59 protein-coding genes are annotated in these 54,136 nt (G+C 71.9%); 23 read left to right on the top strand and 36 right to left on the bottom strand.

The window, feature by feature from the left end; translation table 11 throughout:
* Positions 1-278: 278 nt before the first annotated feature.
* The 3 genes from ABD944_RS33530 to ABD944_RS33520 form a co-directional block, all read right to left on the bottom strand.
* Positions 279-647 (bottom strand): hypothetical protein, encoded by a 369-nt coding sequence (locus tag ABD944_RS33530; RefSeq protein ID WP_345183636.1) that lies wholly within the window; start codon positions 645-647, stop codon positions 279-281.
* 260 nt (positions 648-907) lie between these two features.
* Positions 908-1,417: a hypothetical protein gene (locus ABD944_RS33525; RefSeq protein WP_345183634.1), complete on the bottom strand. Its 510-nt coding sequence runs from the start codon at positions 1,415-1,417 to the stop codon at positions 908-910.
* Positions 1,418-1,677: 260 nt separating this feature from the next.
* The gene (locus ABD944_RS33520) at positions 1,678-2,235 is read right to left on the bottom strand and encodes a hypothetical protein (protein WP_345183633.1); all 558 of its coding nucleotides are present in this window, start codon (positions 2,233-2,235) and stop codon (positions 1,678-1,680) included.
* A gap of 300 nt (positions 2,236-2,535) precedes the next feature.
* On the opposite strand from ABD944_RS33520, the gene ABD944_RS33515 reads away from it, so the two are divergent.
* Both ABD944_RS33515 and ABD944_RS33510 read left to right on the top strand, forming a co-directional pair.
* Positions 2,536-2,988: a hypothetical protein gene (locus tag ABD944_RS33515; protein ID WP_345183631.1), complete on the top strand. Its 453-nt coding sequence runs from the start codon at positions 2,536-2,538 to the stop codon at positions 2,986-2,988.
* A 106-nt stretch (positions 2,989-3,094) separates the two neighbouring features.
* Entirely contained in the window at positions 3,095-4,540 is a 1,446-nt protein-coding gene (locus tag ABD944_RS33510; protein WP_345183629.1) for a serine/threonine-protein kinase, read from the top strand.
* Between the two features lie 30 nt (positions 4,541-4,570).
* Here the strand turns inward: ABD944_RS33510 and ABD944_RS33505 are convergent, their stop codons facing one another.
* The 3 genes from ABD944_RS33505 to ABD944_RS33495 form a co-directional block, all read right to left on the bottom strand.
* On the bottom strand, positions 4,571-4,936 hold the full coding sequence (locus tag ABD944_RS33505) for an Mth938-like domain-containing protein (protein ID WP_345183627.1): 366 nt from the start codon (positions 4,934-4,936) through the stop codon (positions 4,571-4,573).
* A gap of 154 nt (positions 4,937-5,090) precedes the next feature.
* On the bottom strand, positions 5,091-5,999 hold the full coding sequence (locus ABD944_RS33500; protein ID WP_345183625.1) for a hypothetical protein: 909 nt from the start codon (positions 5,997-5,999) through the stop codon (positions 5,091-5,093).
* Positions 5,996-6,634: a TetR/AcrR family transcriptional regulator gene (locus ABD944_RS33495; protein WP_345183623.1), complete on the bottom strand. Its 639-nt coding sequence runs from the start codon at positions 6,632-6,634 to the stop codon at positions 5,996-5,998. The genes ABD944_RS33500 and ABD944_RS33495 overlap by 4 nt, the downstream gene beginning before the upstream one ends.
* A gap of 153 nt (positions 6,635-6,787) precedes the next feature.
* Here ABD944_RS33495 and ABD944_RS33490 point away from each other — a divergent pair, with 153 nt between their 5' ends.
* A complete protein-coding gene (locus tag ABD944_RS33490) occupies positions 6,788-7,750 on the top strand; it encodes a zinc-dependent alcohol dehydrogenase family protein (RefSeq protein ID WP_345183621.1) in 963 nt (320 codons plus the stop codon).
* Between the two features lie 140 nt (positions 7,751-7,890).
* Here the strand turns inward: ABD944_RS33490 and ABD944_RS33485 are convergent, their stop codons facing one another.
* The 3 genes from ABD944_RS33485 to ABD944_RS33475 all read right to left on the bottom strand — a co-directional run bounded on the left by ABD944_RS33485 (position 7,891) and on the right by ABD944_RS33475 (position 10,317).
* Positions 7,891-9,015, bottom strand: a complete 1,125-nt coding sequence (locus ABD944_RS33485; RefSeq protein WP_345183619.1) for a TRM11 family SAM-dependent methyltransferase — start codon at positions 9,013-9,015, stop codon at positions 7,891-7,893.
* A 199-nt stretch (positions 9,016-9,214) separates the two neighbouring features.
* Entirely contained in the window at positions 9,215-9,742 is a 528-nt protein-coding gene (locus tag ABD944_RS33480) for a hypothetical protein (RefSeq protein ID WP_345183617.1), read from the bottom strand.
* Positions 9,743-9,756: 14 nt separating this feature from the next.
* Entirely contained in the window at positions 9,757-10,317 is a 561-nt protein-coding gene (locus ABD944_RS33475; protein ID WP_345183615.1) for a hypothetical protein, read from the bottom strand.
* Positions 10,318-10,705: 388 nt separating this feature from the next.
* On the opposite strand from ABD944_RS33475, the gene ABD944_RS33470 reads away from it, so the two are divergent.
* Complete coding sequence (locus ABD944_RS33470) at positions 10,706-11,368, top strand: NUDIX domain-containing protein (RefSeq protein ID WP_345183613.1); 663 nt, start codon at positions 10,706-10,708, stop codon at positions 11,366-11,368.
* Positions 11,369-11,789: 421 nt separating this feature from the next.
* On the opposite strand, the gene ABD944_RS33465 is transcribed toward ABD944_RS33470, so the two are convergent.
* From ABD944_RS33465 to ABD944_RS33440, 6 genes are all read right to left on the bottom strand, one after another.
* Positions 11,790-12,272 carry a GtrA family protein gene (locus ABD944_RS33465; protein WP_345183611.1) on the bottom strand — a complete coding sequence of 161 codons (483 nt, stop codon included), beginning with the start codon at positions 12,270-12,272 and terminating at the stop codon, positions 11,790-11,792.
* 927 nt (positions 12,273-13,199) lie between these two features.
* Positions 13,200-13,394: a DUF397 domain-containing protein gene (locus ABD944_RS33460; protein WP_345183609.1), complete on the bottom strand. Its 195-nt coding sequence runs from the start codon at positions 13,392-13,394 to the stop codon at positions 13,200-13,202.
* Entirely contained in the window at positions 13,391-14,272 is an 882-nt protein-coding gene (locus ABD944_RS33455; RefSeq protein WP_345183607.1) for a helix-turn-helix domain-containing protein, read from the bottom strand. The genes ABD944_RS33460 and ABD944_RS33455 overlap by 4 nt, the downstream gene beginning before the upstream one ends.
* 406 nt (positions 14,273-14,678) lie before the next feature.
* Positions 14,679-15,179 (bottom strand): hypothetical protein, encoded by a 501-nt coding sequence (locus ABD944_RS33450; RefSeq protein ID WP_345183605.1) that lies wholly within the window; start codon positions 15,177-15,179, stop codon positions 14,679-14,681.
* A complete protein-coding gene (locus ABD944_RS33445; protein ID WP_345183603.1) occupies positions 15,179-15,625 on the bottom strand; it encodes a hypothetical protein in 447 nt (148 codons plus the stop codon). The genes ABD944_RS33450 and ABD944_RS33445 overlap by 1 nt, the downstream gene beginning before the upstream one ends.
* A complete protein-coding gene (locus ABD944_RS33440) occupies positions 15,609-17,564 on the bottom strand; it encodes a hypothetical protein (RefSeq protein ID WP_345183602.1) in 1,956 nt (651 codons plus the stop codon). The genes ABD944_RS33445 and ABD944_RS33440 overlap by 17 nt, the downstream gene beginning before the upstream one ends.
* Before the next feature lie 691 nt (positions 17,565-18,255).
* Here ABD944_RS33440 and ABD944_RS33435 point away from each other — a divergent pair.
* Positions 18,256-18,681 carry an ATP-binding protein gene (locus ABD944_RS33435; RefSeq protein WP_345183600.1) on the top strand — a complete coding sequence of 142 codons (426 nt, stop codon included), beginning with the start codon at positions 18,256-18,258 and terminating at the stop codon, positions 18,679-18,681.
* Positions 18,678-19,244: a hypothetical protein gene (locus ABD944_RS33430; RefSeq protein WP_345183598.1), complete on the top strand. Its 567-nt coding sequence runs from the start codon at positions 18,678-18,680 to the stop codon at positions 19,242-19,244. Before ABD944_RS33435 ends, ABD944_RS33430 begins: the two co-directional genes overlap by 4 nt.
* Before the next feature lie 84 nt (positions 19,245-19,328).
* Here ABD944_RS33430 and ABD944_RS33425 read toward each other — a convergent pair whose 3' ends face one another.
* Entirely contained in the window at positions 19,329-20,753 is a 1,425-nt protein-coding gene (locus ABD944_RS33425) for an alpha/beta hydrolase (RefSeq protein ID WP_345183596.1), read from the bottom strand.
* Between the two features lie 143 nt (positions 20,754-20,896).
* Between ABD944_RS33425 and ABD944_RS33420 the strand changes: the two genes are divergently transcribed.
* Positions 20,897-21,157: a hypothetical protein gene (locus tag ABD944_RS33420; RefSeq protein ID WP_345183594.1), complete on the top strand. Its 261-nt coding sequence runs from the start codon at positions 20,897-20,899 to the stop codon at positions 21,155-21,157.
* Between the two features lie 26 nt (positions 21,158-21,183).
* On the opposite strand, the gene ABD944_RS33415 is transcribed toward ABD944_RS33420, so the two are convergent.
* The gene (locus ABD944_RS33415) at positions 21,184-22,122 is read right to left on the bottom strand and encodes a M48 family metalloprotease (protein ID WP_345183592.1); all 939 of its coding nucleotides are present in this window, start codon (positions 22,120-22,122) and stop codon (positions 21,184-21,186) included.
* Positions 22,123-22,360: 238 nt separating this feature from the next.
* On the opposite strand from ABD944_RS33415, the gene ABD944_RS33410 reads away from it, so the two are divergent.
* Positions 22,361-22,924 (top strand): hypothetical protein, encoded by a 564-nt coding sequence (locus tag ABD944_RS33410; protein WP_345183590.1) that lies wholly within the window; start codon positions 22,361-22,363, stop codon positions 22,922-22,924.
* 17 nt (positions 22,925-22,941) lie between these two features.
* Here ABD944_RS33410 and ABD944_RS33405 read toward each other — a convergent pair whose 3' ends face one another.
* The gene (locus ABD944_RS33405) at positions 22,942-23,334 is read right to left on the bottom strand and encodes a PPOX class F420-dependent oxidoreductase (RefSeq protein ID WP_345183588.1); all 393 of its coding nucleotides are present in this window, start codon (positions 23,332-23,334) and stop codon (positions 22,942-22,944) included.
* Between the two features lie 17 nt (positions 23,335-23,351).
* Positions 23,352-23,846 (bottom strand): NUDIX domain-containing protein, encoded by a 495-nt coding sequence (locus ABD944_RS33400; protein ID WP_345183586.1) that lies wholly within the window; start codon positions 23,844-23,846, stop codon positions 23,352-23,354.
* 146 nt (positions 23,847-23,992) lie between these two features.
* Between ABD944_RS33400 and ABD944_RS33395 the strand changes: the two genes are divergently transcribed.
* Together ABD944_RS33395 and ABD944_RS33390 are read left to right on the top strand one after the other, a co-directional pair.
* Positions 23,993-24,298, top strand: a complete 306-nt coding sequence (locus ABD944_RS33395) for a PGPGW domain-containing protein (protein ID WP_345183584.1) — start codon at positions 23,993-23,995, stop codon at positions 24,296-24,298.
* 374 nt (positions 24,299-24,672) lie between these two features.
* Complete coding sequence (locus ABD944_RS33390; RefSeq protein WP_345183582.1) at positions 24,673-25,488, top strand: SGNH/GDSL hydrolase family protein; 816 nt, start codon at positions 24,673-24,675, stop codon at positions 25,486-25,488.
* On the opposite strand, the gene ABD944_RS33385 is transcribed toward ABD944_RS33390, so the two are convergent.
* Positions 25,434-26,603 carry a Cmx/CmrA family chloramphenicol efflux MFS transporter gene (locus ABD944_RS33385; RefSeq protein ID WP_345183580.1) on the bottom strand — a complete coding sequence of 390 codons (1,170 nt, stop codon included), beginning with the start codon at positions 26,601-26,603 and terminating at the stop codon, positions 25,434-25,436. The two genes, ABD944_RS33390 and ABD944_RS33385, sit on opposite strands and share 55 nt — an antisense overlap.
* Positions 26,604-26,873: 270 nt before the next feature.
* On the opposite strand from ABD944_RS33385, the gene ABD944_RS33380 reads away from it, so the two are divergent.
* From ABD944_RS33380 to ABD944_RS33370, 3 genes are all read left to right on the top strand, one after another.
* Complete coding sequence (locus tag ABD944_RS33380; protein ID WP_345183578.1) at positions 26,874-27,446, top strand: TetR/AcrR family transcriptional regulator; 573 nt, start codon at positions 26,874-26,876, stop codon at positions 27,444-27,446.
* A complete protein-coding gene (locus ABD944_RS33375; RefSeq protein ID WP_345183576.1) occupies positions 27,436-28,245 on the top strand; it encodes an amidohydrolase family protein in 810 nt (269 codons plus the stop codon). The genes ABD944_RS33380 and ABD944_RS33375 overlap by 11 nt, the downstream gene beginning before the upstream one ends.
* A 137-nt stretch (positions 28,246-28,382) precedes the next feature.
* Positions 28,383-29,156 (top strand): hypothetical protein, encoded by a 774-nt coding sequence (locus ABD944_RS33370; protein ID WP_345183574.1) that lies wholly within the window; start codon positions 28,383-28,385, stop codon positions 29,154-29,156.
* A 108-nt stretch (positions 29,157-29,264) separates the two neighbouring features.
* Here ABD944_RS33370 and ABD944_RS33365 read toward each other — a convergent pair whose 3' ends face one another.
* From ABD944_RS33365 to ABD944_RS33340, 6 genes are all read right to left on the bottom strand, one after another.
* Positions 29,265-30,311: a lysylphosphatidylglycerol synthase transmembrane domain-containing protein gene (locus tag ABD944_RS33365; protein WP_345183572.1), complete on the bottom strand. Its 1,047-nt coding sequence runs from the start codon at positions 30,309-30,311 to the stop codon at positions 29,265-29,267.
* Positions 30,312-30,402: 91 nt separating this feature from the next.
* Positions 30,403-31,323 (bottom strand): oxygenase MpaB family protein, encoded by a 921-nt coding sequence (locus ABD944_RS33360; RefSeq protein ID WP_345183570.1) that lies wholly within the window; start codon positions 31,321-31,323, stop codon positions 30,403-30,405.
* A 199-nt stretch (positions 31,324-31,522) separates the two neighbouring features.
* Positions 31,523-32,716, bottom strand: a complete 1,194-nt coding sequence (locus ABD944_RS33355; protein ID WP_345183568.1) for a thiolase C-terminal domain-containing protein — start codon at positions 32,714-32,716, stop codon at positions 31,523-31,525.
* A gap of 100 nt (positions 32,717-32,816) precedes the next feature.
* On the bottom strand, positions 32,817-33,875 hold the full coding sequence (locus ABD944_RS33350) for a threonine aldolase family protein (protein ID WP_345183566.1): 1,059 nt from the start codon (positions 33,873-33,875) through the stop codon (positions 32,817-32,819).
* Positions 33,876-33,909: 34 nt separating this feature from the next.
* Entirely contained in the window at positions 33,910-34,473 is a 564-nt protein-coding gene (locus tag ABD944_RS33345; protein ID WP_345183564.1) for a hypothetical protein, read from the bottom strand.
* Positions 34,474-34,547: 74 nt separating this feature from the next.
* Positions 34,548-34,733 (bottom strand): hypothetical protein, encoded by a 186-nt coding sequence (locus ABD944_RS33340; RefSeq protein WP_345183562.1) that lies wholly within the window; start codon positions 34,731-34,733, stop codon positions 34,548-34,550.
* A 228-nt stretch (positions 34,734-34,961) separates the two neighbouring features.
* Between ABD944_RS33340 and ABD944_RS33335 the strand changes: the two genes are divergently transcribed.
* Positions 34,962-36,452, top strand: a complete 1,491-nt coding sequence (locus ABD944_RS33335; protein WP_345183560.1) for a GAF domain-containing protein — start codon at positions 34,962-34,964, stop codon at positions 36,450-36,452.
* On the opposite strand, the gene ABD944_RS33330 is transcribed toward ABD944_RS33335, so the two are convergent.
* Entirely contained in the window at positions 36,436-37,158 is a 723-nt protein-coding gene (locus tag ABD944_RS33330; RefSeq protein ID WP_345183558.1) for a histidine phosphatase family protein, read from the bottom strand. The genes ABD944_RS33335 and ABD944_RS33330 overlap by 17 nt on opposite strands.
* Before the next feature lie 99 nt (positions 37,159-37,257).
* Between ABD944_RS33330 and ABD944_RS33325 the strand changes: the two genes are divergently transcribed.
* Both ABD944_RS33325 and ABD944_RS33320 read left to right on the top strand, forming a co-directional pair.
* Positions 37,258-37,623 (top strand): hypothetical protein, encoded by a 366-nt coding sequence (locus ABD944_RS33325; RefSeq protein WP_345183556.1) that lies wholly within the window; start codon positions 37,258-37,260, stop codon positions 37,621-37,623.
* 172 nt (positions 37,624-37,795) lie between these two features.
* Positions 37,796-38,203, top strand: coding sequence for a hypothetical protein (locus ABD944_RS33320; protein ID WP_345183670.1), 408 nt, complete (start codon positions 37,796-37,798; stop codon positions 38,201-38,203).
* A gap of 55 nt (positions 38,204-38,258) precedes the next feature.
* Here ABD944_RS33320 and ABD944_RS33315 read toward each other — a convergent pair whose 3' ends face one another.
* The gene (locus ABD944_RS33315; protein ID WP_345183554.1) at positions 38,259-39,026 is read right to left on the bottom strand and encodes an NERD domain-containing protein; all 768 of its coding nucleotides are present in this window, start codon (positions 39,024-39,026) and stop codon (positions 38,259-38,261) included.
* 287 nt (positions 39,027-39,313) lie between these two features.
* Here ABD944_RS33315 and hrpB point away from each other — a divergent pair, with 287 nt between their 5' ends.
* Positions 39,314-41,821: an ATP-dependent helicase HrpB gene (gene hrpB, locus ABD944_RS33310; protein ID WP_345183552.1), complete on the top strand. Its 2,508-nt coding sequence runs from the start codon at positions 39,314-39,316 to the stop codon at positions 41,819-41,821.
* Here the strand turns inward: hrpB and ABD944_RS33305 are convergent.
* Positions 41,808-42,557, bottom strand: a complete 750-nt coding sequence (locus ABD944_RS33305; RefSeq protein WP_345183550.1) for a TetR/AcrR family transcriptional regulator — start codon at positions 42,555-42,557, stop codon at positions 41,808-41,810. The genes hrpB and ABD944_RS33305 overlap by 14 nt on opposite strands.
* Positions 42,558-42,650: 93 nt before the next feature.
* On the opposite strand from ABD944_RS33305, the gene ABD944_RS33300 reads away from it, so the two are divergent.
* A complete protein-coding gene (locus ABD944_RS33300; RefSeq protein ID WP_345183548.1) occupies positions 42,651-43,607 on the top strand; it encodes an ATP-binding cassette domain-containing protein in 957 nt (318 codons plus the stop codon).
* An 11-nt stretch (positions 43,608-43,618) separates the two neighbouring features.
* Positions 43,619-44,398, top strand: coding sequence for an ABC transporter permease (locus ABD944_RS33295; protein WP_345183668.1), 780 nt, complete (start codon positions 43,619-43,621; stop codon positions 44,396-44,398).
* Here ABD944_RS33295 and ABD944_RS33290 read toward each other — a convergent pair.
* From ABD944_RS33290 to ABD944_RS33280, 3 genes are read right to left on the bottom strand one after another with little or no spacing between them, the layout of a single operon-like run.
* Complete coding sequence (locus ABD944_RS33290) at positions 44,395-45,120, bottom strand: hypothetical protein (RefSeq protein WP_345183546.1); 726 nt, start codon at positions 45,118-45,120, stop codon at positions 44,395-44,397. The genes ABD944_RS33295 and ABD944_RS33290 overlap by 4 nt on opposite strands.
* A 58-nt stretch (positions 45,121-45,178) precedes the next feature.
* Positions 45,179-45,904 carry a zf-HC2 domain-containing protein gene (locus tag ABD944_RS33285; RefSeq protein ID WP_345183544.1) on the bottom strand — a complete coding sequence of 242 codons (726 nt, stop codon included), beginning with the start codon at positions 45,902-45,904 and terminating at the stop codon, positions 45,179-45,181.
* Complete coding sequence (locus ABD944_RS33280; RefSeq protein WP_425550323.1) at positions 45,901-46,497, bottom strand: sigma-70 family RNA polymerase sigma factor; 597 nt, start codon at positions 46,495-46,497, stop codon at positions 45,901-45,903. Before ABD944_RS33280 ends, ABD944_RS33285 begins: the two co-directional genes overlap by 4 nt.
* Positions 46,498-46,827: 330 nt before the next feature.
* On the opposite strand from ABD944_RS33280, the gene ABD944_RS33275 reads away from it, so the two are divergent.
* Together ABD944_RS33275 and ABD944_RS33270 are read left to right on the top strand one after the other, a co-directional pair.
* Positions 46,828-47,493: a hypothetical protein gene (locus tag ABD944_RS33275; RefSeq protein ID WP_345183542.1), complete on the top strand. Its 666-nt coding sequence runs from the start codon at positions 46,828-46,830 to the stop codon at positions 47,491-47,493.
* Positions 47,494-47,557: 64 nt separating this feature from the next.
* A complete protein-coding gene (locus ABD944_RS33270) occupies positions 47,558-47,983 on the top strand; it encodes a PPOX class F420-dependent oxidoreductase (protein WP_345183540.1) in 426 nt (141 codons plus the stop codon).
* A gap of 16 nt (positions 47,984-47,999) precedes the next feature.
* Here the strand turns inward: ABD944_RS33270 and ABD944_RS33265 are convergent, their stop codons facing one another.
* Positions 48,000-48,776 carry a class I SAM-dependent methyltransferase gene (locus ABD944_RS33265; protein ID WP_345183538.1) on the bottom strand — a complete coding sequence of 259 codons (777 nt, stop codon included), beginning with the start codon at positions 48,774-48,776 and terminating at the stop codon, positions 48,000-48,002.
* A 70-nt stretch (positions 48,777-48,846) separates the two neighbouring features.
* Here ABD944_RS33265 and ABD944_RS33260 point away from each other — a divergent pair, with 70 nt between their 5' ends.
* Both ABD944_RS33260 and ABD944_RS33255 read left to right on the top strand, forming a co-directional pair.
* The gene (locus ABD944_RS33260; RefSeq protein WP_345183536.1) at positions 48,847-49,410 is read left to right on the top strand and encodes a CGNR zinc finger domain-containing protein; all 564 of its coding nucleotides are present in this window, start codon (positions 48,847-48,849) and stop codon (positions 49,408-49,410) included.
* 52 nt (positions 49,411-49,462) lie between these two features.
* The gene (locus ABD944_RS33255) at positions 49,463-49,912 is read left to right on the top strand and encodes an SRPBCC family protein (RefSeq protein ID WP_345183534.1); all 450 of its coding nucleotides are present in this window, start codon (positions 49,463-49,465) and stop codon (positions 49,910-49,912) included.
* A gap of 126 nt (positions 49,913-50,038) precedes the next feature.
* On the opposite strand, the gene ABD944_RS33250 is transcribed toward ABD944_RS33255, so the two are convergent.
* The 3 genes from ABD944_RS33250 to ABD944_RS33240 all read right to left on the bottom strand — a co-directional run.
* Positions 50,039-52,456 (bottom strand): GMC oxidoreductase, encoded by a 2,418-nt coding sequence (locus ABD944_RS33250; protein ID WP_345183532.1) that lies wholly within the window; start codon positions 52,454-52,456, stop codon positions 50,039-50,041.
* 3 nt (positions 52,457-52,459) lie between these two features.
* Entirely contained in the window at positions 52,460-53,554 is a 1,095-nt protein-coding gene (locus ABD944_RS33245) for an alpha/beta hydrolase (protein WP_345183529.1), read from the bottom strand.
* A 134-nt stretch (positions 53,555-53,688) separates the two neighbouring features.
* A partial coding sequence (locus tag ABD944_RS33240; RefSeq protein WP_345183527.1) for a helix-turn-helix transcriptional regulator occupies positions 53,689-54,136 on the bottom strand: 448 nt, incomplete at its 5' end.

The following is a 54,136-nucleotide window of genomic DNA, read 5'->3' as shown; positions in this document are numbered from 1 at the left end:
GGCTTCCGTGGGTGCGGTTCACGGCCGGATGCACAGTCGGATGCACAGTGTGATCGGACGATTTCGAAAGAGACCATCCTGAGGTGACTCGATCTTCGTCAACCGGGGATCGCGACGTTCCCGCGTCCGTTGGTCTGTCGCGGTTCCGGGCTTTTGGGGGGTGAACGCGGTTCTTGTGGTGTTCGGCGGGGGTTCCTCCGGTCCGGTGGCCGTGGGGGCCGCCGGACCGGAGGTCGTTCACTCCTGGTCACGGCCCGTCTCGGGCGGTGACGCATCCATCAGATTCTGGGGTGATCCCGCTTCTGCTGTTGCTCCAGCAAGGCGGTGAAGACCTGTTCCAAGGTCTGGCCCGGCTCGACGGTGATCCCGTGCACGGGCACCGGGGCGTCCCGAAGCAGAGCCAGCCGGTGGGCGAGCTCCACGAGCTCCTCTGGCGTCCGCTCGCGCGGCCACAGCCATTCGAGCTCCGCGGTCACCAGCTCCAAGCTCATGCCCGGACGAACGAGGAAAGTCACTCCTCGATCGAGTTCGAGCAGCACGGGGCGGTTCTGGTTCTCCACCGCGTTGAAGCCGATTTCCGCCAGTTCGCGGGGACCTGTCATGGCCGGGAGGGGGATGATCTCCACCCTTTCGGTTTCCTGGTCCACTTCTGCTCCCTTCCTCTGCGTTGTCACGTGGCGCGCCAAGCGGCGTGCCACGGGGCGGCGGCTCCGACAGCCGTCGCGCTGTTGACCGTCCGGCCCCGCACTTCGACGTCAATTCCGGAAGGCGTTTCGGAGGGGCCGGTGGAGCGCGCAGAGCGCGGAAGTATGGGTGCGCGGGCCGGTTCGGGTGCGCGGAGAAGGCCGGAAAACAGTGATCCCCGGGGCGGCGTGCCCCGGGGATCGACCTCAGACCGGCCGGCTCGTCACCGGTTGGTCGTGCTGGGCGTGGCGTCCGCGGAACCCGTGCAGGACGGGTACTCCTTGAACACCATGCGCGTCAGGTTGGGCCGGCACGCCGGGAGCACGTCGGCCGGGACGTTCACCTTCCAGAGCATCGAGATCGACTGCCCCGTGACGTCGAGCTTCCGGAGGGCGTCGCTGTCCTTCGACGCGATCTCCAGGTCGCCCTGGTCCTCGTCCGGCAACGCGAGGACGAGGAACGGGCCCTGGGGCCCGTCCGCGAACGCGCCGACGACCTTGCCGGGGCGGAGCGAGACGTCGGAGGTGGTGGCCTCCGGCTGGCTGGTGGACGGCTCCGCGGTCGCGGTCGTGCTCGCGACGGGGGTCGTGGGCTCGATGGGAGCGGTCGCCGACGGCGGCCACTCGTTGTTCGGGGTCTCCGAGGAGGACTGGGAGGAGCACCTGGCGGCCACGAGGACCGCGAGGAACGCCGCCGCTACTCCGGCGCCCCTGAGGAGCTTGCGTACCTTCATAGTTTGTTTGTCAGTTGACAGGTCCGACGCGACGCCGGACACGCGTATGCCACTGACCCTTTCGCGAAGGACCGTCCGGCCTCCGGCCGCGTTGACCACCACTGACCGGACGCAGGGAGGAACCGCCTGGTCCGGGTTCGCCGGAGTGTGCGGCGGAGGGCTCGTCGTCCACACCATCGCCGCCGGCGCCGTCCACCGCGCGAAAGAAGTGATCCCCGGGGCGGCGTGCCCCGGGGATCGACCTCAGACCGGCCGGCTCGTCACCGGTTGGTCGTGCTGGGCGTGGCGTCCGCGGAACCCGTGCAGGACGGGTAGTCCTTGAACACCATGCGCGTCAGGTTGGGCCGGCACGCCGGGAGCACGTCGGCCGAGACGTTCACCTTCCAGGCCTCCGAGATCGGCAGCGCCGTCACGTCCAGGTTCCGGAGGGAGTCCTTGTGCGCCGACGCGTACTCCAGGTCGCCCTGGTCCTCGTCGATCGGCGCGAGGACGAGGAACGGACCCTCGGGCCCGTCCTCGAACGCGGCGACGACCTTGCCCGGGCGGACCGAGGTGTCGGAGGCCGTGGCCTCCGGCTGGCTGGTGGACGGCGACGCGGACGGCGTCGCGGTCGCGGTCGTGCTCGGGTCCGCGACGGTGGTCGCGGGCCCGGCGGGGGCGGTCGCCGAGGACGGCGGCCGCTCGTTGTCCGGAGTCCCCGAGGAGGACTGGGAGGAGCATCCGGCGGCCACTCCGGCTACGACGAGCGCCGCCGCTACAGCGGTGGCCCTGAGGACCTTGAGTGCGGAACCGAGCCGGATACCGAGAAATACGTTCATGGTTTGTGTGTCAGTTGACAGGTCCGACGCGACGCCGGACACGCGTATGCCACTGACCCTTTCGCGAAGGACCGTCCGGCCTCGGGCCGCGTTGACCACCGCTGGCCGGATCTGGGGGAGAACCGCCTGGTCAAGGCGCACGCCCTCGGCCCGATCCGGCCGGACTCCGGCCGCGGCCGCCTTGCCGAGCGGGCCGGGTCCGGCACGGTAGAGCCCAGCACCCGTGGTGAAGCACGGGGTCTCCTACAACCGACCGGCGCTCGTGAAGCACGAGCGCCCCAACGCAAACCGGGAACAACCATGAAGAGATTCGTCCTGAACGGGCTGCTCGCGATCGTGATCGGCGCCTTCGCCGGCGTGTTCGGCGGAGGGCTCGTCGAGCACCTGTTCCACACCTCCTACCTCGCCGAGATCTTTCACGGCTTCGGCGGCGCTCCGGCGGGGTCCGCCTGCTCCGGCTACATAGCCGACATGGTCGGCCCCGGCGCCTCCGACCGCTTCATCGCCGGCGCCCTCGGCGGCTTCGCCGGTTTCGTCGGCGCGATCGTCCGCGACGCCTACCGCGCCGCCTACGGCGCGGCGAGGCCCAGGGACAACTGCGGGCGCATCGTCGCAGGCGGTCTCGTCTTCGCCGTCGTCGGCGGCGTCGCGGTCCTCGTCGCGGCCGGAGGCTTCGGTCTCCTCGCCGCCTTCACCGTCATCGGCGGCTTCGCCGCCGGCATCGTCGTCGGCGAAGCGTTCGCCGACTTCTGAACGACCCGCGGGGGCCTGGCGACGCCAGGCCCCCGTTCCGTCCCGCCCGGCATGCCGGCGAGCGTTCAAACGTACGGCCGCGTCTGTACGAGATAGGGTCGGCGCTGTGGTGCGAGGGGACGTGATCAGCGGCCGGTACCGGCTCGGCGACGAGATCGGCCGGGGCGGGATGGGGATCGTCTGGAAGGCGTTCGACCAATCGCTGGAACGCCACGTGGCGATGAAGCGGCTCCAGGTCCCGGACGGCCTGGCCGAGGAGGACCGGGACGCCCTCAAGGGCCGGTTCCTGCGGGAGGCCCGCGCCGCCGCGAGGCTGGAGCACCCCGCGATCATCAATGTGTTCGACGTCGTCGACGACGCGGCGGGCCCGTGGATCGTCATGCAGTACGTCCAGGGCCGCTCCCTGGAGGAGATCGTCCGCGACGACGGTCCGGTCCCCGTCGCCAGGGCCGCCCAGATCGGGCTCGCCGTGCTGGAGGCGCTGGACCGCGCCCATGCGGCGGGCATCCTGCACCGCGACGTCAAGCCCGCCAACGTCCTGATCGCCGATGACGGCCGTGTCGTCCTCACCGACTTCGGGATCGCGGCCGTTTCCAACGCCACCGCGTACACCAGGACGGGCGGTTTCGTCGGAACGCCCGTCTTCATGGCCCCGGAACGATTCCGGACCGGCACGCCGGGCCCGGCATCGGATCTGTGGTCATTGGGGGCGACCCTCTACATGGCGGTGGAGGGCCATCCGCCGTTCCGGGCCGATGAGCTGGAGGCTCTCATCGGCCAGCTCCTCATGGGGGACGACCCCGCGTTCGTCCGGTCCGGCGCGCTGAAGCCGGTCTTGAGGGGCCTCCTGGAAAGAGACCCCGGCAAACGCTGGACCTCGGTGCAGGCCGCGCAGGGATTGAAGGCCGTCCGGGACGGGCGAACTCCGACAAGGCCGCTGGTGAGGAATGGCGGACATGGGAAACCGGGAAAGGGCGCCCTGGCCATCGCGGGCCTTCTCGTCCTTCTCATTCCCCTCGTCATCGTCACGATGGCGGGCGGGGTGAAGCTCCCCTTCCAAGGGTCGTCCGACTCGGGTTCGAAGGACGAGTTCGAGTCGATCCCGGATGCCTGTGCCATCGTCAGCGAGGGCCCGGCCCTCAGGGAGACCCTGTCCAACCCCGACGAGAGCGAGATCCTGGACTGGGGCCCTTACCAGAATCATGAAGACGCCGACGCCTGCACGTGGAGCGACGTCGTCACCGACGACGGCAGTTCCAAGACCGTCGACGGCACGCTCGCGATCCGTGCCTCGCTCCCTCGGAGAGCCACGGTGGCCGACCTGCTGACGTGGACCAAGGTTCCCGGCCTCGGAGACGAGGCGGTCCGGAAAAGTCGCCTTGGTGACGGGCAGAGCGGCTGGCACGCCGAAATGGTCATCTTCACCCTGCGGAACGCCGAGATAGGCGTCTACCTCAGCGAGGCCCCTTCGCTGCGCACGGACGAGAAACGGCGAGCCAAGGTCCTCGAGATCGCCGAAATCATCGAAAGGGCCCTCAGAGAGAAGCTCTGAACCCATCGGATCCGCGGGCATACCGCCGGATCAGCACGTCGAGTGGAACAGACCTCCGACGGCCGTGGACCGGGCTAGCTCTTTGTAGAGCCTCACGGCGGCCGTGGTCTCCTCCACGTGCACTTCGACCCCCGCTTCCTCCAGCAGCCTGAGGGTTTCCGGCATGGTCTGCAGACGTAGTTCCATGCCGCGGCTGAGCACGATGACCGTGCACCCGTGGTCAAGGAGTTCCTGGACGTCTGCGGGCTGGATCCCGGGTTGGTGACCCGTCCCGGTCTCCGACCAGTCCCAGGCGCGGCCGCCGCCGGGGTAAAGCTTGAAATCCTTGCCCGGTTCGAGGCCCTCGACTTCCATGCGGCCCCATGAGACATGTGTGATCTGAGGTGATGTCGTCATCGCGGATTCTCTCCGTCCCACGGCATGTCCGATCTTCAGAGCAGTATGGCCGGACCCGCGCTCGGGCGCCCTTCGCGCGGTCAGATCGTTGCCGTTTCGCGCGGACGTGGGTCAGGCAGCGCCGATGGCGCTCGGATTCCGCCGTGAACTGGACCTAGGGGGACAGCCCGATCCGGTAGAGCGCCAGGGCGGCGAATCCGAGAAGTGACCGATCCCAGGGAAGCGGGAACGCGGTCGCGCCGATCTCATCGGCACGATCATGCGCCTCGGCGAGCACCTGCAATCCGGCATCGGGCATCCGATCGCCGAGCCGGATCGCGAGAGCGACGGCCGCGGTGAGCCGGACGCCGAAGGTCCCGGCGGCGAGCAAGGTCGTCAAACGGTCGTCGATCGCCGGTTCGTCCGGGCCGAGATAGCCGAGGCTGAGGTTGGCGCTCGCGCGCGCCACCCGGTGCTCCTCGGTCTCGGGGATCTCCATCAGGTGCGCGACCGCGGGCCGGGTGGCGGGAAACCAGGCCAGCAGCTCAGCCGCCATCGCGGCGATCATCGGGTCGGGATCCCGGGTCCAGGCGACGAACCGGTCGCTGATCGCGGCGGCCGCGAGGTAGGCGTCGCGGTCCCAGGACACCGCGACCGCATCGCACTCGCCGGGCTCGACGTCCTCGTCATAGAGCCAGCCCACGACCGTTGCCACGTCGGTGCTGGTCACGTTGTCGGCCTGCGCGAACACACGGTCGGGCTCGAACGGGAGGCAGGTGTCGTCGCGGTCTCCGAGCGCGACGGCGCGGAGCAGATCCACCACCGCCGCCCGATCAGGCGTTGCCGGATCGTCCGCCAGCTCGGTCAGGAACGGAACGACATGGCAACTCACCTGCCAGCGGGTTCCTTGGTGATAGACGTTCCCCCTCAGCCGGGCATGAGCCTGGTGACGTTCCTCGGCGTCTGCCGACAGAAGCGCTGCGAGCTGGCCGGGGACGTCGTCAGCCGGGCCGTACGCGTGGTGGAGGCCGGCCCAGTCGACCGCCTCCAGGCCGTCCAGCGGGCTTCTTGCCGTGGTGCTCACGATGACCGCCCGGTCTGCTTCCGGTGCCGCATCTCCGGCAGGGGCGCGGGCGCCTCCGTCTCCGGGACGGCGTGGAAGGCCTCGATGACGTAGGCGGCGAAACGGCGGGACGCCTGGAGCCGGGCGTCGTGCGGTGCGTCCGGCAAGCCCCGGTGGGCCATGAGCATGAGGACCAGGTCGTCGACGACGAACCCGGGGCGCAGGCGGCCGGTCTCCTGGGCGCGGCGGGCCGACTCGGCGACCGCCCGCAGAGTCCGCTCCCGGTCGGCGGCGAAGTCCATGGCCTCGGGGAAGGCCGCCATGAAGGCGTCGGCGAACCCCCGGCTGCGGGCGTGGAGTTCGCAGATCCGCTCGACCAGGCTCCGGAACCCGTGCCACGGGTCCGGGTCCGCGAGGGCGTCGCGGACGATGGCCTGGCAGGCCCGCCGCTGCTCGTCGAAGGCCTCCACGATCAGAGCCCGCTTGGTCGGGAAGTGCCGGTACAGCGTGGCCGGGCCGACGTCCGCGTGCCGGGCGACCTCCCGCATCGGCGCACCGAGGCCCTCCTCGCCGAACACCGCGCGGGCGGCGGCCAGGATGCGGGCCCGGTTGTCGCGGGCGTCGGAACGCGCGGTGTGAGGCAAACGGCCGGTCATCGCCTCTCACTTTAACCAGTCGGACGAGTGCGCCCATTACGTTCCGAAGCCGGTGGCCCGCCCCACCCAGAGCCCGCCCGGCCTCGGGCAGATTCGCCGTCCACGGCCGCCGCGGCCGTGACCCCGTCCCATGCATCGCCCGGAGGAACCAGGATGAAAGCCATCATGATCAGGAAGTTCGGCGCCCCCGAGGGGCTGGAGGTCGTCGACCTGCCCGTGCCCGTCCCCGCCCCGGGGCAGGTGCGGATCGCCGTGGAGGCCATCGGGGTGGGCGGCGTGGACGCCGTGATCCGCCGGGGGACGCTCGCCGCCCACGGCTTCCGCGAGGGCCATCTCCTCGGCAGCGAGGTCGCGGGACGCGTGACCGCCCTCGGAGAGGGCGTGGACGCCTCGTGGACGGGGCGGCGCGTGTGGGCGTTCACCGGCCTGGCCGGCGGGTACGCCGAGCAGGCCGTCGCCGCTGTCGAGGACGTCCTGCCGCTCCCCGACGGCCTGACCGGCGCCGACGCGGTGACGCTCGGCGGCTCCGGCGTGGTCGCCCATTTCGCCCTGGACCGGGCCCGCCTCGCGCCCGGCGAGGCGGTGCTCGTGCGCGGCGCGGCGGGCAGCATCGGCATCACGGCGGTCCAGCTCGCGGCCAGGATCGGGGCCGGCGCGGTGGCGGTCACCACCTCGTCGGCCGAGCGCGGCGCCCGCCTGCGGGACCTGGGCGCGACCCACGTCCTCGACCGATCCGGAGATGGCGGCCCTGGCGGGCCGTCGGGCTTCGACGTGGTGCTCGACGTCGTGGGCGGACCCCGCCTTCCTCATTTCCTGGACATGTTGCACCCCAACGGGCGGTTCATAGCCGTCGGAGTGGTCGGCGGACACCCGCCGGCAGATTTCGGCATGCGACTGATGGACGCCTTCCGCAGGTCCCTGTCATTCGCCACCTTCAGCTCCGACACCGTCCCCGGCCCAGAGAGGCAGGCCGTGCGGACGTCCCAGTTCGCCGAGGCCGCGAACGGGGACCTGCGCACGGCCGTCCACGAGGTGCTGCCACTGGACCAGGCGGCGTCAGCCCACCGGAAGATGGACGCGGGCGAGGTGTTCGGCAGAATCGTCCTGACCCCCTGAGCCGGGCAGAACGGGAACGCGGTCCAGCCACTCCGCGCTCACCGATCACCGGATCCCCGCTTAGAGGTCATCACAAAATGTGCATGCGATGCGACACGGCGTGATGTCCGGGTTTGGTGTGGGCGGGTGCGTTCGTTGTCTCAACGAGGGTTCCGTTCCGTCCGGCTCGTTGTGCGTCTCCGGGCCTTCAAGGACGCTGCCGGGTGCAGGCCGACGATGAAGGACTGAGCGCCGGAGACACGGACGCCTTGGACGTGGACCGGGACGAGGCCGTGCCGGATGGCATCGGTCAGTGTTTCGGAGGTGGGCAGGAGGAGCACGGCCTTGCCGTCCGGAACCAGTACGCGGCGAAGCTCTGTCCACCAGCGGGACGGTGAGTCGGCGAGCAGCCCGCCGGGGTGGACTTGGGCGCCCCAGGGCGGGTTGCACAGGACGCGGTCGACGCTGGCGTCGGGGAGGGGAAGGCGGCCGGCGTCGCCGCGGTCCACGCGGACGGGCACGGCGGAGGCGTTCGCCCGCGCCGCCGCGACGGCGTCGGGAGAAAGGTCGAAGCCGTACAGGCGGGCGCCGGGCCGGGCGAGCGCGGCCTCGATCAGCAGGGTTCCCGCGCCGCAGCACGGGTCCAGGACGGTGTGGTCCGGGCGGATGCCTGCCAGCAGGGCCATGGCCGCGGCCAGCGGCGGGTGCAGGGTTCCCTTGATCATCCGCTGCTTGTAGGCGCGGCGGTGCAGCGGCCGGTCGCCGACCCGCATCATGAGCGCGGCGTGCGCGCCGTCCAGGGTCAGCCGCCACCCCCAGGACCCCGGCGGAGGCGCGGCGCCCGTTCGCCGCGAGTGGTAGGGGACGCCGAGCCGCCCGGCCAGAGCCATGCCCACGGCGTCCTCGGCGTCGTACCGGCTGAAGGTGCGCCGCCCGAGGAAGGAGGCGGAGACATCGATGCCCGGCACCTCGGCCGGCGCCCGCGTCAGCGCGCGGCGCAGGCGCACCAGTAGATCGGTGTCGGCCAGGGCGGCGAGTTCGGCGAGGGCGTGCAGGTCATGCTTGGTCGTCCCGATGTCGGGTCCGCGCGCGGCCGACAGGAACAGGTCGTCGGCCGTGCGCAGCGCCGGGATCGGCTCCGGCCTCGACGAGCGCAGACGGAAGTGGACCTCGCGATGACCGAGGCGGGTGACGGAACCTAGCCCCGACTCCAGGATCTCGGCGGCGACTTCGGGCTCCAGGCCACGCACGCAGCGGGCGACCAGGCGGGCGCGCGGAATGCGCATGATGATCGTTCTTCTCCCACGTCAGCACCCGGGGCAGCGCTCCGCCGCCCCGCCTCGCCGACGACGGGTGATCCTCGCTTCGCCGACGGCGTGCTAACGCAGGTGGAAGAAGAACGTCATGAGCGGCAGTCTAGGCCCTTCTCCACATCCGCCTCCCGACGCCTCGTCCGCTGATTCTGTTACGACCTCTCGGGGCGGATCACTTCTTGTAGGGGGCCACCTTCTCGCGCAGCTCCTGCATGGTGCCCTGGAGGAGCTGCCTGAGCCGGTCACGGTCGGTGCCGTCGGCGTCGGCGTAGTCGTCGATGTCGATGAGCTGCTTCTTGGTGGCGGTGATCGAGTTGAGCTGGTGGTCCAGCTTGACGTCGTCGAACCACGGGCTGCGCAGCATGTTCGCCATGTCGGTGCGGAACATCGCCACCAGATCGTCGGGGTCGGCGATGTGGTTCTTCACCTCGGCGACGAACGTCAGCGTCGCCTTGCTGCCCAGGACGGCCTGTTGCAGCACGCCGTCCCCGGTCTTGCGGTCCAGCACGATCGTGAAGCTGTAGAGGACCGGGTCGCCCACGGGCTTGAACCGCACGTACTGCAGGTCCCCGCCGGACTTGATCCCGATGACGGGGCATCCCAGGTGCGCCATCGTGAACACCATCTCGCCGATGAGGGCCTCGTCCTTGCTCTCCCGCTCCTCGGCGTTGTTCTTGAACTTGTTGATCATCGAGAGCATGTCGTTCCTCCGGTTCAGGCGGCGATGCGGCCGTGCAGGTACTTCGCGCAGGCCTGGGTGACGGCGGCGATGTGCTCCTGCAGGACGGGGTACTTCACCGTGTAGTGGTCGGCGAAGTACGGCTCCAGGTCCAGCAGCAGGGGCACCTGCACGTAGACGTAGCCGGTGGCGAGATCCGCGTCGACGGTGAACACGCCGGGTTCCCCGACGTCCAGGAAACCGCTCTTCACCTCGGACTTCAGCGCCTGCCACACCGTCCGCGCGTCCCGCACGTACTCGCCGTAGGCGATCGTCACGGCCGCGTGCTGGCCGAGCGTCTTGGCGGCCATGACGGTGCCGGCCCGGTGCGTGAGCTGGAACATCAGCCGGTGCTTGTGCTGCCGGTGCTGGAACCGCAGGTAGTGGTGGTTGCCGTCGGAGTTCAGATCGATGAGCGCGTTGCCCTGGGCGACCGCCGCGGTGATCACGGCGCCGACGAGCAGATCGTCGATCTCGCGGGTGTGGAGCTCTTCGGAGAAACGCTGCCAGCTGCGGTTGACCAACCGGCCGAAGACCTGGTCGAGCTGCTCGGTCACGGGCACCTTCCGTCCAGTGGGATCAAGGAATGGTGGTGAGACTCCTCGCCCACCCATCCGGTTTCACGATCTGCCGTTCGAACAGCCTGGACCTCGCTTCGAGCCCGCCGCCGCGAGTGCCGGCTGTGCCGCGCCGCTAATGCTGCACGACGAACCGTCCTGTCTGCACCTCTTCAGACCGTTCCCCATCGTCCCGCGCGTCCAGCCGGTTCTGAGAACGCCCCGGGCCGGCGGCGGCTGAGCAGCTCTCGCAGAGCGTCAGGGGCGGGAGGCCGGGTGACCCGATGTGCGCGGCTTGCGACTGATCGGATTCTCCGGACTGTACCGCTGGGGTGGCTGAGCTGCGCTCCCCACCGGAAAGAACGGGACAAACAAGGAGTGAAATCATATGCGTGAGTACACAGACGAAATAGTGCTGACCGTGGGCGTCGCGGAGGGCTGGGCGGATCGCGAAGAGGATCCGACCGAGATCAACTGGACGATCCGGCAGCGCGTGGCCGCGATCCCCTTCGAGGTGATCAACGGCCGTCCGGTCAACCCCTGCGAGAAGACGTCCATCCAGCGTGGCCGCAACAAGCTGGGCCGCTGGGGCGAGAACCTGACCGGCGATGGGCTCGCGTCGGTTCTGGACGAATTCGGCGACCGCTGGGTTCTCCTGGTCGACCGGAACCGCGGTCGCGGCTGGGGGCTGCCCGGCGGCTTCCAGAACCCGGGGGAGACCGCCGTGGACACGGCGTGCCGCGAACTGGGAGAGGAAGCAGGCGTGGACCTGCGGGGCCTGGCGTGGCGGTCGACACCGCCGCGCTACGTGCACAGCAAGCGCGCTTCCGACGAGGCGTGGAACGTCACCGTCCTGTGCACGGTGGACCTGGGGACCCTGAACCGGGCCGACTTCCCGCGGACCACTCCCCGGTCCGACGCGAAGAAGGCGGCCTGGGTACGTGCCAACACCCTCCAGGAACTGACCACCGATCTGAAGGTCGTCCATGGGGGCGAGGTGACCTCCAAGAACCACGCCGGGATGCTCACCGACTGGTTCGCGGCAGCCTGAAGACCGCGATCGAGCAGGAGGGGCGGGTGACCGACCTTCCTGGCACCACCGGGCTGGCTTCCTCATTCTTCTGAGGTCGTCGGCTGATCCATGCGCGATTCAGGGCCCGGCGTGCACCGCCGGGCCCTGACGTTCTCCTCGAAATCTCTCGCTGAAGCCGACCCGAGGCATCCCCAGTCCGTCGCCGGCCGGATGGGTGTAGAGGTCCTGGTGTCGACCGTGCGCACTGCGCAGGGCGGAGGCGCCGCACTCATCGCATCGGTCAGCAGCGCGCGCAACTCGGTTCCTTGCGGGCCGGACACCTGACGGGCTTGAGAAGGGGCGTCGCCCCGCGAACTTCAGGCCGCGGGGCCGAGCGGCCAGGGGACCGGCGTCGCCCCAGCCCGTCCCTCAGCGATCCCGCTGCGGGTGCGCGATCACATTAAGAGGACTGCGGGGCCTCCAGAGCCTCCACTGGGAGCGCGGGAGCGTCCGCCTCCGCTGTGGCATCGGCCGGAGCAGCGTGCCGACGGGGGTGGAACACCCAGCCGCTCAAAAGCACGAACCGCACCACGGTGGCTACCGCGTAGGAGACCAGCATCGCCCCGACCTCCACGGCGCGAGGGGCGGACGGCGCGAGCAGATGCACCAGGCCGAGCCCGGCGCTGCTGAGCCCAAGCCCGATCAGGAAGACGACGCCACCCTCGATCTGGTGCCGCAGCGCCCCCTCCGACCCCACGACCCCGAACGTGTAGCGGCGGTTCGCCGCCGTGTTCGCGACAGTGGTGACCACCAGCGAGAGGGCGTTGGCGGCCAGCGAAGGCATCACGGTGCGGAACACGAGATAGAGCAGAAGCCAAGCGACCGTGCACAGTGCGCCGATCACAGCGAACGCCGACAGGTGCCGCGCCAATCCCTTGAACAAGTTCCGCTCTCCGATTCTCTGATGAGGCAGGCCGCCGAAGGGGTGCGCGGCGGCTACACGCCAGTGACGACCGTCCAGGCTCGGTGAACCCGCGCAAGCCATCAGACCCAACACAATAGAGAAGCTCAGCAACAGACCATGCCAGCCGTCACTCGTGCCGGTTGCCGATCCTTGCTCACGGCCTCGTCGGTGAGGCGGCGCAGGCGGACGGGGCATCTGCCGCCGACGCCGGTCTGAGAGACAGGAGATCTCCGCCGACGGACGCGATGGCGTCGTCGAGGTCGCCCGTCGAACCGACGTTCTTCATCTCCGTCACCAGGTCCGAACGGGGGGCCCAGTGCCGGACGCTCGGCGAAGAGCGCACCGAGCACCCTTTGCTTGAGTCGGGGATAGGGCGGTCGGTCCCCCGCGCGCCTCACCTGAGGGACCGGGGCGCGGGCCATCCGACCCGCTGCGCAGTTCGAAGGCTTTGAGCACGGCCGAGATGCCGAGATCAACCACCTTGAGAAGCACTCAGAGTCCCAATCCGCCCCAGCGACGCCACGGGCTATTTTCGAACCTGCCTCCAAGCAGACAACGAACGTCCGTTATGACGGATGGACGCTTAAAGCCTGGGCATCGATAGCGCACGCTCACCCGTCACAGGCTTGGGAGGGGAGCGTCCTCAAATATTGAGTGCTTGCTGCAGAGTCATTAGGTGCAACGAATCTGAGCGAGGAGCGCAAGAACAAAGACGTAGACCATGAACGTCCATGAGCGGCCTGGACGACGCGTTTGCGAGTGAGACGGGCGATCCATGAAAGCTGACCCCTGATTCGCCTGCGGGTAAAGAGCTGCATCACGCGGAGGAAACCGGGGAGAGTGCCCTGGAGCACCTTCAAACGTGAGACGAATGGTCTTGTCCCACGATCGATGAGCATGCTGAGGTCAGCGGCAGTCCAACCGGATCTCGTCGAGGAGTTTCCGCCATGCCTCCCGGGTGAACGTCAGGATTGGGGCGCTCTCGCGAAGGATGCTGTCTCGGACGCCGATCGTGCCGTCCGGAGTGACGCCAACCTCGACGCATTCACCGTTCGGTTCGCTGTGGCTTGACTTGCGCCACCTCTGGAAGTCCTTGGTCATGTGCCCGATCCTGTCTGATCGGCGAGCCGCTTGGCTACCCGTTCGAGGAAGGCGATGCTGGCGTCCCGGGGCAGCGCGGCATCTCTGACGCGCTCGTACATCCGGGTGTATTGCGCCACTTCGTTCCGCTGGGTAACTACGAGGTCGGTGGTGACTGTATCGACTACCGCCAAGGGTGAGTCGCCTGGTTCGCTGAACGTATAGAGGTAGAACGATGACTTCGCGAGGAAGCCGCCCGGAATACGGGTGTCGTGCAGTAGCACACGGACGCTGATCCGCTCCACTGTCGTGACCACGTCGATCATGTGCCGGAGTTGGTTGATCATCGCGAGGGGCGGGACTGCCAGCCGCTGAATGACGCACTCGTCGAGGACGATCTCGTACGACGGACCGTCGGGCCGAAGAAGTTCACGTTGCCGCCGCAGGCGAGCTTCGGCCATGCGCTCCGGAACGTAGTCGAGCTTGCCTTGGCACTTGTCCAGGTCGACGAGTGCTGAGATGAAAACGGGTGCCTGCAAGACGGCAGGCATGGCAGTTTGGTTGTAGGCGCGCACGGTCGCGGCGCTGTACTCCAGGTCCGCGTAGAGCTTCTGGCGGGGTCCCATGGAAACTCCGTACCGGTCCCACCAGCCCTTCTGGCCAGCCTCTCGGGCGAGCTGGCAGATCCGGTCGTACTCGCTTCCGGTGACCTCCAGAACATCGAGAAGGTTCATGATCTCGACGAGGTCGGGGCGGATCTGGGCGTTCTCCAGACGGGTGATCTTCGTCCGGGAGTGGAAGACGAGACGGGCGAGGCCGTCGGTCGTGAGGCCGCGGCTCTCGCGAAGCCTGCGGATCTCGACCGCCAGCCGGCGGCGTCTGACGTAGGGGCTCGGCATAGCCGTCCTCCTAATATCGCATCGAACACGGTCCGTACTGATCGCTAACTCTCTGCAATCGAACGGTGCCCGGCAATACTAAAGTCACGTCCTGGCGAAATCCCGCCATGCCGTCGCGAGACTCAAAATCCGCACGTGCGCGGATTGGGCGGTGCGACCTTGACTAGTCCGCCTTGGGTCTATGTGCCTTCATTTGCGAACGCCCATACTGCTATATCAGAAATGGGTGGTTAGTCTCACGCAACGGTGCAGCCTGCTCTCCGCAATCCCTCTGTTCGTCATCACGGCTCGAAAGTATGCAGCCCAGCACGCTCTCTGCTTGTCCGCACCACAAAGATTGCCCCGACGGTGGGTGGGCGGGTCGGGGTATGCTTCGATACACGAAGCTGGCTATCCAGCTGTCCTTTTAGGAGGATGCCGAAGTGGAGGCTTCGTCCCGCCGTGCCGCGAGCCACTGCTCGGTGTAGTCGGTGACCTCGTCGATGAACTGCTCCAGGCCTGCCCGATCAAAATCCATCTCGGCGACAAGGTAGAGCAGGATGAAGACCTGGGCGTTCAGGGTGGCTGTCAGGTCGTCCGGAACAGGGGCCTTCAGGGGAGGCGCGTCGACCGCACGACGGACCATGTCTTCAGCGATGATCGGGTTGATGAGGTTCGCGTCCTCGCTGGCCGCGATCCGTAGATCGGCGACGAACCGAACGATCTGACCCACGGTGTAGGTCGGTGCGAATCTCCGACGCACCGCGACCTCGAACGCCCCGAAGAGCAGCGACATGTACCCGGCCGCCGTCTCATCGTCCACCTGCATCTGGTCATGCAGAGGCACCCACGCCACAGGTCCCTCAAGCAGGAAAGACCGCAACGCGAGGATGTTCTCCTCGCCGATTCTAATGATCGAATAGTCCATTACTGCAATATCTCATCCGCAAGTGACCGCGCCTCCGCTATGAAAGCATCGAGCTCGGCTTCGTCGAACTGCGCCTGGCCAACCAGAGCGGCGAGAAGAATGATCTGATGCTCCAATTTTGTATTCTCATCTATCTCGGCAATCGACCCTCTTCCTAGTAGAGTGAGGATCATCTTTTCTGCAATTTCCGGATTAATTATTTCGGCCGAGTCGTCGCTTCTCTCGCGGGCGCTCGCAATAAAATCGATAACCTCAGTGTCGTCTGCGGTGTTTTCTCCTCGCCTAAAGCGTCGTTCGACGGCAACGACAAAGGCGGCGGCGATTAGGGCAGCGTAGCCTTGCTTCGCTTGTTCGGGATCGAGTTGCCGTAGTAGGCGGCGATGCTCGTCGGCCTGTCCTGAGAGCTGGGCGCGCAATGTCGATACCTGGTCACTGGTTACGGGCATTTTCTCTCCTTGAAATCCTTCGTGCGACCTTCACGCTTTGGCGTCCTACTTCTATGGCCAATACTACAGTGCCGACTATTCCGATCGTAATATCCCCTCCTTGTATTTTGGCGTCGACTGACTTTATGTGATCAGGGTTAGTGCGAGCTGCGCATATCTGCCCCGTCGGCTTCACTCGTTCTAGATGCTTTTGGCCCGGTTCGACAAGTTTGTCAGCAGAATCCTTGACGTCGTCTGCTTTTGTAAACATTGTCCGAGTCAGGTCTCGCTTGCGGGACCTATTATCAGGATTTTCCTCTTGATAATCGCGAGAAGCGCGGTCGTCTTCGGGGCGGCGGAGTTCGCCGCGGCCCGGTGTCTCGGATTCGGCGTCTGGATGATCCGGTGGGACCGGTCTTCCCTCGCGGTCGAGGGTGATAGTGACACGCCCGGCGAATCGACTGGGTTCTAGGTCCGTCGATTCTTCTTCGTGAGGCGCTAGTTCTGTGCCGGATTCCTCTCTTTCGCCGGACTGTTCGGCCTCGCGATCGGGTGGGTTGATTTCGTCAGTGGCCTCGGTTGGCTCCGGGCCTTCGGCAGTTCTACCATGGCCGTCGCTCTGGTCATCGGAAGCTTCTGGGGGCGTGACGTTTTCGCCAGTTCCCTCGGGAGGGAGCGCGGTCTCGTCGGCGGGCTTCGGGTTGTCTTTCTCGTCGCCCGTAGTTCCGTCGTCAGTCTTGGGCTCGGGAGGCTCGGTGCCTTGGTCTGGTGTCTCTGGGCCGATGGGGGACGCTTCGCGGCCGGGTTCGGCCTCGGCGGCGGGTTCGATGGGTTGGCCGACCTCCGAGCCCGGCGGCGTCTCGTCGTTCCCGCCCTGGGGCTGGTCGTCGGCGGGCGACGCGCTGTCTGCTGGTGGTCCAGTCGGCGGGTCGCCACTGTCGTCGCCCGAGCCAGAGGAGTCCAGTCGCGGGATGGGCTCGGGCTCCTGATCTTGCGGGCGCGTTACCTCCTGCGTTGGAGGCTCCGCCTCTACTTCGGGGGTCCCGGACGGGGGCTGATCGCGGCCGCTGGACCCTTCACCGTCGCCGGGCGCCTCGCCGCTGGAAGTGCCACCGTCGGCGGTAGTGCCGGGCGGTGTCTCAGCGGCTGGGGGGTGTGCTTCCGGCCCGCGCCCGTCCGATCCCGCGTTCTCGTTCTGCGGCTGAGCTCCGCTGTCACCGCTTCCGCCAACGGTTCCCTCTCCGGTGCCATCGGCGGGCTGGGTGTCCTGGAATATGGCTCGCCAATGTTCCGCGGTTTCCGCTTGTTGCTCTCGGGTGGCGGCGAGGCTTGCTCGGCGGGAGCCGGGCGGGAACTGAGAAGCCTCGTCCGGGCGGGTGCTCGGCTGCTCGGAGGACGCAGGCTCGTCGGCGGTTCTGCCGTTGTCCTTGCCGCCATTCTGCTCTTTCGCCTTGCCTGGCTCGGAGTGCTCGGTCTTGGAGCCGTGGTCGCCGGTGCCCAGTGCGCCCTCGTCTTGCCGTGGGCTCTCGGGCTTGGCTTGGCCGGGCTTTTCCGCTTCCGTGCCAGCGTTGTCGGGCTGAGTTGGGTCGGCGTCGTGGTCACGCTCTTCGCCCAGTTGGGAGCCGATTTCGGTCTTGCCGGTCTCTGGTTCCTTCTCGGTCTTCGCTTCGGCTTCGGACGGCGGGTCACCGGGGGTCTGCGGCTTCTCCGCGGCCGGGCCGTTGGAGGAGGAGTCGGTTGAGGATCCGTTGGGCTGCGCCTCGCGGTCGCCTCGCCGTTCGGTGCCGGCTTCCGGCCGACCTGGAACCGGCTGGCCCGCTGCCACATAGCTGTCTATGCGAGGCGTTTGCGATCCGCCGGAAGCGTCGGCCGGAGGCTTGCTCTCGGTGCGTGGCGGGGTGGGCTTGTCGGGGGTCTCGGGGCCCTTGCCCGGCCCGCCGGAGGGATTGTCCAAGCCCACGCTCGCAGCCCTTTCCATGGGGGGAGGCGAACCGGCCGACCAGACGGCTCACCGGGCGTGTCCGTGACGTGCGGGGCCAACGTCGGATCACACCGGCCCCTATGTAATCGCGCACGTGCGAACTTTGCACGTGCCGATAAACCGCTCACATCCAGTAGGCGCGCGTATCGCGTGACTGCGGGTCAGTTTTGCGCTGGTTCCGTCTGCATTTCTGGGGGCGCAGGGGCGGTGTGGTGTCACAAGCCAGGTCATTCAAGTGTTCCGGTGGTGCGGCTTTCATGCCTAGATGGGTGTTCTGGGCGGCTGTGGAGTCGTGCGGGACCCGCCATGTCTTCGGGGCGACGGTGCTCACGGTGGACGACTTGGGCGCCGCCCGCCGCCACTGTCCAGCAGCGTTCGCCCGAGGGTCGACTCGGCCGTCCGGGCAAGGCGGACGCGGGTGACGTGGCCGTCGAGGAGAAAGGCGTTTCCTTGCCGCTTCGCCCGCACGTGCAAGCTCTGGGCGCGTGAATTCCGCGTGTGCGGAGATCGGATATTAGACCAGCGCTTGTGCTGAATCCCTTGCCGGGACAAGTAGAGCTCTAATCCTCCGTGCTCGACTGGCGACCGAGTGTGACGATGTGCGTGCGGACGACGGGGGAGACCTGTCAGATCCGCAACGCTGACGTCCATCGCGATCCGAGGTGCTCTGATGTCCCTGACCTTGCTTCCGGTAGTAAAGCCGGCGCTGTTGTATTGGCGGCGCTCCTTCCCCGGCGGGCCCGAGCAGGCACGCAACGCCCGGCGGTTCGTGGGTTGCCTGCTGGACGGCTGCCCCTTCCTCGATGACGTCCTGCTCGCCGCCGATGAGCTGGTCGTCAACGCGCTGCGGCACACCAAGTCCGGCCAGGTGGGCGGCATGTTCACCGTGGAGGTAGTGCGGGACGGCGGCCTGGTCGCGGTGTCGGTCACCGACCAGGGCGGCCCCGGTGAGCCCGCGGCGCTGGACGCCGCCGAGCTGGCAGAGTCCGGCCGGGGCCTGCGCACCGTCTCGCTCACCGCCGCGAGCTGGGGATGGCACGGCAATGGCGAGGGGCGGACGGTCACCGCCGTGTTCGCGGGGGAGTGGGCCGCGTGACCGAGCCGGCCTCCTGGACGCACGACCAGGTCCACCTGCGCGTCCACGCGGCGATGACCGCCGCGATGCGCGCCGACCCCCACTCCGTCGACGCCGCCCTCGTCCAGGCGGGAAGCCTCGATTCCGCGAGTCGGGAGTTCGTCGCGCAGTCGCGGCGCCTCGTGCTCGCCTGCACCGCCGCGCTGACCTGCGTCCTCGCCTCCCACCGCCCCGGCGAGGGACCGCACGGCGAGCCCGTCTGCCGAGGCTGCGGGACGCCTGAATGCCGGACGCTGCGCGGCCTCGCACACGTCCTCGCCGCCTACAGCGTCCGCCCGGCGCTGGTCGACCGGGCCGAGGCATGGCGCCGCGCGGACGCGCACTTCTGGCGCGGTGGCCGACCCGTGCCGCTGATCATCGAAGAGCTCCCGGACGGCTTCGTCGCCCGCCCCGCCGGCGACCTCGGCGACGACGAGGCCCCACTGCTGATCATCGACCGCCACACGGGCGCGCTGAGTCGCTGGCCGTCCCTGCCCCTCGACGTCCTCGCCTGCGAATACACCCGCTACCGAGCGGGCCTCTAGACAGCCCATGCGCGTGAGGCGCACCTGGCGCGCTGGCCTGCGATCGGTCTGTGTCCCTGGTCGTTCATGTGCCGCTCTGTCGGCCTATTTCGGTGGGTCGGTGGGGCAGGAATCGGTGGTCGGGAGTGTGCCGTTGATCAGGTAGTCGTCGATGCCGGTGGTCGCGCAGCGGTTGCGGAGGTAGGCGGTGTGGCCGTCGCCGTCGTAGGCCAGGACCTTCGAGCCTCGGATGCCGCGGCCCAGGCTTTTCGCCCATGCCAGGGGCGTGGCCGGGTCGTGGGTGTTGCCCACCAGCAGGACGGGTGGTGCGTCGCGGACGTGCACCGGGCGTTGGGGGGCGGCCGGGCGGACGGGCCAGCCGATGCACCCGGTCGTCATGTCCCAGAACTCCGACGTCCCGCCCATGTGCGGGGCCCGCCGCCGGATCAGGTGTTCACGGCGGCGCAACTCGCCGAAGTCAGGCACCTGCGGGTCGATGTCCTGGCACAGGATCGCCCGGTAGGCGGCCGTGCTCGCCGGGTCGTACAGTGCCTGGTCGCGCATCTGGCCTAGCAGCGAGGCGTTGTTTCCGTCGGCTTCGGCGATGCCGCGCGCGAGTCCGTGCCCGAACTCGGGGAACAGCGTCAGCATCGCGTAGACGCTGTAGCGCAGTTCCTCGGCCGTCAGTGGCCGGCCGCCGGGAACCGGCAGGGGACGGCGCTCGGCCCGCTGAACGAGCCCGTCCCACACCTTTCCGACCGGGCGTCCGTGCAGTTCGCAGTCGGCTGTCCGCGCGCACCAGGCCGCGAACCGGTCGAAGGAGTCCTCCACGGCCGATGCTGCTTCGACCACCATGCGGCGGGACGGCATGCCGTGGTCGACGACGCCGTCCAAGGCCATGGTGCGGATACGGTCGGGGAACAGTCGCGCGTACTGGGTGCCGAGCATGCTGCCGTACGAGCGGCCCAGGTAGCTGACTTTTCTTTCTCCCAGGGCGGCGCGCACGGCGTCGAAGTCACGCGCCACGCTCACCGTGTCGACGTACCGGATGAGCGGATCGCAGCTCTGCCCTACCGACTTGTTATGGGCCACCATGCGCTCGTACTCAGGCCTGGTGCTGGGGAACTGTGTCACTTCCGGGTCGTGCACGGGCTTCTTGCAGGAGATCTGTTCGCTGCCGCCGACTCCGCGCGGGTCGATTCCGACGATGTCGAACCGGTCCCGCAACCGGGGTGAGAAGAACTGCGGTGCCCAGTCTCGGACCAGGTCGGCAGCGCCGGTTCCGGGGCCGCCGGGGTTGTACAGCAACGTGCCGGCTCGGGCCTTGGCCGCCTTCCGGCGGGTCACGGCCAGCGACAGCTTCCGTCCGTCCGGGTGAGACCAGTCCACGGGTACCGTGACGGTCCCGCACTCGGCGCCGGTGTCCCCGCAGGCCCGCCAGGCGATCGTGCTCGCCGTCGCGCTCCCTGGGACGGCCATCATGGGTGGAATGGTCAGGGCGAAGGCCGCCAGCACAAAAGTTCGGTTCATGCCTGCTGATCCTGCTGATGCGGCGCGGTCGGTGCATCGGCCGGACGGTCGCATCCCTGCGGGTGGGACTCGACCATTCGGAGGAGGCAAGGCCGCTGCGGCGCTACCGTTCGGAAGGGTTTCCCCTTACCTGAGGAGTCGCTTTGATGCCGCCGATGTGCTTCGTTTGTCTACGGACCCTTCGCGACGGGGTGCCGTTCTCGTCGTTCGAAACTGTTCGGTTCGCGCTCACCCCTGAAGAGGAGGCGGTCCGCCAGGAACAGCATCGGGAGGGCTGGGTCGGCCATCCTCCGGAGGTGTACTGGTTCTGCGACGAGCATTTGGCATTGGGCAAGGAGCATTCGCATCTGCACTGGCGGGAGGCTCAGGAACTGCTGGCGAACCAGCGTGGTGAGGCGCGCTGAAACCGGTGCCGGGGGGCCGCGCCGGGTCAGGTCGGCCGGTGCCTGGGCGCTGTCGGCGGCCAGGCCGTCGGCTGGAGCGTCAGGTGGAGGCCGCCGCGCCATACGGGGCCGGTCCTCGGTGTTACGCGGACCGTGACCGGGACGTCTCCGGTCCGGCGGGTCGGGAACTCGCCCTGCATGGCGGACCGGGACAGGTAGGCGAGGCCCTGCCGCAGGAGGGCGCGCGGCCCCGGGTCCAGGCGGGCCGCCCACGGCGGGTCGGTCTCGCCGCGCAGCCAGGCGTAGCAGGCCATCGCGTAGCCGAATTCGGGCTCCGTCAGGTATCCGAGACGTGAATAGCCGTCGTTGCGGGCGGCGTTCAGGGTGCGCTCGTCCAGATCCCCCAGGGGCTGGATGGAGAAGCCCCGGGTCGCCTCGCCGAATCTCAGCGCCGCGTTCGCGCTGAAGACGCCGAATCCGAAATAGACGGTGAGGAGGTCGGTGAGCCGTTCGTGGTCCTTGCGTTCGGTGGTGATCCGCTCCTCGCCGAGGAGGCGGACATGGCACAGTTCGTGTGCGATCACGGCGATCAGGTAGGCGGCGTCGGACGCCTCCGTCACGTCGAGCCCGATGACCGCCCGGCCGTCCTCGACGTAGTAGTGCCCGACCGCGCGCTTGCCGTCGCGGGCCGTCGCGTCCTCGTCCTCGCGGTCGAAGAGCTCCACGGTGAGTTCGGATCGGTCGATCCCCATCTGCTCGCAGGTCCGCGCGACCACATCGTCGATCTGCTTCGGCGTGCCGGTGTAGCCGGTGGCCCGCAGATCCGGCTGGGGCAGGACGATCGGCCGCATCACCGGGTCCCGGCCGAACTCCTGGACGAACCAGGTGATCGACGCCTCGATCCACGCCTGCTGCGCGACACCGACCGGGCACTCGGTGCTGATCGTCGGAGACCACGGCGGGGGCGTCTCGCGTTTCTCGTCCACAAAGGATTCCTGACAGTCGTCTCGTTGCGGCCGTCAGATTTTTATCACGTACTCCGAGCCCGTAGCGGCTATTGGCCGTCAATGGCCTGAGGGTGATGGGAAATGGTCTTGTATGGAATTCGGATGACCCGCGTCTCGCCCGTGTAAGTGACTGGTGTGCAAATCCCGCACGTGCGCGACTGGGGACGTCTCGCTCCTGGCTTTGCGGGTGCGCGCGTCCGGGGGCGACAATGCCGGGGTGGACGATGACGAGGAGTTCGTCTGGGACGAGTTCTGGGGGAATCTCTGGCCGGTGTGGCGGCGGGTCCTGGCCGGTACCGACGCCGAGGAGCCGCCGCCCGCCGAGCCGATCCTGCGGCGGCGCCGGCTCACGACCGACTACGCGTGGGTGGGGACGTTCGAGCCCGTCCGCTGGCTGACCTCGGTCACCGAGGCCCTGCTCTGGGACGACAACGGCATGGACCTGGGGCCGCTGGCGGGCCGGCCGTGGGAGCTGCTCCAACTCGCCGGACCCGCCGCCAACATCGATCTGGCGCAGCTCAGCGGCACCCCCGTCCGCCGGCTCATCCTGTCCAACGTGGACGTCGACGGTCTGTCGAGCCTCAAGGACATCGTCGGCCTGGAGTCCCTCACCCTCGCCCACGGCGACTTCGGGCCGCTGCCGCCGCTCGACCGGCTCGCGGAAGTCGTCCTGTACGCGGAGGGGGAGGTCGACCTGTCCGCCGCGCGCCCCGGCCTGCGGGTGGTCCGCCGCGACGAGATCTACCTTCCTCCTTTCGGCCCCGACGAGGTCGGCATCTGACGGTCGGAGCCGGGCGGCTACTCGACGACGCGCTTGGTCATCCCTTTTGCACCCGGGTCGATGCCCCAGGTGAAGACGGTGTGCGGGTGGACGCGGATGACGTCGCCGCTGAAGCGGGAGTTCTCCGCGACCGCGGTCTCGGCGCGTCCGCGGATCTCGATGCCCCGCACCCGCCACGGCTGGACGGAGACGAGGTCGTCCACGACGAAGGCGACCTGGTCGTTGTGGCGGAGGTTGCGGTATTTGCGGGACTCGGCGAGGTTCCAGCCGCCGATGTCGATCGTCCCGGTCTCGGCGTTGTAGGCGAACCCGACGGGGTTGTTCTGCGGGTCGCCCTTGGGCCCGACGGTGGCGAGGCGGCCGAGGCGCTGGGTGGAGAGGTAGTCGCGTTCGAGGTCGGTGAGGCTCATGCCACCAGGGTGCAACCTCAACCGCGGCTGAGGTCAAGGGAGGTGATGACGCCGCGGAGCCGGGGCGACATCTCCTCGGGGAGCGCGTCGAGGGGCCACCAGCGGGCCTCCAGGATCTCGCCCGCGTCCAGGTCGAGCCGCCCGCCGACGATCCGGGCCGCGTAGTAGGCCTCGACCCGGTGCCGGAACCCGCTCGCGACGTGGAGCGGCGGCGCGGTGACCTCGACCTCCAGGGCCGTCTCCTCCCGGACCTCGCGCGCGACGCCGTCTTCGAGGCGCTCGCCGGCGTCGACGTATCCGCCCGGCAGCCCCCAGGCGCGGTACGGGGGCCACAGCCGGTGGCGGAGCAGCAGGATCCGGCCCCGCTCGTCCTGGACGATCCCTCCCGCGTACACCAGGAACGTCTGGTGCCGGAGCCGCGCGAGCCGCCACTGCGTCCGGCCGCTCAGCCGCCTCCACACCGGCGCGGCCAGGCTCCCGAGACGGGCCCGCGCGCCGAACGGGATCTTCATTCCCGCGATGCTAGCGGCCCGCGGACGGCGGGCGGCCGCCCCGGGGGACGGGGTGTGACTCTGGCCACACCGCGCCGGATCGGGGATCTTCGCCGCCATGCCGGTTCGTCCCAGAAGAAAGCCGTGTACGCAGATCGGGGGACGATGTGACCACGACCGCCATGGACCGTGCCGGGACGGACGCCGACGCGGCGCCCGCGAGCCGCCGCGGCGCGCATGTCCGCCTGCTCCGCAAGATCGGCGTCGCGGTGGCCGGAGCCGCCCTGATCGTCGCGGGCGTCGCCATGCTCGTGCTGCCCGGTCCCGGCATCGTCGCGATCCTCGCCGGGCTCGGCCTCCTCGGGACCGAGTTCCCGACCGCCCGCCGCATCAGCGCCGGCGTGAACGGCCACGCGCGCGCCGCCTGGCACCGGATCCGGGGCGGAGCCTCCCGCCTCGGCCGCAAGGGCTGAGCCCGGGCCGCCCCGAGGCGGATGGGGCGGGACGTCTTTCGGACGTCCCGCCCCATCCGCTTTTTCTGCCGTCGCGAATCGCCGCGAGATAGGTAAATGTCCCCGTGTCGGTCATTCCTCTCAGGGTAGGGCTGTGCCGCCTTCCGCCGCCGCGGCGGACGGGGGGCGGAGGGTGCTGGACGGGCTCCTGGGGCCGCCGGGAAGCGTGCCGGAATGGTAGTCAGATCTTGAGGGCGACCGGCCCGGTTTTCTGGATATTTCGGATGGCAATGGCGAATCATGCCAAACAAAGTTGATCAGAATTGAGCTTGGCGTAAAGGCGCTTCGGGTATAGGACGGAAGACACAATTCGATACGTCGCCCGGAGTGTGCCGATGCGTCTTTCCCGCCCCAGTCTGGTCGCCTTCGGTGCGGCGACCTTCGCCGCCGCCTCACTGCTCGGGTCCGGCACCGCCTCGGCGGCCGGCCCCAACTACGTCGCCCTCGGCGACTCCTACTCGTCCGGCACGGGGGCCGGGAACTACGATCCGAACAGCGGAACGTGCCAGCGCAGCGCGAACGCCTATCCGAACCTGTGGGCGGCGTCGCACGCGACGTCGTCGTACAAGTTCGTCGCCTGCTCCGGCGCGACGACCACGACCGTCGCCAGCGGCCAGCTCGGCGCGCTCAGCTCCTCCACGACGCTCGTGAGCATCACCGCCGGCGGCAACGACGCCGGGTTCGCCGACGTCATGCAGACGTGCGTCCTGCAGTCGAACGCCTCGTGCCAGAGCAGGGTGACGCAGGCCGAGACCTACATGAAGAACACGCTCCCCGGACAGCTCGACTCGCTGTACGGCCAGATCCGTGCGAAGTCCCCGTCGGCGCGGGTGGTGGTGCTCGGGTACCCGCGCCTCTACATCATCGTCGACTGGTGCGCGGGGCTGAGCAACACCAAGCGCACCGCGCTCAACCACGCCGCCGACACCCTCGACACCGTCGTCTCCGCCGCCGCGGGGCGCGCCGGGTTCACGTGGTCGGACGTCCGGGACGAGTTCTCCGGGCACGAGCTGTGCTCCGGCGACGACTGGCTCAACGCGGTCACGATCCCGATCGGCTCGTCCTACCACCCGACCGCGCTGGGCCACCGTTCCGGCTACCTGCCGGCGCTGACGGGCTCGGCCAGTCTGGCCCTCCAGAAGCAGACCTGACCGGCGAGGACCGCGATCGCGCCGGCCATCAGCGTCGCGCTCACCCACACGGGCGAGCGGTAGCCGAGGCCGGCGCCGATCGCGGCGCCGCCGAGCCACGGGCCGAGCGTCCCGCCGACGTTGAACGCCGCGGTGGCAAACCCGCCGGCCAGCGTCGGCGCCGCGGAGCCCTGCTCCAGGACGCGTGAGATCAGCGCCGGGCCCGTGCCGAACGCCAGCATCCCCTGCACGAACACCAGCACGACGACCGCCGCCGGGCTTCCGGCCGTCAGCGCGAGGACGGCCCACCCGGCGGTCAGGGACGTCATGCCCGCGGCGATCAGCGCGGCGGGATGCGCGTCGGCGATCCGTCCGCCGATGGTGACGCCCGCGAAGGACCCGGCGCCGAAGAGGGCCAGCAGCGCCGGCACCCAGGCGGAGCCGAAACCGGCGACGTTCGTGGCGAGCGGCGCGAGGTAGGTGAACGTGCAGAACGTCGCGCCCTGGAACAGCGCGTTGACGGAGAGGGTGAGCAGCAGGCGGCCGTTGGCCAGGGCGCGCAGTTCGCTGCGGGCGGCGCCCGCGGACGGGCGCTCTTCCGGGATCGCCCTGGCGATCGCGGCGACGGCGGGCAGCGAGACCAGCGCGACCGCCCAGAAGGCGGCCCGCCAGCCCCACGCCCCGCCGAGCACCGCGCCCGCCGGGACCCCGGCGACGCAGGCGACGGTGACGCCGCCGACCACGACGGACGTGGCGCGGGCGCGGGCGGCGGGCGGCACGAGCGCGGTCGCGGTGGCGAGCGCGACGGCCCAGAACCCGGCGTTGGCCAGGGCGGCGGCGACGCGGGTCGCCAGCAGCACCGCGTAGCTGGTGGTGAGGGCGCCGACGACGTGGACGGCGACGAAGGCGACCAGGAACGCCAGCAGCGCGCGGCGGCGCGGCCACCGGCGGGCCAGCAGGGTCATGGACGGGGCGCCGATCACCATGCCGACGGCGAAGGCGGAGGTGAGCAGGCCGGCGGCGGGGATGGACACGCCCAGGTCCGCGGCGATGCCCGGGACGAGCCCGGACAGCATGAATTCGGAGGTGCCCTGGGCGAACACGGCGAGCCCGAGGACGTAGACGGCGAAAGGCAAGGGGAGACTCCCGAGACGGCGAACAGGTCGGCTGTCGATGGGGGGCTGCGCCGAGAAGGCCGTCCGGCGTCGGCACGGACGGCGACGGCAGAAAGAAGATCCCTCGAATGCGAGGGCGAGGAAGGCAGCCCGCCTCAGGCGGCCCGCACGAAGGGGAGCCGCCCGGGAGTCAGCGTCTGTCGGACTCGGGGCTGGACATGGTCATGAGGCTAGCAGGGCCCTGGAGGCCCCCGTACAGAACATTGTTCTGGCATGGCAGAATAATGTTCTATGACGGAGGCCGGACGGGAGCGGATCCTGCGGGCGGCGCTGGAGCTGTTCGGGCGCGACGGGGTCGCCGGGACCACGCTGAGCGGGCTCAGGGCGGCGAGCGGGGTGAGCGTGGGCAGCTTCTACCACCACTTCTCCGGCAAGGAGCAGGTGGCGGAGGCGCTGTTCGTCGAGAGCATCGGGATGTACCAGGACGCCTTCCTCGCCGAACTGAAGGCGCACGACGGTGCGCGGGAGGCGGTGGCCTCGGTCGTGGCGTTCCACGTCCGGTGGTGCAGGGAGCATCCGGGCCGGGCCCGGTTCATGTTCACCGAACGTCCCGCCGGAAGCGCGGGGCTGGCCGAGCGCAACGGCGCGTTCTTCCGCGAGGTGCGCAGCTGGTGGCGCGTGCAGGCGCGGCACGGCGCGCTGCTCGACGTGGACGCGGTGACCGCGTTCGTCCTGTGGCTCGGGCCCGCGCAGGAACTGTGCCGGCTCTGGCTGAACGGCCAGTGCCCCGAACCGGACGGCGGGCAGGTCGAATCGCTGAGCGAGGCCGCATGGCGGTCGGTGGGAGGTCCCCATGGTGATTGACGCGTGGATGCAGCACGGGACCGTGCGGTTCCTGCGGCACGAGATGCTCGACTCGCTCTGGAGGTGGACGGGGCAGGAGCCGCCGGCGGAGGAGGTCCCGGTCGGCGCCACGGTCGCGGCGATGGACGCCGGGGGAGTGGACCTCGGCCTGATCAGCGCCTGGTACGGGCCCGAGGGCGACCTCGTGAGCAACGACGAGGTCGCGTCGTTCGTCCGGCAGGCCCCCGGCCGGCTCGCCGGCATCGCCTCGGTCGACCTGCGCAAGCCGATGGAGGCCGTGCGGGAACTGAGGCGGTGCGTGGGCGAACTGGGCTTCAAGGGCCTGCGCGTGGTGCCGTGGCTGTGGGAGCTGCCGCCCACCGACCGCCGGTTCTACCCTCTGTTCGCCGAATGCGTGGAGCTGGGCGTCCCCTTCTGCACGCAGGTCGGCCACACGGGGCCGCTGCGCCCGAGCGAGACGGGCCGGCCCATCCCGTACGTCGACCAGGTGGCGCTCGACTTCCCCGAGCTCGTCATCGTGGGCGGGCACATCGGCTACCCGTGGACGGAGGAGATGGTCGCGGTGTGCCGGAAGCACCCGAACGTCTACATCGACACGTCCGCGTACACGGTCCGCAGGTACCCGCCTGAGCTCGTCCGGTACATGGCCCAGGACCGGCACCACAAGGTCATGTTCGGCACCAACTACCCGATGCTGACCGCCGAGCGGGCGCTCAAGGGCCTGGACGACCTCGGCCTGGGCGAGGACGCCCGGGAGGCGTTCCTCGCGGGCAACGCCCGCAGGGTCTTCCGCCTGTAGTTGATCTACAATGTAAAGGCGGCGGCCGCGGCGATGCCGCCCGCCGCCTTGCGCGACCGTCCGCGATCTGGACGGTCCTACACGGCGCTTCCACACGGATGGGGGCGTCAACGACAAACAACACGCAGGAGGAAATCGTGGGTCACCGTGAAAGCTACGGCACCATCTCCTACAGGGAGTGCCCTTTCGACGGCAGCTTCGTTCTCACGCCCGCGCGTGGCGAAACCATCACCGTGAAGAAGGTCACTGGCGAGGTGTGCAACGCAGGCCTCGGCACCCTCGTCATCGAGGAGGTCGCCGACAGCGGCCGCCTCCTCAACCCGGGTGGTGGAACCGTCACCATCGGCAAGGTCACCGGCCATGGCTACGTCCGGAACTGGAACGGTGGCGGCGACGGCGTCCTCAAGGCCGGCACCGTCACCATCGGCAAGGTCACCGGCCGCGGCCGTGTCCACAACGAAGGCAACGGCACCGTCACCATCGACGAACTCGCTGGCAATGGCTGTTACGAGAACGCCAGCGGTCGCGCCTTCGTCATCATCGATGAGGTCACCAGCGAAGCCTGCGTCGTCGAGAGGGCGCCCATTGACGGCGGTCTCAGCGACGGCGGCACCGGGCTCGTCAAGAAGGCGAAGGGTCGCAGCCGGATCGTCGTCTGCGGCGGCAGCGTCAAGATCGACGAGTTCCTCGGCAAGGCCGGCGTCCTTCTCCGCTTCGGCGTGGTCGTCCTGCCGGCGAGCGCCGCGGGCCGCGTCTCCGGCTGGTTCGGCAGCGATCTCGAGCCGGGCTTCGTCGGCGGGGCCGTCAGCGCGGTCGTCGAGGCCGCGGGGGACTCCGCCGATGAGGACCGCGCCGGCGCTCGGCGCCACTTCGCCAGGCGACCCGCGCGGTTCAGGTGGGTCGTCGGGTAGCGGCACAGAACCGGAGGCCCGGCACCGCGCCGGGCCTCCGGCCCCGACCGGCGGCCCTTCCTCGCGCGACGAGGGAGGGCTGCACGCGTGCCGAGCACGATGAGGGAGTCACCGCCGGAGTGTCCGGCAGGCCAGGATGCCCAGCGGGACGGGCGCCCAGAACGTGACCGCCCGGAAGAGCAGGACGGCGTGCAGGGCCGGGCCCGCGGCGATCCCGAGGGCGGCGAGCGCGGCGACGAGGGCGGCCTCGGTGGAGCCGACGCCGCCGGGCGTCGGGACGGCCGAGCCCGCCGCGGCCCCCACCAGGTAGGCGGCGATGAGCGCCGGCGCGTCGGCGGGGCCCACCGCCGTCCCGGGGACGGCGAGGACGCCGAGGGCGAACGCGACGCCGAGGACGAGCGTGGTCCCCGCGGACGCGGCGAGGGTGACCGCGAGGTCGCGCGGGCGGCGGCACAGGTCGGCGAGCCCGGCCGCGGCGCTGCGGGCCGCGGCGGAGCGGACCGCCCGGCGGCCCCACAGCACGGCGGCCGGCAGCAACACGCCGACGGCCATGAGCAGCGGGAGGGGCGGCACGAGGCCGGCGGCCCGGGAGGCGTGGTGGCCGAGGGCGTCCAGCATCCGGTCGTTCCCGCCGCCCGGGGCCAGGACGGCGCCGAGGCCGAGGACCGCGCCCGTCAGCAGAAGGTCGGCGGGGACGCCGGCGACCTGGAGGACCGCCACGGCGACGGCGGCGCGGGGTAGCGGCAGGCCGCGGCACACGAGGTAGCGGGTGTTGACGGCCGCGGCGCCGAGGCCCCCGGGCGTGACGCGGTTGGCGGCCGACGCGGTGAGCTGCGTCATCGTCGTCCTGACCAGGGGGAGCGGGCGGCCCGCCGCGCCGCGCAGCGCGACCGCGGAGCAGACGTAGTGCAGCAGGGACAGCAGGACCAGGACCGGAAGGAACCCCCAGCGCATGTGGCCGAGGGCGGCGAGGGCCGGTCGCAGCGGCCCGGCGGTCGTCAGGAGGGCGGCGGTGAGGACGGTCAGGAGGAGTCCGGCGACCGCCCAGCGGGCCCGGTGGATCCGGCGGACGAGGGACGGCGCCGCGGCGTCGGCGCCGAGGCCTGGGAGCTTGGCGACCGCCGCGGGGACGGCGCCGGCTGTGATCGTCTCCACGCCTCAGTGTCCGATGACCCGGCTGAAGCGCATGCGACCTCCGGACCCCTTCGACAAGAACGTTGCGTGACCTGCGGGAGGGAGGCGCCGCTCAGGCGGCCGGGCGGTAGCGGTCCTGACGGGTCTGGGCGCCGATGTAGCGGAGCATGCTGCGCAGGGCCCAGTGGTTGAGTCCGGTGGGCATCATGCGGTAGCCCTGCCGGTTGGCCAGGGCGAGGGCGGCGAACCGGGCCTGGTCGAGCGGGGACCAGGGGATGTCGAAGCGGTCGCGGACGACCTGCGGCAGGCAGCCGAAGGTGATCAGTCGGAGCGGGCGCTCGATGGCGAGGCGCCCGGCGCGGTCGATCCGGGGGCCGCCGACGGGCAGCAGGGTGACGGTGTCGGAGCCGTGCTTGGCGATCTCCAGGGCGCGGGCGGCGGCGGGGGTGAGTTCGAGCGTGCGGGTGCAGATGTGCCAGAACCTGGACTGGAAGGCGGCGTAGTCGGCGGGGACGGGCCGCATGCTGACGCCGTAGCGGGAGTACCAGGTGACGGTCTCGGCGTACATCTGCTCGTGGTCCTCGGCGGTGAGCGTGCCGGGGTGGAAGGTCTCGGCGGCCTTGAAGATCTCCCAGGTGAACGTGGCGTGCGCCCACCAGAACGTCTCGGGTTCGAGGGCGTGGTACCGGCGGGCGCGCTCGTCCACGCCGCCGATGGCGCGGTGCAGGTCGCGGATGGTGCGGGCGCGGGCGGCGCCGTCCGGGGCGAGGATCGTCGCCCAGATCTGCGGGACGGACCGGTGGATCCGGTCGAAGGGGGCGTCGAAGAACGCGGAGTGCTCGGTGACGCCGGCGCCGATGCCGGGGTGCATGAGCTGCATCAGCCCGGCGGCGGCGCCGGGGAGCAGGGAGCGCAGGTCGGCGGCGTGCCGCCAGAGGAGCGTGCCGGGGCCGAGCGGGGCGCGGGCGGCCGTGCGGGCGGGCCTGCGGGCGGCGGCGGCGACGACCGTGGGGGGCGGGGGCGGGGCGGGCATCGCACCTCCTGCCGGCGGTTGCTTACCGTCACCGTAACGACTGTGAGACAAATGTCAATGTTTGTCGCACAATCGCGTGCCCGGCCGGCGGCCGCCGCGGCCCGGGACGGGTTCGCCCCGTCCCTCCTCGTGAGGCCTAGCCGAGCCTCGTGCGGAGGGACGGGGCGAACGGCCCTGGCCCTGTGCCCGTCCCGCGGGGTCAGGCGGTGGCGGGCTTGTACACGGCGACGGCGCAGGCGCTGCCGAGGCCGATGTTGTGCTGGAGGGCGACGCGGGCGCCGTCCACCTGGCGGGCGCCGGCCTTGCCGCGCAGCTGCCAGGTCAGCTCGGCGCACTGGGCGAGGCCGGTGGCGCCGAGGGGGTGGCCCTTGGAGATGAGGCCGCCGGAGGGGTTGACGACCCACTTGCCGCCGTAAGTGGTGGCCTCGTCGTCGACGAGCTTGTGGCCCTCGCCGACCTCGGCCATGCCGAGCGCCTCGTAGGTGATGAGCTCGTTGGCGCTGAAGCAGTCGTGCAGTTCGATGACGTCGACGTCGTCGATGGACACCTGGGCCTCGTCCATCGCCTTGCGGGCGGCGCGCTGGGAGACGCCGAAGCCGACGACCTGGATGGAGGAGTGGTCGGCGAAGCTCTCCCCGGTGTCGCTCGCGATGTGGTGGCCGGCGATCTCGACGGCCTGGTCCCACAGGTCGTGCTCGTCCAGGAACCGCTCGCTGACGACGAGCGCGGCTGCGGCGCCGTCGGAGGTGGGGGAGCACTGGAGCTTGGTCAGCGGGTCGAAGATCATCGTGGCGTTCTTGACGTCGTCGAGGGAGTACTCGGTCTGGAACTGCGCGTAGGGGTTGTTGACCGAGTGCTTGTGGTTCTTCCAGCCGATCCAGGCGTAGTGGTCGGGGGTCGAGCCGTACTTCTCCATGTGCTCGCGTCCGGCGTTGCCGAACATCTGCGGCATGGGCGCCTTGTCCAGCTCCCACTCGCGGCCCGCGGTCATGGAGCGCAGGTGGTGGTCGATGATGGTGACCTTGGACTCGCCCATGCCGGCGCCGAGCGAGCCCTTCTTCATCTTCTCCATGCCGAGCGCGAGGGCGCAGTCGGCGAGGCCGCCGCGCACGGCCTGGCGGGCGAGGTACAGCGCGCTGGACCCGGTCGCGCACGCGTTCATGACGGTCATGACGGGGATGCCGGTCATGCCGGTCTCGTAGAGGGCGCGCTGCCCCATCGATCCGTACATCGAGCCGGCGTAGGCCGCCTCGACGGCGTCGTAGCCGACGCCCGCGTCCTCCAGGGCGTGGCCGACGGCCTCCTTGGCCATGTCGGGGTACTCCCAGTCGCGGGAGCCGGGCTTCTCGAACTTGGTCATGCCCACGCCGACGACGAAGGTGCGGTTGGCCATCGGGCTCGCCTCCTGTAACCGAATCCTGTTCGGTCACACCATAGCCCGCGGCCCAGCCGGCGGGCGGGGGCGCTCCCGATGATCGGGATGGCCGGGCCGGTCAGCCCGCCGTCTCCTCGGCGAGCGCGGCGGCGAACGCGTCCACGTCGTCCTCGGTCGTGTCGAAGGAGCAGACCCAGCGGACCTCGCCGGTCGCCTCGTCCCAGGTGTAGAAGGGGAACCGCTTGCGCAGCCGCTCGGCCGCGTCCTTCGGCATGAGCGCGAACACCGTGTTGGCCTGCACGGCCTGGGTGATCTCGACGCCGGGGACGGCGCGGGCGGCGTCCTCCAGGCGGCGGGCCATGGCGTTGGCGTGCGCGGCGTTGCGCAGCCACAGGTCGCCGTCCAGCAGCGCGATGAGCTGCGCCGACACGTACCGCATCTTGGACGCCAGCTGCATGCTCGACTTGCGCAGGTAGGCCAGCCCCCGCACGGCGCCCGGGTTCAGCACGACGATCGCCTCGCCGAGCAGCAGCCCGTTCTTGGTGCCGCCGAACGACAGCACGTCCACGCCCGCGTCGGTGGTGAGGGCGCGCAGCGGCAGGCCGAGGGACGCGGCGGCGTTGGCGATGCGGGCGCCGTCCATGTGGACCGACAGGCCGCGCTCGTGCGCCGCCGCCGCCACGGCCGCCGTCTCCCGCGCGGTGTAGACGGTGCCGAGCTCGGTGCTCTGGGTGATCGACACGACGGCCGGCTCCCGCCGCTGGATGTTGCCGAAGCCCGTCGCGTACCGGTCCACCAGTTCGGGGGTGAGCTTGCCGTCCGGGGCCGGCGCCGTGACGAGCTTCAGCCCCGCGATCTTCTCGGAGGCGCCGCACTCGTCGGTGTTGATGTGCGCCGACTCCGGGCACACCACCGCGCTCCACCGCTCCGACATCGCCTGTAGCGACACCACGTTCGCGCCCGTCCCGTTGAAGACGGGATACACCTCGGCCTGCTCGCCGAAGTGGCGCCGGACGACCTCGCGGAGCCGGCCGGTGACGGCGTCGTCGCCGTAGGCGGGCTGGTGCCCGGTGTTGACCTCGGCCAGGGCCGCGAGGACCTCCGGGTGGACGCTCGCCTGGTTGTCGCTGGCGAAACCGCGCGCGGCGGACGGACGGATGTCGGACGGCTGAGTCATGCCCCCATTCTCCAGGACGTCCGCCGATGTCCCCTTATGCCGGGCGGTCGGTGAGGTCCTGGAGCGGGGCGGGCGCGGCGTCCGGCGGCGGCTCGGCCGTGCGCAGCGCCATCCGGGCGCGCATCGCGTCGAGGTCGTCGCCGAACCGGGTGACGGTGGACTGCAGGTCGCGCCACAGCCCGGTCCGCTGCTCCAGCGCCGCGACCTTGGCGCGCAGGTCGGCGACGCGCCGCTCGGTGGCCTCCAGCCGGGCGTGGTCGCCGGCGGACTCGCGGCCGGTCCGGATCAGGCTGGTGGCGATGGCGGCCAGGTCGCGCTCGGTGTCGTCCATGCGCTCGTCCAGGCGCGGCAGCAGCCGGTCGTTGAGCTGCTCGACCAGCGAGTCGAGCTCGGTGCGGATCGTGCGCAGCTCGGCGTCCTGGACGCGGACCGACTGCTCTAGGATCGACAGACGCTCGACGAGGGCGGGGAGCAGCAGGACGATCTCCGCCGACCGCTCCAGATCTCGACCGGCCCTGACGAGGGCGCCGGCGCCCTCGCGCAGATGGCGCTCCACCTCGGCGGCGGCGCGGCGGACGAGACCCGGTATCACGGTCATGGCGCTCCCTTCCGGGGCCGGCGGGTGGAATCTCCTTAAACTGTAGGCGAATCGACCGTGAACGTTTTGTGAACTCACCGGTTTATCTCGGCGGTCCGCGCGGCCTCGCGGACGGGCGGCCGCTCGTCCGGAAAGGCGCGCGGGCCGGGCGGAGCGCCGCAGGCGCACAGCCCCTGCCGCACGATGAGCGAGGCGCGTTCGGCGGTGTAGTCCGCCCGGCTGGCGGCCGGTCGGACGCGGTGGCACGTCAGGCAGAGCATGGGTCGGTTCTCCCCCCGTAGCGCCGGGAGCGGAGGCCGTCCCGCACGCATTCCCCCCGGACGCGTGCGGGACGGCGGACCCACGGGATGGTCCTCCGGCTCCCCGGCGCCGCTCACGGTAGGCGCTCCCACGTTGCATGCACGTTGCGATCATCCGGTCACGGACCGTGCCGTGATCCGGTCAGGCGGGATCCGGCGAATCGGTTGCACCGCCCAGGCGATGGACCGATGCTCGAACGGAGCCGGATGTCGCTCCGGGAGAAAGGGCTGATGGTGGTGCGCGAGCCGGGGACCGTCCGGACGCCGATCGCCGAGTCGTGGCGGCGCTCCCAAGACGCCGACGTCGACGCGGGCATGGACGCGGCGCCCCTGGTGTTCGACCGGGACTCCCTGGCCGACGCCCGCGGCGTCCACCCCCTCGAACCGCACCTGCCGATGCTCCAGGCGCTGCTGCGGCGGGTCGCCGACGAGACCGAGCACCTGATGGTGATCACCGACGCCGCCGGGCACGTGCTGTGGACGCAGGGCCCGGCCTTCGCCCGCCGCGCCGCCGAGGCCATCGGCCTGACCGCGGGCTTCCTGTGGTCGGAGGACGCCGTCGGGACCAACGGCATCGGCACCGCGCTCGCCTCCGGCCGGCCCGAGTACGTGTACGCCGCCGAGCACGTCGCGCACGTCCTGCACCGCTGGTCGTGCGCCGGCGCGCCGATCACCGACCCCGACTCGGGGCGCGTGGTCGGCTGCATCGACGTCAGCGCGACGGTGCAGGCGCTGCACCCGGCGACCGTCGCGCTCGTCGCCGCCGCGGCGCGGCTGGCCGAGGCGCGGCTGGAGAACGAGATGCTGGTGCGCGACCAGCGGCTGCGCGAGCGGCTCCTGCCGCATCTGCGGGGGCTGCGCGGCACCGGCGTGCTCGCCACCGTCACCGGCCGCATCCTCGCCGCGCCGGCGGGCGGGCTGGTCGGCCGGCGCGTCGCCGTCCCCGAGCCCGGCGGGACGGTCGAGCTGCCGGACGGCCGCACCGCCGTCGCCGAGCCCCTGGGCGAGGCGTTCCTGCTGCGGATCCCGGGGGCGCGGGGCCGGGTCGACGACGGCGCCCGGTCCGGGCGCGGCCTGGCGGCCAGGCCCGTGGTCGCCGAGGCGCCGCTGCTGACGCTGGCGCTGCTGGGCGACGGGCCGCACGCGCTGCTGGACGGGCGGCGGTTCGACCTGACGCTGCGGCACGCCGAGATCCTCGCGCTGCTGGCGCTGCATCCGCGGGGCCTCAGCGGGGACCGGCTGTCGCTGTGCCTGTACGGCGACGAGGGCAGCGCGGCGACCGTCCGCCCGGAGATCCACCGGCTCCGCCACCAGTTCGGCGACGTGGTGCGCGCCCGCCCCTACCGGCTGGGCTGCGCCGTCGACGCCGACTTCCTCGCCGTCCGGCGGATGCTCGACGAGGGGGACGTCGCCGGTGCCGTGCGGTTGTACGGGGGCGAGTTGCTGCCGCGCTCGGACGCGCCCGCCGTCCGCGCGGAACGCGACGAGCTGACGGTGCGCGTCCGGCGGCAGGTGCTCGACGGCGGCGGCGCCGACGTGCTGTGGGCCTACGCGCAGACCGAGCCGGGGCGCGGCGACCTGGAGGCGCTGGAGCGGCTGCGGGGCGTCCTGCCGCCGGGGGATCCGCGGCTGGCCGCCGTGACCTCGCGCAGCGCCCGGCTGCTCAGCGGCGAGCCGTAGGAGGCGGCACCGCGGCGGCGAGGTGGGCGCAGTCGTTGTAGCAGACGGCCGCGAGGCCGCTCCCGTCGTGGCGCCAGCGGGTGACCGACGCGTTGGCGACGGGCTCCTTCTCGATCCGCATGACCTCCGCCTCGGTCAGCTCCTCCACCAGGTAGCGGGTCATGACGATGATCGCGTCGTGGGCGACGACCAGGGCCCGGCCGCCGGGGGCGCCGGTCTGCAGGTCGCGGTAGAAGCTGCGCAGCCGCAGCGCCAGGTCGGCCCACGACTCGCCGCCGGGCGGGCGGTGGTAGAACTTGCCGAGGTGGCGCAGCCGGTCGGCCTCTTCCGGGAACCGCGCGCGGACGCCGCGGGGGGTGAGCCCCTGCAGGATGCCCTGCTCGCGGTCGCGGATCCGCTCGTCCACCTGGATCCGCGGGGCGGCGAAGGTCGTCTCGGCGAGCGCGATCCGGGCGGTGTCGAGCGCGCGCACGTAGGGGGAGGCGATCACCGTCGTGGGGCGCTCGTCCTCGGGGAGGTCCTCCAGCCAGCGGCCGAGCGCCGCCGCCTGCGCCCGCCCGGTGTCCGACAGCGGGACGTCGGCGTCCCGCTCGGGGATGTCGACCTCCTCGGCGTCGGTGCCGAGGACGGCCTGGTAGGCGAGGTTGCCGGTGCTCTCTCCGTGGCGGGTCAGGGTCAGCCATCGCAGCGCGTTCACGCCCGCCATGCTGCCATGCCCGGCGGCTTCCCGATCCCGCGCCGCCGGAGCCGGGGCCCGCCGGGCGGCGGCGCGGTTGCTCTACAGCCGGTAGTACTCTTTGGTGCCGTGACGAACGTGCTGTCCGCCACGACCATCGTGGTGGCGCTCCTGGCCGCCGGCTACGCGCTGGTGACGGCGCTGCGCGGCCGGGCGATGGGCGCCGCCGACCTCGGCGCGTTCGGCGTCCTGGAGGTGCTGCTGGTCGCGCAGGCCGTGGTCGCCTTCGTCAAGCTCTCCGGCGGCGAGGGGCCGGAGGGCCCCGCCACCTTCGTCGGCTACCTGCTGGGGTCGCTGCTGATCCCCGTCGCCGGCGCCGGGTGGGGGCTGCTGGAGCGCACCCGGTGGGGCCCCACGGTGCTCGTCGTGGCCGGGGTGGCCGTCGCCGTCATGATCGTGCGGATGAACCAGCTGTGGAGCGGCACCGGTGCCTGACCCCGAACACGAGCCCGTCCGCGAGACCGAGCCCGTCCGCGAGGACGCGCCCGTCCCCGAGACCGCGGTCCGGGAGCCGCTGGCCCGCGCGGACGACGGCGCCCGCGCCGGCGCCGAGGCCCGCACGGGCGGCGGTGCCCGGCCCGGCGCCACCGCCGGTGGGCCGGGACGGCTGCTGGTCGCCGTCTACGCGGTCTTCGCGCTCGCGGCCGGTGCGCGGGCGGGGGTGCAGATCGCCACCCGCTTCTCCGACGCGCCGGTCGCCTACCTGCTGTCGGCGGTCGCCGCCGCCGTCTACGTCGTGGCGACGGTGGCCCTGGCCCGGGGCGGCCGGACCTCGTTCCGGATCGCAGTCGCCGCCTGCGCGACGGAGCTGGCGGGCGTGCTCGCCGTGGGCACGCTCAGCATCGCCGACCGCGCCGCGTTCCCCGACGAGACCGTCTGGTCCGTCTACGGGCGCGGTTACGGGTTCGTGCCTCTGATCCTGCCCGTCGTGGGTCTGCTGTGGCTGCGCCGCACCGCCCGCAGAGGTGGCGGAACCCCCGCGGGCGGTGGGCGCCCTGTGAGCGGCGGCGTGTGAGCCCTCCGGCCACAGGTGTCTGTGGGTCATGCCGTCCTCCTGCCAGAGGGGCCGGTCACGCCGCGGCGTGCGCCGAGCTGGGGGAGCCGACCGGCAGGGCGCGCACGGCGGCCCGGGCGATCGCCTCGATCTCCTCGGGGGAGCGGTCGGCGGTCGGGTTGCGGCGCATCCAGCGGATCAGCTTCAGCGGCGGGGCGAACACGATGCCGTCGGCGGTGAACGGCGTGCGGGCGAGCTTGCCGCCGTGCACGGCCAGCACCGGCGTCACCGACACCGGCGTCCCGGCGGCGCGGGAGACCGCCTCCGCGGCGGCCTCGGCCCGCGCGGTCAGCCCGCGGACGAGCTTGGTCTGCGTCCGGCCGTCGATGAAGAGCCTGCCGCCGTGCTGGGAGACCTCGGCCCCGGGCGACCACGCCTCGTTGTGCACGAGCCAGACGCCGCCGGGCCCGACCACCAGTTCGTCGGCGATGCCGTGCCCGGGAACCGTCCGGGCGTGCAGCACGCGGTGCCCGCGCCGCTCCAGCGTGTAGCGCAGGAACCGGTCCATGCGCTGGTCGCCGCGCAGCCCGAGGCGCCACACCCGCGACGCGCTGTAAATGCGCCAATGGACGAGCGTGTCAGCTGTCGCCACCAGAACGGCCATCGCGATTCCGAAAACGGCGTTGACGAGCAGCCCGCACAGCACGAGCGTCGCCGCCGCCAGAAAGGCGCGTGTCCGCAATCGTCCTTTTCGGCCCCGCTGCCAGAGTTCCTCGTACACCGCCTGCGGCGAACCGCCGGTGAAAGCGGGGCGGTCCCTGAGGTAGATGGAGCTGCCGAACATGTCCGTCCTCCCAGCACCTGCTTAGACGCCACCAGTATGGGGATGCTCCGGCATTCCCGCCACACTTTGCGAGGTGACTTAAATCAAACTTCCGCGCCACTTCTTGGGCCTGGGACATTGCTCACCTGCCCGTTCGGGTGTGATTGGGTGAGACGATTCGGGGAACACCGGAGAAGAGCCCCCCGAGATTGGCTGAAAGGCGCGGTGCAACTATCACCGCAAGATTCAAGGCCCTTTTCATTGCAATTGTTTGCTCCGGGGCGCGAGCGGCGCGGCAGACTGGGACGATGCACCTCAGCGCCGCCGAAGGCCTCCCCGTCCGCCAGGCCGTCCCCGCCCTGCGCGCGGCTCTGGACGAGCACGGCGCGGCCGTCCTGGCGGCGCCGCCCGGCACCGGGAAGACCACCCTGGTCCCGCTCGCCCTCGCCGGGCTCGCCCTCGCGCAGGGTCAGGGCGCCCCGCCCGCGCCCGGCAGGGTCCTGGTCCTGGAGCCCCGCCGCCTCGCCGCCCGCGCCGCCGCGCGCCGCATGGCCTGGCTCCTCGGCGAACGCGTCGGCGGCCGGGTCGGCGTCACCGTCCGCGGCGAGACCCGCCCCGGTTCCCGCGTCGAGGTCGTGACCACGGGCGTGGTCCTGCAGCGCCTCCAGTCCGACCCCGAGCTCGACGGCGTCGGCACGGTGATCCTGGACGAGTGCCACGAGCGGCACCTGGACGCCGACACCGCGCTGGCGTTCCTGCTCGACGTCCGCGCCGCGCTGCGCCCCGACCTGCGCCTGGTCGCCGCGTCGGCGACCGCCGACACCGGCCCGTGGTCGCGCCTGCTCGGCGGCGCCCCGGTCGTGGAGACCGCGGCGGCGCTCCATCCGGTCGAGACGGTCTGGGCGCCGCCGCCGCGCCCCCTCCCGCCGCCGCACGGCATGCGCGTCGACCCGGGGTTCCTCGCGCACGTCGCCGCGACCGCCCGCCGGGCGCTGGCCGAGCGCGACGGCGACGTCCTGTGCTTCCTGCCGGGGGTCGGCGAGATCACCCGCGTCGCCGGGCTGCTGGCCGGCGCGCCCGCCGAGATCCTGCAGATCCACGGCCAGGCGCCGGGGCGCGTGCAGGACGAGGTGCTCGCGCCCGCGTCGCGCCGCCGGATCGTCCTCGCGACCTCGGTGGCCGAGTCGAGCCTCACCGTTCCCGGCGTCCGCGCGGTCGTCGACTCCGGCCTCGCCCGCGAGCCGCGCACCGACCACGCCCGCGGCCTCGGCTCGCTCACCACCGTCCGCGCGTCCCGCGCCACCGCCGACCAGCGCGCCGGGCGCGCCGGGCGCGAGGCCCCCGGCGCCGTCTACCGGTGCTGGACGCAGGCCGAGCACGACCGGCTCCCGGCCCGTCCTCGCCCCGAGATCGAGCTGGCGGACCTGACCGGCTTCGCCCTCCAGGCGGCCTGCTGGGGCGACCCCGGCGCGACCGGCCTCGCCCTGCCCGACCCGCCCCCGGCCGCCGCGATGGACGCCGCCCGCTCCACCCTGCACGCCCTCGGAGCCCTGCGGGACGGCCGCGCCACCGACCGCGGCCGCCGGCTGGCCCGCGTCGGCCTGCACCCCCGCCTGGCCCGCGCCCTCCTGGGCGGCGCCCAGCGGGTCGGCGCCCGCGACGCGGCGCAGATCGTCGCCCTGCTCTCCGAGCCGCCGCCCCGGTCGGCGGGCGATGACCTCACCGCCGGCTGGCGCGGCCTGCGCGTCCGGAGCCGCCCCGCCGACCCGCACGCGGCGCGCTGGCGCGACGAGGCGGCCCGCCTCCAGAGGTCGCTCACCGCGGACGCCGGGGCCCCGCCGGGGATCGGCGACGACCGCGTCGCGGGGACCGTGGTGGCGCTGGCGTTCCCGGAGCGGGTCGCGCGGGCGCGGCGGGGGAGCGGCTACCTGATGGCCTCCGGGACGGGGGCCGAGCTGGCGGAGGGGTCGGCACTGGCCGGGGCGCGGCCCGGCTGGCTCGCGGTCGCGGCGGCCGACCGTCCCGCCGGGTCGGCGTCGGCGCGGGTGCGGCAGGCCGTGGTGATCGACGAGGAGGTCGCGCGGTCCGCGGCGGCGCCGCTGGTGGAGACGGCCGAGGAGGTCGTGTGGCGCGACGGGGACGTGGTGGCGCGCCGCGTCGAGCGGCTCGGCGCGATCGAGCTGGAGGCGCGGCCGCTGCGCGACCCCGACCCCGGTCTCGTGCGCGCCGCCCTGCTGGACGGCGTGCGCGCGGAGGGGCTCGGGCTGCTGCGCTGGACGCCGGCGGCCGTCGCGCTGCGCGAGCGGCTGGCGTTCCTGCGCGCGGCCCTCGGGGAGCCGTGGCCCGCCGTCGACGACGCGGCGCTGCTGGAGCGGGCGCCGGAGTGGCTGTCGGGCGCGCGGCGTCGGGCCGACCTGGCGCGGGTCGACGTCGCCGGACTGCTGCGCGGCCTGCTGCCTTGGGACCTGGCGAAGCGGCTGGAGGAGTACGCGCCCGAGCGGATCGAGGTCCCGTCGGGGTCGCGGATCCGGGTCGACTACTCGGGAGAGCGCCCCGTCCTCGCCGTGAAGCTGCAGGAGCTGTTCGGGTGGGACGCGGCGCCGCGGCTCGCCGGGGGGCGGGTGCCCCTGGTGGTGCACCTGCTGTCGCCGGCGGGGCGCCCCGCGGCGGTCACCGCGGATCTGGCCTCGTTCTGGGGCGAGGGGTACCGGGCGGTCCGGGCCGAGCTGCGCGGCCGCTACCCCAAGCACCCGTGGCCCGAGGACCCGGCGCGGGCCGTGCCGACGAAGCGGACCCGGCGGGCTAGCGGGAGCTGATCAGCGCCTCGATGCCGTCCAGGACGCGGGCGAGGCCGAACTCGAAGGCGCGCCCGGGCGCGACGGCGGAGCCGTACTTGTACCCGACGGCGGCGCCCACGCGGGTGCCGAGCGGGTAGTCGTCCTCGTTCACCAGCGTCTCCAGGAGGGGGGCGCTCGCCTCCCACCACTGCTCGTCGGTCATGCCGCTGCGGCGCTCGGCCTCGGCGGCGTTGACCGACACGCGGGCGGCGCTCTCGGCGAAGCCGGTCACGAGCGCGACGACCGAGTCCATCTCCACGTCGCTGAGGCCGAGGCCGTCCACGGCGCGCAGCTCGTACTCGAACTTGGCGCACGTGTTCGGGCCGAGCGGCGGCCGGACCGTGGTGATCTGCAGCAGCCACGGGTGCCGGTGGAACAGCGCCCAGTTGTCGCGGGCGATGTGCTCCAGGCGGGCCCGCCAGGAGTCGTGGGCGGGGGGCTCCAGCTCGGCGAACGCGCGGTCGACCATGACGTCGACGAGCTCCGCCTTGCCCGGCACGTAGGTGTAGATCGACATGGGGGAGACGCCCAGGTCCTCGGCGATGCGGCGGATCGACAGCCCGTCCAGGCCCTCGGCGTCGGCCAGCCGGATCGCCGCCCGGACGATCTCCTCCGCGGTCAGCCGCGGCTTGGGCCCGCGCCTGGGGCGCTCCCGCACCCCCCACAGCAGCTCCAGGGTGCGTCTGGGGTCGCCCGCCCCGCTGTACTCGGTCACCGGCCGATCCTCTCAGGGATGAAACTCTGTACTGCGTACGTTATATTGGCCGCGATGGTAAATCCGTACTGCGTACATAGTTTTGGAGGACGGGTGACGGAACCACGGTTCGCGGTCGTCGCCGAGGGGCTGCGCAAGCGCTACGGCGGCACCGAGGCCCTCGCCGGGCTGAACCTGCGCGTCCCCGCCGGGACCGTGCACGGCCTGCTCGGCCCGAACGGCGCGGGCAAGACCACCGCCGTCCGGATCCTGACCACGCTGGCCCGGCCGGACGGCGGCGTCGCCCGCGTCGCCGGGCACGACGTGGTCCGCGACGCGGTCGAGGTGCGGCGCCGCATCGGGCTCGTCGGGCAGCACGCGGCGGTCGACGAGGTGCTCGGCGGGCGGCAGAACCTCGTCATGTTCGGCCGCCTGCACCACCTCGGCGCCGCGCGGGCGCGGCGGCGGGCGGACGAGCTGCTGGAGCGGTTCCGGCTCACCGACGCCGCCGCCAAGCCCGCGGGGGAGTACTCGGGGGGCATGCGGCGGCGCCTCGACCTGGCCGCGTCGATGATCCTCGCGCCGCCCGTGCTGTTCCTGGACGAGCCGACCACCGGCCTCGACCCGCGCAGCCGGGGCGAGGTGTGGGACGCGATCCGCGACCTGGTGGACGGCGGCACGACCGTCCTGCTCACCACCCAGTACCTGGAGGAGGCCGACCGGCTCGCCTCCGGCGTCTCGGTGATCGACCACGGCCGCGTCATCGCCGAGGGCGCCCCCGACGAGCTCAAGGCGCGGCTCGGCGGCGACCGCGTCGAGGTCGTCGTGGACGACCCCGGGGACCTCGCCGCCGCCGCCGAGATCGTCGGCCGGGTCGCGAACGGCGAGGCGGACGTCGACGCCGAGGCCCTGCGGGTCGGGGCGCCGGTGTCGGGGCGGGCCGCCGCGCTGACCGAGGCCGTCCGGGCCCTGGACGAGGCGGGCGTCGCGGTCGCCGACATCGGCCTTCGCCGCCCGACGCTGGACGAGGTGTTCCTGCACCTCACGGAGAAGAAGGAGGCCGTTCTTTGAGCGTCCGGACGATGAGGTGGGCCGCGGCCGACGGGTGGGTGCTGACCAACCGCGCCCTGGCCCACTGGGCGCGCAAGCCGGGCGAGGTCGCCGTCGGGCTGCTGTTCCCGGTGATGGTCGTGCTGATGATGGGCTACCTGTTCGGCGGGCAGATGGACGTCCCCGGCGGCGGCAGCTACCGGGCGTTCATCGTCCCCGGCATGTTCGCGCTGACGATGGCGTTCGGGGTCGAGACGACGTTCGCCGCGATAGCCAGCGACGCGAGCAAGGGGGTGACCGACCGGTTCCGGTCGATGCCGATGGCCTCGTCCGCCGTCGTCGTGGGCCGGGCCACCGCCGACATGCTGCACTCGGTCGTCGCGCTGGCCGTGATGGCGGCCTGCGGCGTGCTGATCGGCTGGCGCGTCCACGACGGCGCGGGCAGGGCCCTCGCGGGGCTCGGCCTCCTGCTGCTGCTGCGCTTCTCGCTGGTCTGGCTCGGCGTCTACCTCGGCCTGGTCGCCAAGGGGCCGGAGTCGGTGGCGGCCGTGCAGATCCTGGTGTGGCCGATCGGGTTCCTGTCCAGCGCCCTGGTGGCGCCGAGCACGATGCCGGGCTGGCTCGGCGCGGTGGCCGAGTGGAACCCCATGTCGGCGACCGTGACGGCGTGCCGGGAGCTGTTCGGCGAGCCCGTGGCCGGCGGGTCGTGGGCGGCGCAGCACAGCGTGCTGATGGCGGTCGTGTGGCCGCTGGTGATCGCGGCGGTGTTCTTCCCGCTGTCGGTCCGCCGCTACCGCGCCCTCGGCCGCTAGGGCAGGAGGGACGCCCGGTGCCGGGCCAGCGCCAGCGCCGGGTAGCACGCCTCGGGCAGGGGCTCCGCGCCGCGCTCGCCACCGCGCCCGGCGCCGAGCGCGGCGCGGAGCCTCGCGCCCACGGCCGCAGCGTCGTGCGGCTGCACGACGCACAGCTCGGCCTGCATGGCCTGCCGCGCCGCGGCCATCAGCGCCGGGACGTCCCCGACGACCACGATCTCGGCGGGGGCGTCGCCGTAGGAGAGCCGGACGGCGAGGGCGTGCATCCCGGCGGTGCCGGCGCCCTCGTAGCGGAACTCGCAGACCAGGCGGTCGCCGTCGAGCGGCCCCTCCTGGATCAGCCACGCCTGCCCGGGGACGACCCGTCCGAGCGAGTCCTCCCAGGGCGCCGCCGGGACGCCGGCGAGGCGGTCGGCGGCGCGGGCCGCGGCGCCGCGCCCCTCGGCGGGGCCGATCGCGGCGAGCGCCCGCAGGAAGGCCCGCGCGCCCGGGGTGGCCGCCGCGTGCAGGCAGCCGATCAGGTCGCCGAGCGCGGCGCGCCGGGCGGCGTCGTGCGGGGCCGCCGCCTCCAGGCCGCCGAGCTGCGCCGACGTCCACATCTCGGCCTGCAGCGCGCCGGGCTGCGCGGGCAGGGCGCCGGCCTCCCGGACGTAGGCCGCGTACACCTCGCCGAGCCCCGGCAGCATCAGCTCGGGACCGGCGGACGGTCGGGTCGCACTCACGGCCTCAGCCTATGAGACGCGGGGGAGCGGCCCGGCCGCGCGTTCCGGGAGGCGGGGCCTACGCCGGGACGGTCAGCAGCGTGCGGCCCTCGCCGATCGTGCGGACCTCGAACCGGCTGATCTCCTGGGGCCGCAGCGCCGTGCCGCCCTGCAGCGCCAGCTGGGGCTGCGGCGAGCCGGGCAGGCCGTAGCCCTTCTCGGGGACGGACCAGCCGACGACGGTGTGCGCCCTGCCCCGCCGGTCCACGGCGACCAGTTCGCACGCGAGCGGCCCGTCGACCTTGCTGAGGCGCAGCGCGACCCGGCTCCCCCACGCCTTCCGCTGCGTCGCGACCGTCCCGGTGACGCCGGTGCCGGCGTCGGTCGCCGACATCGCCCGGCCGTCCCGCAGCAGCTGGGCGGTCCCGCCGTCCGGCGCGGAGGCGGCGGAGCCGCGGTCGGCGCCGAGCGTGTACCCGGCGCCGAGCGCCCCGCCGAGCAGCACGACCCCGGCGGCGGCCGCGGCCAGCGCCCGCGCGGTCCGGTGCCGCCGCTCCCGCCGGATCCGGTGCCGGATCAGGTCGGTGACCGCCGCCGGCTCGGGCGGCGCGGGCATCGCCTCCGCCGGGTCGGCGATCGGGCCGATGCCGTCCAGGGTCTGGGCGATCCCGCTCAGCGCGCCGAGCTCCTCGTGGCAGGAGAAGCACGTCGCCAGGTGCGCCTCGAACGCGCGGCGGTCGGGCTCCTCCAGCAGGCCGAGGGCGTAGGCGCCGACGTCGACGTGCGGCATGTCCGGCGCTCTCATGGCGTCACGCCCCTCTCCTCCAGGGCGACGCGCAGTGCCCGGAGCGCGTAGTAGACCCGGGACTTCACGGTGCCCACGGGGATCCCGAGATGCCTGGCGGCCTCGTTCACCGAGCGGTCCCGGAAGAAGGTCTCGTTGAGGATCTCTCGGTGGGCGGGGGACAGGGCGAGGAGGGCTTCGGACACGACGACGGAGCGCAGCAGATCCTCCAACCCGTCGGGCACGCGCATGTTCTCCAGCGGGCCCTCGCCCGCCTCCTGCGGCCGTGCGTTCTTGCGGCGCTGGTCGTCGATGACGATCCGGCGGGCGACCGTCGCGAGCCAGGGCAGCAGCGACGTCGCGTTCTCGTCGAGCTGGTGCGCGCTGCGCCAGGCGCGGATCATCGTCTCCTGGACGACGTCCTCGGCCCAGTGCCGGTCGCCGCCGGTGAGGCGCAGGACGAACGACAGCAGGGGGCGGCCGTACACGCGGTACAGCTCGGTCACGATCACCTGGTCGTCCACGCCGCCGGAGGGCCGCGGGCCGCGGAACCAGCTCCACGGTCCGGGAGGGCGTTCGCGGGTGGCCGAGGCGGCCGGTGATCTGTGGGCCATCGGGGTCTCCGGCGGGGGTGCGAGGGGGTGCGGGGCGACGCGGTGACCGTGGGTGTCACGTTGGGAGGCAGTACGGGACCCCGCGCCGCGCGGTTCAACCGAGGCCGTTTCGTGGGGGATTTTCCGCAATGGCTCTTACTTGTTCGCCACCTTTTCCTTACCGTCCAGTCCCAGGGATCGCCGAGGTGCGTCTCAGGGTGCGTACGGGAGGCGAGACTCCGACCCGCGCATCGGAACCTTCGCCGGGCAACGCTCACTCCACGCTTTGGAGCGAATGCGGGCATCGGGCCCATTTGCCCACAGAGACCGAGGGCGGGGATCGGCATGGTGATGGAGAACGGGGAAGTCCAGCTCAGCTACCGCCTGCTGCTGGCGGTGGACATCCAGGGGTACAGCCGGCGCGACACGCGCGAGCAGCTGCGCGCGCAGCGGCTGCTGACGGAGGCGCTCGACGGCGCCGCCCGCGGCGTCGGCCTCGACCGCGCGGGCTGGGACAAGCAGGTCGGCGGGGACGGCGAGCTCGCCACGCTGCCGGAGGGCGTCGACCCGGCGTCGGTGGCCGGCGAGTTCGTCATCCTCCTCGACGGGGCGCTGCGCGAGGTCAACCGGGACGCCGGCCGCTTCCGCCTGCGCGTCCGGCTCTCGCTGCACCACGGCACGCTCACGGCCGGGCCGTTCGGCCCCGCGGGCGACGCGCCCATCGTCGTCCAGCGGCTGCTGGACGCGGCGCCGCTGCGCCGCATGCTGGCCGACGACGCGGACCGCGACCTCGCCTACGTCGTGTCGGACTCGCTGTTCGACGACGTCGTGCGGACCGGGTTCTGCGCCCTGCCGCCGCGAGGCTTCCGCGCCGTCAAGGTCGCGGCGAAGGGCGCGGTGTTCCGCGGCCACATCCTCACCGGCCGCGCCGCCCGCGAGGACGCGGGCGAGGACGCGGGCGGGCCGGGCTCCCGGTCCGCCCGCGTCCTCGAGTTCCCGGCCCTCGCCCTGAACTGACCGGGAAGCGACCGGCCCGCCCAGGGGTTGACGCAGGTAGGACCGACGACCGATGGAGGCGACGATGGCGGACGAAGCGGCGCTGGTGAAACTCCTGGCGGGACGGGACATCGGAGTGCTGGCCACCCTCAAGGGCGACGGGCGGCCCCAGCTGTCCACGATCAACTACCACTACGACGAGGAACGCCGGCTCGTCCGGATCTCGATCACCGCCGACCGGGCCAAGGCCCGCAACCTGGCCCGCGACCCGCGCGCGAGCCTGCACGTCGGTTCGCCGGACGGCTGGTCGTGGGTGGTCGCCGAGGGCACCGCCGAGCTCACGGCGGTCGCCGCCGATCCGGACGACGCCGCCGTCGAGGAGCTCGTCGAGGTGTACCGGGACATCCCCGGCGAGCACCCCGACTGGGACGAGTACCGCCGCGTCATGGTCGAGGACGGCCGCCTCGTCGTCCGCCTGCACGTCGAACGTCTCTACGGGCAGGCGCACTGACGGCGGCCGGGCGCGGCTAGGCCCCCAGCAGGGCGGCGAGGAGGCGGTTGTCGCCGCGCTGCCAGAGCGTCCCGACCTCGTCGAAGCCCGCCTCGCGCAGCGCCTCGACATGGGTGGACAGCAGCGCCGACTCCGAGCCGTGGTGGCCGGTCGTCTCGTCGCGGGCCAGCGATCGCAGCCCGGCGAGGCCGGGATCGGCGGCGACCGCGTCCCACCACTGGTCCCAGCCCTCGGGGCGGTCCCCGCCGAACCGGCGCGCCCGCTCGCGCTCGCGCAGGGCGACGTCGAGGGCCGCGAGGCCCGGCGTGCGGTCCTCCACTCCGAGGTTGTCGCCGTTGAGGAACAGGCCGCGCGGGCGCAGCACGCGCGCGAGCTCGCCGTAGGCGACGCGCAGCTGCGCGGCCGACAGCCAGTGCAGGGCGGTCGTGCTGACGGCGGCGTCGGCCTGCCGGTCCAGCCGCAGCCGCGCCGCCCAGCCGGGCTCGCGCAGGTCCAGCTCGGTGAAGGCCAGACCCGGCCGGCCGGCGTGCGCGGCGCGGCCGAGCGACAGCAGCAGCGGGTCGGCGTCCACCGCGACCACGGTCGCGCCGGGGACGCGGTCCAGGATCCGGCCGGCGAGCGAGCCCGGCCCGCAGCCGAGGTCGAGGACGAGCGGGTCGGGCCGCCCGGTCGCGGCCTCCAGGGCGTCGACGATGGCGGTGAACCGCTCCTCGCGGTCGGGGACGTAGCCCTCCTGCTGGACGTCCCAGCGGGCGGTCCAGGCGCTCGCGACCTCGTGGTCGAGCATGGTCATGACCCTTCCTGTGACTGTCGTATAAGCTTTGGACAGTCACATTCTGAACCCGGAAGGCGTAACCGGTCAAGTGGAGTTCAACAGTCATACCGATGCGGTGGTGCAGGCGGCCGCCGGCCTCGTCAACGAGCTGACCCCGGGGGAGCGGCGCGGCCGCGCCTACACCCCGCCCCCGCCGCCCGCGCTCGCCGCCGCCGTCACCGACGTCCTCCAGCGCGTCGGGCGCGGCTCGCGCGCCGCCGAGTCCGAACTGCCCGCGCTCGCCGCCGTCGCGCGCGAACTGCGCGTGGTGTTCGACGCCGTCGCCGCAGGCGACGTCGACGGCGCCGCCGAGCAGGTCAACCGGCTCCTGGAGACGACCGAGGCCCGGCCCCGCCTGGAGCGCCACGACGGACACCCGTGGCACGTCCACTACCACGGAGCCGACGAGAACGACTGGGCCGGCCCCTGCGCCACCGGCCTCGCCATCGTCATCGGCAGCGAGATGCACGACCGCCTGGGCGTCTGCACCGCCCCCAACTGCGACCGCGTCTACGTCGACACCTCCCGCAACGGCACCCGCCGCTTCTGCTCCACCGCCTGCCAGAACCGGGTCAAGGCCGCCGCGTTCCGCGCCCGCGCGCAGTCGTCCTGACGGGCCCCGGCTGGGCCTGCCGGTTTCGCGGGCGTGCCTGTAGCGTGTGGCGATGATCCAGGCCACCGCCACCACCGCCGCCTCGCCCGAGGACCTCTTCCGGCACCTGGCCGTCCCCGAGGCGTGGGGCGCCTGGGGCAGGTTCCCCACCCCGGCGCGGCGGGCGCGCGCGGGCGACACCGCCCCCTACGGCGTCGGGACGGTCAAGAAGATCTGGCCGGCCAGCGAGCGGACCGTCGCCTACGAGCCCTACGAGCACTTCGGGTACGTCGCGCTGTCGGGCCTGCCCGTGCGCAGCTACCGGTCGGACGTCCGGCTGGAGCGCCGGGACGCCGGCACGTTCCTGCGCTGGGAGGCGACGTTCGAGCCGCTGATCCCCGGCACCGGCCCGATCGTCGGCTTCGGGATCCGGCAGATGCTGAAGGCCTTCGCCCGATGGCTGCCCGCCCACGTCGAGCACTGCCCGCCGGACTGCCCCGCCCGCAAGGCCGAGGGCATCTGACCGCGTCCGGGCCCGCGGGGAGGGACGTGAGCCGGAGGCCGTGCGACCCCCCGCACGACCTCCGGCAGAAAAGGTGCAGGCCGAGAGCACCCCGCAGTTCCCTCGGCCTGCACGACCATGGACCCCTCAGGCGGGGTCGGGACCGTAGACCTCCCACAGCTCCCCGGCGAAGAACCGGCCGAAGTCGAGCAGCCGGCCCGCCCCGTCGGGACCCGTCGCGCGGAAGGTCGTCAGCTGCCGCGCGAAGTCGGTCAGCTGGATGTGCAGCACGCCCGCCGCGACGACCGGCGCGCCGTCCTCCTCGTCCTCGGCGACGTGCCCGTCCAGCAGCCGCACGTAGAGGGTGGAGGTGTCCGGCCAGATCCGCGTCGGCGGCCCGTGCAGGACGTTCTTGCGCCCGCTCAGCGTGCGCCGCCGCCCCTCGCCGTCGGTGTAGAACAGCCGGTACTTCATCAGCCGCCGGTCCTCGGGCCCGTCCGCGACGAACAGGTTGAACGTGCCCCGCTCGACCGGCCGGCGCCCCCCGTGCCCCGTCGCGTCGACCCATCCGGCGGCCGTCGCCTCGTGGTCCGCCTCGGCCAGGAAGCGGTCGGTGTCCGCCGCGGTGATCGTCAGGCGGAACGACAGGGGCAGGCGCCCCTCGGCCAGCTCGCCGATCCGCGTGTCGGACTCCCCGTAGGTGACGAACCCCTTCATCTCCTCGGTGAACGACAGCGACGTACGGCCCGCGACCGCGGTGGACGGTCCCCGTGTCCCACCGCGGCTCCCCGATGCGGGGCCGTACGCCGAGCCGTTCCCCGCCCCGCCTGGCGAGCCGGCTCCCCCGGCCGGCTCGGCCCCCGTGGCGGGCGGGGCGGTCCTCTCCAGCAGCCGCGTGGCCAGCCGGTCGGCCTGCGCGGCGATCGTCAGCGAGGGGTTCGGGCCCACCGGGCCGGGCATCGCCGCCCCGTCGGCGATGTAGAGGCCCGGGAACCCGAACACCTCGCCGAAGGCGTCGCAGACGCCTTCGCCCGGGTGGCCGCCCATGGGGGCGCCGCCCAGCGGATGGACGGTGATGATGCGCTTGCGGAACCACATCGGGTTGTCGGCGTAGTCGGCGCCGAGCACGTCCGCGATCCCCCGCATCGTCTTGCGGACGCGGTTGAACAGCTCCTCGCTGGTCCGCGCGTTCCAGTCGGCGGCGAGCCGGCCGTCCCGCAGGTGCAGCCGCCCGTCGGCGGTCTCGCGGCCCATGCCGAGCAGCGGCAGCGAGCTGACCGTCAGCGCCCCGTCGCCGATCAGGTCCGAGAGCTCCTCGGACAGGTTGGTGTCCGGCGCGTCCTTGAAGAACTCCCGGAACCGGCCCCACAGGAACTCCACCGCGCGCTCGAACTCGCCGCGGACGTCGAAGCCGTTCACGATCCAGTCGGTGAAACCGGGGTAGCCGCCGTCCTGGATGTAGGCGCCGCGGCCCGCGCCGGGCACGCCGTCCAGGTCGTCCGGCAGCCGGATCGCCGTGGTGATCACCGGCCCGCGGCTGGCGTTGAGCGGGCGGACCCGGTTGCGGTCCTTGGCCCGCATCAGGAACGTCAGCAGGTCGCCGTTGCCGCAGAAACGGGTGCCGAGCGCCGAGCTGAGGCCGGGGAACGCCGCGCGGGACTTCAGCAGCAGGTACGTGGTGCCGTACGTGCCGGCGCCCAGCACCAGCCGGTCGCACGTGATCGTCCGGATCGGCAGGCGGCGCTTGCGGGCGGACAGGTCCGTGTGGTGGACGTAGTCGACCTCGTACCCGCCGCCCCGCCGCGGCCGGATCGCCTTCACCTCGTGGGAGGTGCGGATGTCGGCGCCGTGGTGCGCCGCCGCCGACAGGTAGTTGTGGTCGAGGCTGTTCTTGGAGCCCTCGTTGCAGCCGATGTCGCACTCGCCGCACAGCTTGCACGTCCGGCGGCGGGCGCCGTGCAGGTTGCCGTACGCGGGGTCGGCGATCGGCAGGCTCACCCCGGGCGTGCCGCCCGGCTCCGGCGCGAAGCTGACCGCGAGCGGCGGCAGCGTGCTGTGCAGGCCGAGCTCGGCCGCCGCGTCCTGCATCGCGTGCGTCTTCGGGGTGTCGTCGTAAGGGACCTGGTCCAGCGGGTACGGCGTCGCGCCCATCATCCGCTCGACGGCGTCGTAGTGCGGGTCCAGGTCGGCGCGCGAGACCGGCCACGGCTCGTGCCCCCCGCCGGGCCCCGGCCGGTCGTGCACGAACCAGCGCTCGTCCTTGCGCAGCAGCACGTTCGCGTAGATCAGGGAGCCGCCGCCGAGGCCGGAGGACACGACGGAGTCGCAGCCCTTGAACCCCCACACGTCGTACATCCCGTACAGGCCGGCGTCGGGGTCCCAGAACGCCCGCCCCAACTCGGCGGGGGAGCGCGGGAAGCTGCCGGGCGGGTACGGCTGCCCGCGCTCCAGCAGGACGACCCGCTGCCCGGCCTCCGCCAGCCGGTACGCGGTGACGGATCCGCCGAATCCGGATCCGACCACGACCGCGTCGACGTGCTCGGCCGCGCCGCCGCCTTCGCTCATCGCTCAGCCCGCCTTCCGCTTGAGGAAGTCCACGACCTGCGGGAACACCTCGGTCGCGGAGGCGGCCCCCATGAACGGATCCTGGTGGCCGTAGCCGGGCAGGACCGCCAGCTCGTGCAGCCCGGGAGTGATCTTCTCCAGGGCGCGGTGGCAGACGATGTTGGAATCGGTGAACACGTGGTTGCGGTCTCCGGTGAGGAACAGGATCGGCGTCGTGACCGTGGCGGCGCGCGACAGGTAGTCGTCCGGCAGCGCGGCCGAGCGGGGGTCGCGCGGGTGGCGCTTCACCGCGCGGCCCGCCTTCACCATCGCGTGGAGGTGCCGGTAGTAGTTGACGTTGCAGGCCCCGAACAGGTCGGGCAGCCGGCCGTGCGTGACCGGCGACATCTTGCCGTGCGTGAAGATCGGTTGTCCGCCGCCCCACATGAAGCTGAGCATGTGGCAGGCCGGCTCGTCGCACTCGCGGTGGAACGGGGCGACGGCCTTGGCGAGCATCCAGCCGCGCGTCAGCACCGGAGCGTTCGCGTACCGGGGGTCCAGGTGGCAGGGCCCGAGCACGTACTCCATGAGGGCCGGCCCGTAGCCGAGCTTGATCTTCGACCAGCGCGGGGTGCGCGGGGTGAGCGAGACGCTGTTGCAGACCAGGCTGGTGACGCCGGTGACGGTGGCGGCGAACAGCGCCATCGAGAACGAGATCGCGCCCACGCAGTGGGAGATCACGTGGATCCGCCGGTCGCCGACGTGGCGCCGCAGCTCGGCGAGCATCGCCGGGTGGTCGTAGAGCGCGATGGCGTCCAGGTCGTGGCGCGAGGCCTCGGCGTTGTAGGGGAACCGGCCGCTGATCCGCAGGTCGGCCGCCCACACGTCGCCGAACCCGGCGTCGTGCAGGTGGTTCACCAGGTTGGCGTGCTCCGGCATGATGTACATGTCGCTGGACGTGGTCAGCCCGTGCACCAGCAGGACGACGTCGTCGCAGTCGCTCCGGCGGAACCGGGTGAGGTTAAGGCCGAGGCCGTCCTCGGTCGCGAAGGGGTGCGCGGACACCTCGGCGTCGGCGACGCCCGCGTGCGTGAAGCGCGCGATCCGCTGCTGCTCCATGTCGATCTCCTCCGCTTCCTGACGGTCCAACCCTGCCAAACGCAGATATCGGCGCGGCATCGTGGAGAACCCGTACTTACGGGTGCGGGCGCACCCACCGGACGTACGGGACGTACGTGAAGTAAGAGTCAGATCTACTCGGAACGGTTCATCGCGGTCGCGACGCCGACCCGGGAGGACACGCCGATCTTGCCGAAGACGCGGGAGAGGTGGGTCTCGACCGTCCGGACGCTGAGGTACAGCCGCTCGGCGATCTGCTGGTTGCTGTTGCCCTCGGCGACCAGCAGCGCGATCTCGTGCTCGCGCGGGGAGAGCCCGAACGGCAGGTCCTTCCTGCCCTTGGCGCCGCGTGCGGGCGTCCCGGGGGAGGGCACCCGGACACCGAGCCGCCGCTGCTCGCGGACGACCTGCGCCAGCAGCCCCTTCATCCCGCACGACTCGAAGACCTCGGCGGCGGCGCGCAGCCGGTCCCGGGCGCGGGACCGGTCGCCCGCGGCGGCGTGCGCGAGCCCGGCGGCCAGTTCGGCGCGGCCGGCCTCGGGCCGCCGCCCCGCCTTGGCGAGCAGGTCGGCGGCCTCCGCC

The organism is Actinomadura verrucosospora (assembly GCF_039540335.1).
GTDB classification, from domain to species: domain Bacteria; phylum Actinomycetota; class Actinomycetes; order Streptosporangiales; family Streptosporangiaceae; genus Spirillospora; species Spirillospora verrucosospora.
The sequence above is the reverse complement of the archived record's forward strand: the minus strand, read 5'-3'. Positions and strand labels throughout refer to the sequence as shown.

What these genes read in the sequence shown, in the direction of transcription:
- ABD944_RS33485 (WP_345183619.1), bottom strand. Translation starts at nt 9,015, where the DNA reads ATGCGCATTCCGCGCGCCCGCCTGGTCGCCCGCTGCGTGCGTGGCCTG.
- ABD944_RS33270 (WP_345183540.1), top strand. Translation starts at nt 47,558, where the DNA reads ATGGCGGACGAAGCGGCGCTGGTGAAACTCCTGGCGGGACGGGACATC.
- ABD944_RS33445 (WP_345183603.1), bottom strand. Translation starts at nt 15,625, where the DNA reads ATGCCCGTAACCAGTGACCAGGTATCGACATTGCGCGCCCAGCTCTCA.
- ABD944_RS33455 (WP_345183607.1), bottom strand. Translation starts at nt 14,272, where the DNA reads ATGCCGAGCCCCTACGTCAGACGCCGCCGGCTGGCGGTCGAGATCCGC.
- ABD944_RS33335 (WP_345183560.1), top strand. Translation starts at nt 34,962, where the DNA reads ATGCTCGAACGGAGCCGGATGTCGCTCCGGGAGAAAGGGCTGATGGTG.
- ABD944_RS33315 (WP_345183554.1), bottom strand. Translation starts at nt 39,026, where the DNA reads ATGTTCGGCAGCTCCATCTACCTCAGGGACCGCCCCGCTTTCACCGGC.
- ABD944_RS33350 (WP_345183566.1), bottom strand. Translation starts at nt 33,875, where the DNA reads ATGACTCAGCCGTCCGACATCCGTCCGTCCGCCGCGCGCGGTTTCGCC.
- ABD944_RS33505 (WP_345183627.1), bottom strand. Translation starts at nt 4,936, where the DNA reads ATGACGACATCACCTCAGATCACACATGTCTCATGGGGCCGCATGGAA.
- ABD944_RS33470 (WP_345183613.1), top strand. Translation starts at nt 10,706, where the DNA reads ATGCGTGAGTACACAGACGAAATAGTGCTGACCGTGGGCGTCGCGGAG.
- ABD944_RS33280 (WP_425550323.1), bottom strand. Translation starts at nt 46,497, where the DNA reads ATGGCCCACAGATCACCGGCCGCCTCGGCCACCCGCGAACGCCCTCCC.
- ABD944_RS33345 (WP_345183564.1), bottom strand. Translation starts at nt 34,473, where the DNA reads ATGACCGTGATACCGGGTCTCGTCCGCCGCGCCGCCGCCGAGGTGGAG.
- ABD944_RS33340 (WP_345183562.1), bottom strand. Translation starts at nt 34,733, where the DNA reads ATGCTCTGCCTGACGTGCCACCGCGTCCGACCGGCCGCCAGCCGGGCG.
- ABD944_RS33450 (WP_345183605.1), bottom strand. Translation starts at nt 15,179, where the DNA reads ATGGACTATTCGATCATTAGAATCGGCGAGGAGAACATCCTCGCGTTG.
- ABD944_RS33425 (WP_345183596.1), bottom strand. Translation starts at nt 20,753, where the DNA reads ATGAACCGAACTTTTGTGCTGGCGGCCTTCGCCCTGACCATTCCACCC.
- ABD944_RS33400 (WP_345183586.1), bottom strand. Translation starts at nt 23,846, where the DNA reads ATGAAGATCCCGTTCGGCGCGCGGGCCCGTCTCGGGAGCCTGGCCGCG.
- ABD944_RS33375 (WP_345183576.1), top strand. Translation starts at nt 27,436, where the DNA reads ATGGTGATTGACGCGTGGATGCAGCACGGGACCGTGCGGTTCCTGCGG.
- ABD944_RS33360 (WP_345183570.1), bottom strand. Translation starts at nt 31,323, where the DNA reads ATGCCCGCCCCGCCCCCGCCCCCCACGGTCGTCGCCGCCGCCGCCCGC.
- ABD944_RS33295 (WP_345183668.1), top strand. Translation starts at nt 43,619, where the DNA reads ATGAGGTGGGCCGCGGCCGACGGGTGGGTGCTGACCAACCGCGCCCTG.
- ABD944_RS33520 (WP_345183633.1), bottom strand. Translation starts at nt 2,235, where the DNA reads ATGAACGTATTTCTCGGTATCCGGCTCGGTTCCGCACTCAAGGTCCTC.
- ABD944_RS33265 (WP_345183538.1), bottom strand. Translation starts at nt 48,776, where the DNA reads ATGACCATGCTCGACCACGAGGTCGCGAGCGCCTGGACCGCCCGCTGG.
- ABD944_RS33275 (WP_345183542.1), top strand. Translation starts at nt 46,828, where the DNA reads ATGGAGAACGGGGAAGTCCAGCTCAGCTACCGCCTGCTGCTGGCGGTG.
- ABD944_RS33405 (WP_345183588.1), bottom strand. Translation starts at nt 23,334, where the DNA reads ATGAGCCTCACCGACCTCGAACGCGACTACCTCTCCACCCAGCGCCTC.
- ABD944_RS33390 (WP_345183582.1), top strand. Translation starts at nt 24,673, where the DNA reads ATGCGTCTTTCCCGCCCCAGTCTGGTCGCCTTCGGTGCGGCGACCTTC.
- ABD944_RS33460 (WP_345183609.1), bottom strand. Translation starts at nt 13,394, where the DNA reads ATGACCAAGGACTTCCAGAGGTGGCGCAAGTCAAGCCACAGCGAACCG.
- ABD944_RS33255 (WP_345183534.1), top strand. Translation starts at nt 49,463, where the DNA reads ATGATCCAGGCCACCGCCACCACCGCCGCCTCGCCCGAGGACCTCTTC.
- ABD944_RS33245 (WP_345183529.1), bottom strand. Translation starts at nt 53,554, where the DNA reads ATGGAGCAGCAGCGGATCGCGCGCTTCACGCACGCGGGCGTCGCCGAC.
- ABD944_RS33285 (WP_345183544.1), bottom strand. Translation starts at nt 45,904, where the DNA reads ATGAGAGCGCCGGACATGCCGCACGTCGACGTCGGCGCCTACGCCCTC.
- ABD944_RS33380 (WP_345183578.1), top strand. Translation starts at nt 26,874, where the DNA reads ATGACGGAGGCCGGACGGGAGCGGATCCTGCGGGCGGCGCTGGAGCTG.
- ABD944_RS33515 (WP_345183631.1), top strand. Translation starts at nt 2,536, where the DNA reads ATGAAGAGATTCGTCCTGAACGGGCTGCTCGCGATCGTGATCGGCGCC.
- ABD944_RS33490 (WP_345183621.1), top strand. Translation starts at nt 6,788, where the DNA reads ATGAAAGCCATCATGATCAGGAAGTTCGGCGCCCCCGAGGGGCTGGAG.
- ABD944_RS33330 (WP_345183558.1), bottom strand. Translation starts at nt 37,158, where the DNA reads ATGGCGGGCGTGAACGCGCTGCGATGGCTGACCCTGACCCGCCACGGA.
- ABD944_RS33355 (WP_345183568.1), bottom strand. Translation starts at nt 32,716, where the DNA reads ATGGCCAACCGCACCTTCGTCGTCGGCGTGGGCATGACCAAGTTCGAG.
- ABD944_RS33480 (WP_345183617.1), bottom strand. Translation starts at nt 9,742, where the DNA reads ATGCTCTCGATGATCAACAAGTTCAAGAACAACGCCGAGGAGCGGGAG.
- ABD944_RS33495 (WP_345183623.1), bottom strand. Translation starts at nt 6,634, where the DNA reads ATGACCGGCCGTTTGCCTCACACCGCGCGTTCCGACGCCCGCGACAAC.
- ABD944_RS33435 (WP_345183600.1), top strand. Translation starts at nt 18,256, where the DNA reads ATGTCCCTGACCTTGCTTCCGGTAGTAAAGCCGGCGCTGTTGTATTGG.
- ABD944_RS33525 (WP_345183634.1), bottom strand. Translation starts at nt 1,417, where the DNA reads ATGAAGGTACGCAAGCTCCTCAGGGGCGCCGGAGTAGCGGCGGCGTTC.
- hrpB (WP_345183552.1), top strand. Translation starts at nt 39,314, where the DNA reads ATGCACCTCAGCGCCGCCGAAGGCCTCCCCGTCCGCCAGGCCGTCCCC.
- ABD944_RS33250 (WP_345183532.1), bottom strand. Translation starts at nt 52,456, where the DNA reads ATGAGCGAAGGCGGCGGCGCGGCCGAGCACGTCGACGCGGTCGTGGTC.